The 57,671-nt window shown below is 58.6% G+C and carries 44 protein-coding genes and 1 other RNA gene (2 of these 45 running past the window's edge); 19 read left to right on the top strand and 26 right to left on the bottom strand.

What is annotated here, in order from left to right:
* Nucleotides 1–1,125 carry the 5' portion of a DUF1501 domain-containing protein gene (locus EC9_RS11455; protein WP_145345278.1) on the bottom strand. Its footprint begins 306 nt before the window's first position, so only the first 1,125 of its 1,431 coding nucleotides appear in the window; it begins with the start codon at nucleotides 1,123–1,125; its stop codon lies off the left edge, out of view.
* Nucleotides 1,126–1,133: 8 nt separating this feature from the next.
* The gene (locus EC9_RS11450; protein WP_145345276.1) at nucleotides 1,134–4,232 is read right to left on the bottom strand and encodes a DUF1553 domain-containing protein; all 3,099 of its coding nucleotides are present in this window, start codon (nucleotides 4,230–4,232) and stop codon (nucleotides 1,134–1,136) included.
* Nucleotides 4,233–4,478: 246 nt separating this feature from the next.
* On the opposite strand from EC9_RS11450, the gene EC9_RS11445 reads away from it, so the two are divergent.
* The gene (locus EC9_RS11445) at nucleotides 4,479–4,955 is read left to right on the top strand and encodes a hypothetical protein (protein WP_145345274.1); all 477 of its coding nucleotides are present in this window, start codon (nucleotides 4,479–4,481) and stop codon (nucleotides 4,953–4,955) included.
* 41 nt (nucleotides 4,956–4,996) lie between these two features.
* Here EC9_RS11445 and EC9_RS11440 read toward each other — a convergent pair whose 3' ends face one another.
* Nucleotides 4,997–6,217: a saccharopine dehydrogenase family protein gene (locus EC9_RS11440; RefSeq protein WP_218934739.1), complete on the bottom strand. Its 1,221-nt coding sequence runs from the start codon at nucleotides 6,215–6,217 to the stop codon at nucleotides 4,997–4,999.
* On the opposite strand from EC9_RS11440, the gene EC9_RS11435 reads away from it, so the two are divergent.
* Nucleotides 6,203–7,585, top strand: coding sequence for a hypothetical protein (locus tag EC9_RS11435; RefSeq protein ID WP_145345273.1), 1,383 nt, complete (start codon nucleotides 6,203–6,205; stop codon nucleotides 7,583–7,585). The genes EC9_RS11440 and EC9_RS11435 overlap by 15 nt on opposite strands.
* A 144-nt stretch (nucleotides 7,586–7,729) precedes the next feature.
* On the opposite strand, the gene EC9_RS11430 is transcribed toward EC9_RS11435, so the two are convergent.
* Entirely contained in the window at nucleotides 7,730–8,839 is a 1,110-nt protein-coding gene (locus EC9_RS11430) for a DUF1559 family PulG-like putative transporter (RefSeq protein WP_145349108.1), read from the bottom strand.
* A gap of 371 nt (nucleotides 8,840–9,210) precedes the next feature.
* On the opposite strand from EC9_RS11430, the gene EC9_RS11425 reads away from it, so the two are divergent.
* Nucleotides 9,211–10,380, top strand: coding sequence for an Lpg1974 family pore-forming outer membrane protein (locus EC9_RS11425; RefSeq protein WP_145345270.1), 1,170 nt, complete (start codon nucleotides 9,211–9,213; stop codon nucleotides 10,378–10,380).
* A 31-nt stretch (nucleotides 10,381–10,411) separates the two neighbouring features.
* Here EC9_RS11425 and EC9_RS11420 read toward each other — a convergent pair whose 3' ends face one another.
* The gene (locus tag EC9_RS11420) at nucleotides 10,412–14,626 is read right to left on the bottom strand and encodes a DUF7133 domain-containing protein (protein WP_145345266.1); all 4,215 of its coding nucleotides are present in this window, start codon (nucleotides 14,624–14,626) and stop codon (nucleotides 10,412–10,414) included.
* A 240-nt stretch (nucleotides 14,627–14,866) separates the two neighbouring features.
* On the opposite strand from EC9_RS11420, the gene EC9_RS11415 reads away from it, so the two are divergent.
* A complete protein-coding gene (locus tag EC9_RS11415) occupies nucleotides 14,867–16,000 on the top strand; it encodes a hypothetical protein (RefSeq protein WP_218934738.1) in 1,134 nt (377 codons plus the stop codon).
* A gap of 101 nt (nucleotides 16,001–16,101) precedes the next feature.
* Nucleotides 16,102–19,020 (top strand): phosphoribosylformylglycinamidine synthase subunit PurL, encoded by a 2,919-nt coding sequence (purL, locus tag EC9_RS11410; RefSeq protein ID WP_145345260.1) that lies wholly within the window; start codon nucleotides 16,102–16,104, stop codon nucleotides 19,018–19,020.
* Between the two features lie 87 nt (nucleotides 19,021–19,107).
* Here the strand turns inward: purL and EC9_RS11405 are convergent, their stop codons facing one another.
* Entirely contained in the window at nucleotides 19,108–19,497 is a 390-nt protein-coding gene (locus EC9_RS11405) for a GxxExxY protein (protein WP_145345257.1), read from the bottom strand.
* A gap of 445 nt (nucleotides 19,498–19,942) precedes the next feature.
* The gene (locus EC9_RS11400) at nucleotides 19,943–21,379 is read right to left on the bottom strand and encodes a sulfatase-like hydrolase/transferase (protein WP_145345254.1); all 1,437 of its coding nucleotides are present in this window, start codon (nucleotides 21,377–21,379) and stop codon (nucleotides 19,943–19,945) included.
* A gap of 224 nt (nucleotides 21,380–21,603) precedes the next feature.
* Here EC9_RS11400 and EC9_RS11395 point away from each other — a divergent pair, with 224 nt between their 5' ends.
* Nucleotides 21,604–24,258 (top strand): PSD1 and planctomycete cytochrome C domain-containing protein, encoded by a 2,655-nt coding sequence (locus EC9_RS11395; protein WP_315852324.1) that lies wholly within the window; start codon nucleotides 21,604–21,606, stop codon nucleotides 24,256–24,258.
* A gap of 71 nt (nucleotides 24,259–24,329) precedes the next feature.
* Nucleotides 24,330–25,727 (top strand): DUF1501 domain-containing protein, encoded by a 1,398-nt coding sequence (locus EC9_RS11390; RefSeq protein ID WP_145345251.1) that lies wholly within the window; start codon nucleotides 24,330–24,332, stop codon nucleotides 25,725–25,727.
* 18 nt (nucleotides 25,728–25,745) lie between these two features.
* Here the strand turns inward: EC9_RS11390 and EC9_RS11385 are convergent, their stop codons facing one another.
* Both EC9_RS11385 and EC9_RS11380 read right to left on the bottom strand, forming a co-directional pair.
* A complete protein-coding gene (locus EC9_RS11385) occupies nucleotides 25,746–26,645 on the bottom strand; it encodes an NAD(+)/NADH kinase (RefSeq protein ID WP_145345247.1) in 900 nt (299 codons plus the stop codon).
* A 97-nt stretch (nucleotides 26,646–26,742) separates the two neighbouring features.
* Complete coding sequence (locus EC9_RS11380; protein WP_145345244.1) at nucleotides 26,743–27,774, bottom strand: endonuclease/exonuclease/phosphatase family protein; 1,032 nt, start codon at nucleotides 27,772–27,774, stop codon at nucleotides 26,743–26,745.
* Nucleotides 27,775–28,058: 284 nt separating this feature from the next.
* On the opposite strand from EC9_RS11380, the gene odhB reads away from it, so the two are divergent.
* From odhB to EC9_RS11355, 5 genes are all read left to right on the top strand, one after another.
* Nucleotides 28,059–29,291 carry a 2-oxoglutarate dehydrogenase complex dihydrolipoyllysine-residue succinyltransferase gene (odhB, locus tag EC9_RS11375; RefSeq protein WP_145345241.1) on the top strand — a complete coding sequence of 411 codons (1,233 nt, stop codon included), beginning with the start codon at nucleotides 28,059–28,061 and terminating at the stop codon, nucleotides 29,289–29,291.
* Nucleotides 29,292–29,389: 98 nt separating this feature from the next.
* Nucleotides 29,390–32,086, top strand: coding sequence for an FAD-dependent oxidoreductase (locus EC9_RS11370; protein WP_218934737.1), 2,697 nt, complete (start codon nucleotides 29,390–29,392; stop codon nucleotides 32,084–32,086).
* A 340-nt stretch (nucleotides 32,087–32,426) separates the two neighbouring features.
* Entirely contained in the window at nucleotides 32,427–33,392 is a 966-nt protein-coding gene (locus tag EC9_RS11365; protein WP_145345235.1) for a helix-turn-helix domain-containing protein, read from the top strand.
* A gap of 156 nt (nucleotides 33,393–33,548) precedes the next feature.
* A complete protein-coding gene (locus EC9_RS11360; protein WP_145345233.1) occupies nucleotides 33,549–34,604 on the top strand; it encodes a methyltransferase in 1,056 nt (351 codons plus the stop codon).
* 147 nt (nucleotides 34,605–34,751) lie between these two features.
* Nucleotides 34,752–35,699, top strand: coding sequence for a hypothetical protein (locus tag EC9_RS11355; protein WP_145345230.1), 948 nt, complete (start codon nucleotides 34,752–34,754; stop codon nucleotides 35,697–35,699).
* 177 nt (nucleotides 35,700–35,876) lie between these two features.
* Here EC9_RS11355 and EC9_RS11350 read toward each other — a convergent pair whose 3' ends face one another.
* The 7 genes from EC9_RS11350 to EC9_RS11320 all read right to left on the bottom strand — a co-directional run bounded on the left by EC9_RS11350 (nucleotide 35,877) and on the right by EC9_RS11320 (nucleotide 41,354).
* Complete coding sequence (locus EC9_RS11350; RefSeq protein ID WP_145345227.1) at nucleotides 35,877–36,140, bottom strand: DNA-directed RNA polymerase subunit omega; 264 nt, start codon at nucleotides 36,138–36,140, stop codon at nucleotides 35,877–35,879.
* On the bottom strand, nucleotides 36,125–36,727 hold the full coding sequence (gene gmk / locus EC9_RS11345) for a guanylate kinase (protein ID WP_145345224.1): 603 nt from the start codon (nucleotides 36,725–36,727) through the stop codon (nucleotides 36,125–36,127). The genes EC9_RS11350 and gmk overlap by 16 nt, the downstream gene beginning before the upstream one ends.
* Before the next feature lie 95 nt (nucleotides 36,728–36,822).
* The gene (locus EC9_RS11340) at nucleotides 36,823–37,707 is read right to left on the bottom strand and encodes a YicC/YloC family endoribonuclease (protein ID WP_145345221.1); all 885 of its coding nucleotides are present in this window, start codon (nucleotides 37,705–37,707) and stop codon (nucleotides 36,823–36,825) included.
* 267 nt (nucleotides 37,708–37,974) lie between these two features.
* On the bottom strand, nucleotides 37,975–38,700 hold the full coding sequence (gene secG, locus EC9_RS26475; RefSeq protein WP_218934736.1) for a preprotein translocase subunit SecG: 726 nt from the start codon (nucleotides 38,698–38,700) through the stop codon (nucleotides 37,975–37,977).
* Between the two features lie 116 nt (nucleotides 38,701–38,816).
* Entirely contained in the window at nucleotides 38,817–39,569 is a 753-nt protein-coding gene (gene tpiA / locus EC9_RS11330; RefSeq protein WP_145345218.1) for a triose-phosphate isomerase, read from the bottom strand.
* 101 nt (nucleotides 39,570–39,670) lie between these two features.
* Nucleotides 39,671–40,717: a 3-deoxy-7-phosphoheptulonate synthase gene (gene aroF / locus EC9_RS11325; RefSeq protein ID WP_145345215.1), complete on the bottom strand. Its 1,047-nt coding sequence runs from the start codon at nucleotides 40,715–40,717 to the stop codon at nucleotides 39,671–39,673.
* Between the two features lie 235 nt (nucleotides 40,718–40,952).
* Nucleotides 40,953–41,354: a hypothetical protein gene (locus tag EC9_RS11320; RefSeq protein ID WP_145345212.1), complete on the bottom strand. Its 402-nt coding sequence runs from the start codon at nucleotides 41,352–41,354 to the stop codon at nucleotides 40,953–40,955.
* A 324-nt stretch (nucleotides 41,355–41,678) separates the two neighbouring features.
* Between EC9_RS11320 and metK the strand changes: the two genes are divergently transcribed.
* The 3 genes from metK to EC9_RS11305 all read left to right on the top strand — a co-directional run bounded on the left by metK (nucleotide 41,679) and on the right by EC9_RS11305 (nucleotide 44,437).
* Nucleotides 41,679–42,863 (top strand): methionine adenosyltransferase, encoded by a 1,185-nt coding sequence (metK, locus tag EC9_RS11315; RefSeq protein ID WP_261342934.1) that lies wholly within the window; start codon nucleotides 41,679–41,681, stop codon nucleotides 42,861–42,863.
* Entirely contained in the window at nucleotides 42,853–43,662 is an 810-nt protein-coding gene (locus tag EC9_RS11310) for a hypothetical protein (protein WP_145345206.1), read from the top strand. The genes metK and EC9_RS11310 overlap by 11 nt, the downstream gene beginning before the upstream one ends.
* Nucleotides 43,663–43,882: 220 nt before the next feature.
* Complete coding sequence (locus EC9_RS11305) at nucleotides 43,883–44,437, top strand: hypothetical protein (protein WP_145345203.1); 555 nt, start codon at nucleotides 43,883–43,885, stop codon at nucleotides 44,435–44,437.
* Nucleotides 44,438–44,463: 26 nt separating this feature from the next.
* Here the strand turns inward: EC9_RS11305 and EC9_RS11300 are convergent, their stop codons facing one another.
* A complete protein-coding gene (locus EC9_RS11300) occupies nucleotides 44,464–45,273 on the bottom strand; it encodes an SDR family NAD(P)-dependent oxidoreductase (protein ID WP_246106080.1) in 810 nt (269 codons plus the stop codon).
* A 278-nt stretch (nucleotides 45,274–45,551) separates the two neighbouring features.
* On the opposite strand from EC9_RS11300, the gene EC9_RS11295 reads away from it, so the two are divergent.
* The gene (locus EC9_RS11295; RefSeq protein ID WP_145345200.1) at nucleotides 45,552–46,109 is read left to right on the top strand and encodes a GNAT family N-acetyltransferase; all 558 of its coding nucleotides are present in this window, start codon (nucleotides 45,552–45,554) and stop codon (nucleotides 46,107–46,109) included.
* 103 nt (nucleotides 46,110–46,212) lie between these two features.
* On the opposite strand, the gene EC9_RS11290 is transcribed toward EC9_RS11295, so the two are convergent.
* Together EC9_RS11290 and EC9_RS11285 are read right to left on the bottom strand one after the other, a co-directional pair.
* Nucleotides 46,213–47,394 carry a ribonuclease D gene (locus tag EC9_RS11290; protein ID WP_145345198.1) on the bottom strand — a complete coding sequence of 394 codons (1,182 nt, stop codon included), beginning with the start codon at nucleotides 47,392–47,394 and terminating at the stop codon, nucleotides 46,213–46,215.
* A gap of 412 nt (nucleotides 47,395–47,806) precedes the next feature.
* Nucleotides 47,807–48,694: an alpha/beta fold hydrolase gene (locus EC9_RS11285; RefSeq protein ID WP_145345195.1), complete on the bottom strand. Its 888-nt coding sequence runs from the start codon at nucleotides 48,692–48,694 to the stop codon at nucleotides 47,807–47,809.
* A gap of 405 nt (nucleotides 48,695–49,099) precedes the next feature.
* On the opposite strand from EC9_RS11285, the gene EC9_RS11280 reads away from it, so the two are divergent.
* The 3 genes from EC9_RS11280 (at nucleotide 49,100) to EC9_RS11270 (ending at nucleotide 51,712) form a co-directional block, all read left to right on the top strand.
* Complete coding sequence (locus EC9_RS11280; protein ID WP_145345192.1) at nucleotides 49,100–49,750, top strand: RraA family protein; 651 nt, start codon at nucleotides 49,100–49,102, stop codon at nucleotides 49,748–49,750.
* Between the two features lie 171 nt (nucleotides 49,751–49,921).
* A complete protein-coding gene (locus EC9_RS11275; protein WP_145345189.1) occupies nucleotides 49,922–51,184 on the top strand; it encodes a serine hydroxymethyltransferase in 1,263 nt (420 codons plus the stop codon).
* A gap of 81 nt (nucleotides 51,185–51,265) precedes the next feature.
* Nucleotides 51,266–51,712, top strand: coding sequence for a response regulator (locus EC9_RS11270; RefSeq protein ID WP_145345186.1), 447 nt, complete (start codon nucleotides 51,266–51,268; stop codon nucleotides 51,710–51,712).
* A gap of 26 nt (nucleotides 51,713–51,738) precedes the next feature.
* Here EC9_RS11270 and EC9_RS11265 read toward each other — a convergent pair whose 3' ends face one another.
* From EC9_RS11265 to EC9_RS11235, 7 genes are all read right to left on the bottom strand, one after another.
* The gene (locus EC9_RS11265) at nucleotides 51,739–52,410 is read right to left on the bottom strand and encodes a hypothetical protein (protein ID WP_145345183.1); all 672 of its coding nucleotides are present in this window, start codon (nucleotides 52,408–52,410) and stop codon (nucleotides 51,739–51,741) included.
* Nucleotides 52,411–52,474: 64 nt separating this feature from the next.
* Entirely contained in the window at nucleotides 52,475–53,971 is a 1,497-nt protein-coding gene (gene rpoN / locus EC9_RS11260) for an RNA polymerase factor sigma-54 (RefSeq protein ID WP_145345180.1), read from the bottom strand.
* Between the two features lie 168 nt (nucleotides 53,972–54,139).
* Entirely contained in the window at nucleotides 54,140–54,739 is a 600-nt protein-coding gene (recR, locus tag EC9_RS11255; RefSeq protein ID WP_145345177.1) for a recombination mediator RecR, read from the bottom strand.
* 1 nt (nucleotide 54,740) lies between these two features.
* Nucleotides 54,741–55,106 (bottom strand): YbaB/EbfC family nucleoid-associated protein, encoded by a 366-nt coding sequence (locus EC9_RS11250; protein WP_145345174.1) that lies wholly within the window; start codon nucleotides 55,104–55,106, stop codon nucleotides 54,741–54,743.
* A 194-nt stretch (nucleotides 55,107–55,300) separates the two neighbouring features.
* Complete coding sequence (dnaX, locus tag EC9_RS11245; protein WP_145345171.1) at nucleotides 55,301–57,304, bottom strand: DNA polymerase III subunit gamma/tau; 2,004 nt, start codon at nucleotides 57,302–57,304, stop codon at nucleotides 55,301–55,303.
* A 75-nt stretch (nucleotides 57,305–57,379) separates the two neighbouring features.
* An RNA gene (gene ffs / locus EC9_RS11240) (signal recognition particle sRNA small type) lies at nucleotides 57,380–57,474 on the bottom strand.
* A 79-nt stretch (nucleotides 57,475–57,553) separates the two neighbouring features.
* Nucleotides 57,554–57,671 carry the final stretch of a hypothetical protein gene (locus tag EC9_RS11235; protein ID WP_145345168.1) on the bottom strand. It continues 1,535 nt past the right edge of the window, so 118 of the gene's 1,653 nt are visible here — the last part of the coding sequence; the start codon falls outside the window, past its right edge; it ends in the stop codon at nucleotides 57,554–57,556.

Below are 57,671 nucleotides of genomic sequence, written 5' to 3'. Positions count from 1 at the left end.
CGCCCAGACGACAAGCGTGTCTTCCAATAGCCCGCATCGCTTCAGGTCCTGGACCAACGCCGCAGCTGGCTGATCGGTCTCGCTGCACTGCCGCTTGATTCCACCGGGCAGGCCGCCGTGCTGATCCCAGCCTTGATGATACAGCTGAATAAAACGGACGCCGCGCTCGGCCAATCGTCGCGCCATTAGGCAGTTCGCTGCAAACGTTCCCGGATTCTTGGCCTCGGGCCCATACGAATCGATCACCTGCTGGCTCTCGTCGGCGAAGTTGGTCGCTTCGGGAACGGAAGCTTGCATCCGAAAGGCGAGCTCGTGTTGAGCGATCCGCGCTTCGATCGCCGGATCGGAAGTCTCTGCGATCTGCATCTCGTGCAGCCCCCGCAATGTGTCGAGCATCGCCCGCCGCGATGCCCGATCGACGCCGGCGGGATTGTTCAGATACAGCACCGGATCTTCGCCCGACCGGAAGCGGACGCCTTGATGCTGAGCGGGCAGGAAGCCGCTGCCCCACAGTCGCGAGACAAGTGGTTGCCCGCTTTTGTTCTTGGTCACCAAGACCACAAAGGAAGGCAGGTTTTCGTTGTCGCTCCCCAAGCCGTAGCTGAGCCAAGCGCCCATGCTCGGCCTGCCTGGAAATTGCGAACCGGTCTGGATAAAGGTGACGCCCGGGCCGTGGTTGATCGCATCGGTATGGACCGATTTGATGAAGCAGAGCTCGTCGGCGATCGCCGCGGTATGTGGAAGCAGCTCGCTGACGGTCGCTCCCGATTCCCCATGCTGCTGGAACTTGAAAGTGGAACCAACAAGGGGCAGCGACGCCTGATTGCCGCTCATCCCAGTTAGCCGCTGGGTGCCGCGAATCTCGTCGGGCAGTTCGCTGCCATGCCGCGCGTTCAGTTCCGGCTTATGATCGAACATGTCGATCTGAGACGGCCCGCCCGCTTGGAACAGGAAGATCACGCGTTTCGCTCGCGGGGCGTGATCGATCCCGAGTGGTGTTGCCGCGGCAGCGGCGTTTGGGTTGACCAAGTCGGCCAAAGCAATCGAGCCCAGCCCCATCCCAAACTTTTGCAACATCCGGCGTCGCGACGCGCCCAGCGGCGATTCAAATCCAGTGCATTTCATCGTGCAGATCACCTTCGCATCACGGCGGGATCAAAATTCATCAGAGTCGATACGACAACGGTCAGCGCCGCCCAACGCGGGCGCAACAGATCAGCTGTCTCGCGGCTGCTGCCAACATTTAAGAGCGCGTCGGTCGCCGCTGCGTCTTGTTCAAACTTGACGGTTTGTTGTTGCAGCAACGACAGAACCAGTTCGGCTTCCCGCGGCGTCGGCTGGCGTTGCGTCAGCCGTTGAAAAACCGCGTCGATCCGCGCCGCATCGTCGCTCTCTTGCAACGCGACGTTCATGGCGAGGAACCTCGCCGCTTCAACGAACTGCGGCGCGTTCATCAACACAAACGACTGCAACGGCGAACTCGTCCGCTCGCGTCGCAGCCGGCAAACGTCTCGCTTCGAGGCATCAAACGTCATCATCGCCGGCGGCGGGCCGGTCCGTTTCCAGTAGGTATAGACGCTGCGTCGGTACAGCCCGGATCCAGTATCAAACGGCTTCGGCTTAAAAGATTCAGAGACCTCGTAAGGATTGACCGAAGGCCCGCCAAGCGTTTGATCCAACAGGCCGCTGGCCTGCAGGTAACCATCGCGCAACATTTCGGCCGACAGTCGGAAGCGAGGCGCGCGGGCCAGCAGCTTGTTTTCTGGATCGATCCGCCGCGCCTGTTCGCTACACTCGGACGATTGCCGATAGGTCGCCGACATCACGATTTGTTTTAACAGCCGCTTCACATCCCATCCGTTTTCGATGAAGTCGCTGGCTAGCCAGTCGAGCAATTCGGGATGCGTCGGCCGAGCCCCTTGCGTTCCAAAATCTTCGGGAGTGCGGACAAGGCCTTCACCAAACAACATCTGCCAATGACGATTGACCGCGACGCGAGCCGTCAGCGGATTGCCTGGATCGGTCACCCAGCGGGCGAGCCCCAATCGATTGCGAGGCCACTGCGGATCGAAGGCCGACAAAGCTTCAGGCGTTGCGGCCGAAACAAGATCGGCTGGTGCGTCGTAGAGTCCGCGCGACAGCAGATGCGTCGGCCGATGCTGCGGAAGTTCGCGCATCACCATGATCTCTTCCGCAGCGTCTTGGACCGCGGCCAGCTTTTCTCTCGTCTGCATCAACTGTTGCCAGTGTTCCGCCATCGCGAGATCGACGCTCAGCAGATAACGCTGACGAAGTTGCGAATCCTCTGCGTCGCCAAGGGCTTCCGCCGCATCAACCGTCGCCAATTGGATCGCTTCGGCTTGCGATAACTCACGATCAAAGACCCGAAACTCGTCGACAAGCCCCTGCTTGAATCCGCGGTCTCGAAACCGAGCCCCGATGATCACGTTGTCGTTTCCGCCGCCGGTGATTTGACGCGTCAAGCGATCACGGACGACCGTGGTCGCCATCGGCTTGCCATCGATGAAAATTTGAATCCCCGCGGCGCGGCTCGATCCATCGTACGCGATGCTGACCGCTTGCCACGTGTCGATTGCGATCGGTTCGACGATCTGGACGCTGATCGCATTCCCGGGCCAGAAATGGATGAGCGAGAACTGCAAGCGGCCGTCGATGATCAGCAGTTCATACCCGCGGCTGGCCGCATCGGTCCAGGCACGCGAACGATGAAAGACAACCGCCCGCTCGAAGGCTTCGGGGCTGTTCATCCAAAGGGAAATGGAAAAGGGTTGGAAGCGGCGGAAGTTGCCGACGTCCAACTTGACTTCGTCATCCCCCGTCAGTTTCACTGCGTTTCCAACCACTCCTGGAACAGTTGCGTTTCCCTTTTCTGATTCGAAATCGAGGTGTTTGATCTGGCCGGGGATTTCCGATGAGCGTTCGCTGCCGAGCCACTTTTGAAACTGCGGTTCACGTTCTTCGGACAACTCCGCGGTTTGCGATTCCAGTTGCGCGATCTGATTGCGCAAGGCTTCGATCTGTTGTTTTTGGGCGTCGTGGAACAGTGGCATCGTCGGCGTGGGGACCGCGGGAGTGAAGTAGGAATAGAGTCCCGCTTCATCGATGTTGTCGAAGAACGCACTCAATTCGTAATAGTTCCGCTGCGAAAGCGGATCGTATTTATGATCGTGGCAACGGGCGCATTCCATCGTCAGGCCAAGGACCGCGGTGGAAAACGTCTGCGTCCGGTCGGCCACATATTCGATCCGGAACTCTTCGGGGACGCTTCCCCCTTCGACTTTCTGAGGGTGCAGCCGGTTGAAGGCCGTGGCGAGGATCTGGTCGTCGCTGGCGTCGGGCAACAAGTCGCCAGCGATCTGTTCGGTCAAGAATTGATCGTAGGACATGTTTTGGTTGATCGCCGACAACACCCAGTCTCGCCAGGGCCAAACGCGGCGATCGCGATCGACTTGATAGCCGTAGGTGTCGGAGTAACGGGCGGCGTCGAGCCATTCGGTCGCCAAGCGTTCGCCAAGCTCCGGCGAGGCGAGCAGATGATCTACAAGCCGCTCGTAGGCGACGGCTTGTTCCGGCGCGGTCGTTCCCCAACGACTCAATAGATGCTGCAACTGGGGCGCCGACGGTGGCAGACCGGTCAGGTCGTAATAAAGCCGGCGGATCTGTCGCTGCGGGGGCGCTTGCCCAGTTCGCTGAAGGCCTTCGGTTTGCAAGCGTCTATCGATAAATCGGTCGATCGCCGATTCCACGCTGGCGGTTCCGTCGGCTAGCGGTGGCGGGATGGTTGGCGACCGGATCGGTTCGAACGACCAGTGCCCTTTCCAGGGAGCGCCTTGTTGGATCCAGTTTCGGATCAGCGAGATCTCATCGGCCGTCAGGTTCAAGTTGGAATCTGGCGGCGGCATGACGAGGTCTTCGTCGTCCGATGCGATCCGCGCGAACAGCTCGCTTGCCGACGGATCGCCCGGCGTGATCGTCTGCTCTGCGAACACGCCATCGATCGATGCGAAGAGCCCTTCGCGGGTATCGAGCCGCAGATCCGTCGACCGCTGCGCCGCGTCGGGACCATGGCAGACAAAGCAACGGTCTGACAGCAGCGGCTTGATATCGAGATCGAAATCGACGACGCGGTGCGGCGGTTGGGCAAGACTTGCCGTCGTTGAGATGCAGGCCAAACTCAGCAGTAAACCAAGTCGAAGAGGGTAGTTTGTCATGCGGCTATTGTAGCGTGCTGCTACGTCGCCAGCAAAACCGCGATGCTGTCGGCCCCCGATCGGCTGTCGCAGTTCATGTGGGTGTGCACGTACCCGGTGGTTGGCGCAGAATCGCAGTAGCCGGAAACCTTCACTTTTTCTTGCTCCTCTGTCAGCCCAACCTATAGTTCAAAGGACGCTAGGCGCTGCGTCAGCAAATTTTGCGAAGGCGCGTTGCTGTGGTACATCGATAACTTGGGCACCGTTGTGGATTTCATTCGTCGTTTCTGGATATTTGGCTTGATCATCGTGATGGTGGCGCTTCACGCGTTGATCATCGTGACCGTTCGCAAAGAACTGGTGAAGATCAAAACCGAAGAATCCCAAGCGTTTGACCTAGGCGAGTTTCGATTCCAGCGCGTCGACGACAAATCGACGGTCTACCAAGTCCATCTGTACGCACTGCTGGAGCCAAGTCAATCGCTGCGAGGCCGGAAGGAATTGCAAAAGAACATCGCGACGTTGAACGAGGTGGTTGGACAACAGTTGCGGTTGGCCGAGAAGAATTGGTTGGCCGATCCGATCCAAACCGATCTGAAGCATCATCTCAAGCAAGAGATCAGCAAGTCGATGAACATCGATTTTCTAGAGCAGTTGCTGGTCACCGAGTGGCTGGAGCTTCCTGTGGGAATCGCCACAGGCACGACTTTGTCTCAAAATCAATCGCTGGCAAGCGGCTCGTAACGCCCGAACTGTTTCAGCCCGTGGGACTCGCAAGCGGCTGGCTACGCTGTCCCGCCGGCGTCGCTGAACTCGGGGTGCTGTCCCGATTGATAGTGCCGCCCGAAGCGGTTCTTAATAAAGTCATCGAAGCCGACTTGTTCCTGTCGGACGAATCCTTGCGATGGCAATTCGCTAGCGACATGCATATCGACGACCGCGCAAATCGCAGCGGCTGTCGTGATCTGGATCGCGCTCCACTGCTCTCCCTCGATCTGGCGAGCGTATATCTTCCGGGCGTCGCTCAACTGGACCAATTGCCCGTTGCGTTGGCCGGTCACGGTACAGAAGGTAATCACAAGGTCTTGGAACGTCACCGGGACGGCGTGTTCCAGAATGTCTTTCAGCAGTTCGCGGCGCTGGCCCAATTGAAGATCGTTGATCAGGAACGCGACCAAGTCGCGATGCCCGAGGTAGCGGATCGTTTTGTAGTTGAGCGATCCGACGCGGTCGTGCAGCGTGTCGCACAATGTCCCCAGTCCACCGCTGGTGTTGAACGCTTCGTAGCGTGCGCCGTCGATCGAAAAATGTTCCAGTCCCTCCAGCGGTAGACTGTCGATTCGCTTTCCACGATAGATCGTTTCGCAGGGATTGCAGTATTCGTTGATCAGGCCGTCGGTCGACCATGTCAGGTTGTACTTCAGTGCGTCGGTTGGATATTGCGGCAGTGCTCCAACTCGCATTCGAACCGATTCCAAGCTGTCGAACTGGCGGCTCAAATGCATCGCGATGATCGAGATGAATCCGGGGGCGAGTCCACATTGCGGCATAAATATCTGCCCCACCACGGCATCTTCGGCGACCGCTTGCACCGCCCGCGTCGTCTGCACATCTTCGGTCAGATCGAAATAGCTGGCTCCCGTCTGCAACGCCACCTCTGCAATCAAGGGATTGAAGCGGAAGCTGAGCGCAGAGATCACGATCGTTCGATCGGCCATCGCTCGCGACAACGCTGCGCGATCGGTTGCGTCGAGCAACAAGGTGTCTACCGCTTTGCACGGTTTGATCCTCGCTAGCGCGGTCGACTGCGAATCGGCGACTGTTACCATGTAGTCCCCGGTTTCCGCTAAGAATCCGGCGATCATGCGACCGATCTTTCCGGCACCCAACAGCAGCACATTGGTCATCATCGATTCTCCAAAGGGCCCCAGAAACGGATAATAGGGAAACAGCAAGACTCTGTCATTATAGACCCACAGGGAAGTCGATCCATGGTGAATCTGCATCCATCCGCCGCGAACAATTTCCATTGGCAACCGCAACCCGACGCGTGGCGGTGCATCGCGAGGATTGTGCAAACGTTGGCCGCCGACGAACCTTATATCCAGGACCTTGCCGTTCGGATGCTGTCCGAGACCGGGACGCGCTTGATCGATTGGGTCGCGGAAATTCGCTTGCCTTTTGGTTCTCCCGAAGTCGACAATTTGATGGCCGCTGGATTTGTCGACGCAGGCGATGCCCAGCGCCAATTACTAGTTAATCCCGATGGCATGTTCCCTGTCGTTCATCTGCAAGCCGAATCGTCCAAGCCTTGCCTGGCGATCAAGGTCGATCGACTGGCTGATTTTTGCACAGCAAATGGAGGCAGCAATTGGGAGCAGGCTAAAGAGCAAGGGAATGGATTTCTCAGTTGCACTGCCGTGGTCCACGAGGGGGCGAAGTGCGATTTGGCGGCTGTTGAAAATCACGGCAGCGCGCCGCAGCAATCCGCGCCGCAGTTGGCGGACCACGTCGCTGCGTTTCGCACGGCGGTTGCGGGGCGGAGTCGTCCGGTCGCGCGAGTCGATGCGGGGGCGGCGTTCGACGCAACGATCGCGTTGCTTCGCGATGCGGTTGCCAAATTGGGAACCGGTTTGGCTTGTGACCTCTTCTTCCGAGCGGAACGCAAGTATTGGCAGCAGCGCAATCTGGCGGCTCGGCTTCAAAAGCAACGGCAGGACGCGTTGGGACTCGGCTGGGGAAACCACGATCATCACACCTACCGATCCAGCCGAGCCGGTTTTCATCGATTGATCGAAGCCTTGGAAGTCCTCGGATTTGTCTGTCGCGAGCGGTTTTACGCCGGAGCGGACGCCGGTTGGGGAGCTCAGGTTTTAGAGCAATCCGAAGCGGGCGTGATCGTATTTGCCGATGTCGATCTATCGCCCGATGAGGTCGCTGGCGATTTTGCTCATCAGCCGCTGGAGGATCGATCCGAACTGGGGACGGTCGGATTGTGGTGCCGATTGCATGGCGAAGCCTTCCTGGCGGCGGGAATGCATCATCTGGAATGCCAGTTCGATTTCGATGCAGCCCGAGCGCAGCTGGCTTTGCTGGGGATCGCCACGATGGAACCGTTCACCGACTTTCCCTTCTTGCGGCAAGCGTTCACCGCGGCGGAAACCTGGGCTGTCGATCCCGAGGTGCTTCGCGAAGCGGTCGCCGACGGCGCGATCACCGCTGCGGAAGCGGAGCGGTTCGAAAAACAAGGAGCCAGCGGATCGCATCTCGAGATACTCGAGCGGAACGACGGCTACAAAGGGTTCAATCAAACGGGAATCAGCGACATCATCCAACGGACCGACCCGCGGCACTCCCGCACATCCTCCTCCTGATCCACCATCGCCCACTTCCCCAAAATCCCCGACCCTAATGATTTTGCATACCAAACGAAGGGGAAAGCCTTTTTGTCAACAAAAAAACCCAGGCTGCGACACCTGGGTAGTTTGTTCAAATTTGCTGTCATCGAACCGTGTCGATTACAGGTCCTCGTCGGAAAGAACGAATTCGTTATTGGGTACATTCGAGAGTTTACCATAAGGCGTCATCAAAGCTCGGTATACCTTGTAGTCGATCTCTTCATTGATGTACCGCATTCCACCATCAGCAAATGCTGCATTGGCTCCCCCTGTGTGGTACGAACTTGGTCGTGCTCGCACCTGAAGGGCGCCATGAGCAAGAGTTTCAGTATAGATATCACCACCATTAATTTTCAAAGCCTGTTGCTCTGACGCGCTCAATGCTGCACCTGAGTACCACCAAAGCGCGCCAGTGCTGGCCTCAACGGCTGTCGCACTGATATTAGACAAGTTGGTTGGCACCAAGTTGGTTGTTGGGTCTGCGGTGACCCAGTACCAAGGCCGTGCTTGAACATTCTCTGCGAACAACATCGTATGTGCTTTCGAGTCACGGATGTTCTCCATACGAACCTTTGGATCTCTGTCAGTCCCGAGCCCGTCACCCCATGTGCCTGAACCACCAGCCGCATCGACGGGGCGAGCTTGTAGGCTAAATACCCCATTCGCGGGACTGTTAATGATGGGTGCAGGACTGGTTGGGAAACCACCTCCAGAGAATGTTCCATTATTGCTGACGTAACTGTTCTTACCGTACTCTTCGAGCGAGTTCGATATGTCGCTTGGGCACTGGAAAATCTCCATATTCGGAACTTTACGGCTGTCGTAACCGCCCGATCCATATGTCGCATTGGTTGTTAGCACCGAATATTCGTTGACTGTCCAAAATTCGTAGACGGGCTGATTGTCCAAGTCAGCCAACAATGCGACTGCCCAGGTTCCGAATTTCGCGTGGTCTACGTCAAAGTCTCCCGACGTACCAGTCGGATCATAAACAGTGGTGTGGTTATAGTCGCCGTAGTGCTGCATGTACCCTGGAAATTTGCCCTTGCGCATTTCGTATTGGATCGCAGCCAGGCCGAGGTTGCGGATGTTGTTGGCGCATTGCGTCTTGCGAGCGGTTTCCCGGGCTCGTTGGACCGCGGGGACAAGCAGCCCCATCAAGATGCCGATGATGGCGATCACCACCAAAAGCTCGACCAAAGTAAAACCTATCCGTTGACGCTGCACCATCTCTCCACTCCTCTGAAACCAAGATAAGAATTTGGGGTGTGTTTTGAGTCCCTAGTTAACGGAATTGTCTCACAATGGTGAATCAAAGTCCAGCAAACAAACGTTAAATTTTCGAACCCTGTTAGGGAGCGCCCCCGCACCTAATCCTCAGATTAGGGGCACCTAGACCTCCTGCCCACCCACCCGGATGTAAAACTGGGCAACCTACAGCGTCGTTACCGCCTCTGCCATTGTTTCTCTTGGTAGCGTTTGTCCGATGTCGATGCTCTGTAGCAATAAGTCGGATGATCCGTATGCCTAACGCCGGCATCAATCCCCTCGTCAGGGGCAGATCCAGCCGGTTCTAAATCGACAAGAAGGAAATTAGAGCGATGGGAAGTCGAAACCTGGTACAGGGGCTCGCGTTGGTTCTGGGCAGTATGCTGTCATACAACGCCGTTCATTCTCAAGAAGTTCTCGACTACCTGATCGTCGAAGGTGGAGCCGAACGGATCGCTAGCGTCGTCGAATATGACAACGATACCGATGCGATCGCACAGGTCGGATACGGTTCGATGTGCAGCGATGGCAATTGCGGCGGCTGTGACATGTGTCAAACGCCGGTCTGTGACGACGTCTGTGCCAGTTCGACTTGCACGCCTCCGTGGTGGGCTCACCGCACCGGCGTGTTTGGCGAGTTTCTCTACTTGCGCCCCGGTGACACCGATACTGTCTATACGATCGAGCAGAACGATACGACAGCGGGCGCCTTTCCGACCGGACCGATCGGGACGACAGCCGTCGACTTCTCCGCCGGCTTTCGCGTCGGGGCTATGCTAGCGAACACCTATACAACCAGCTTGGTTGTCGCGTACACGCACTGGGAAGGTGACACGCAGGACAGTATCGCCCGCAACGGCACCAACGTCTTGAATTCGCAGATCATTCACCCGAGCACCTTCACCACTGGCGGCAACAGCTTGCAATCGAGCGCGTCGAGCAGCATCAGCTTCGACCAGATCGATGGCATCTATCGCCACAAACTGTTCTGCACCGACACGACGATCTTCAATTGGTCGGGCGGTTTTCGGTACGGCCAGATGGAACAGGGGCTGCTCGCTCAACAGGACATTTCGGTAGCAACCGGCCTGGTCACCGTCGACACCGATATCGACTTCAACGGCTTCGGCTTGCTGATGGGAATCGATGCCGAACGTCGCAGCTGCAAGACCGGCATGTTGTGTTACACCAAAGGCGTAGCGTCGTTCTTGGGAGGCGAATGGACCGGCACCTACCGCCAATCGAATCAATTTGGTGGCGGCGTCGTCGCCAACCAATACGAAGACTTCCGGATCACGCCGGTCCTGGAAGCGGGACTGGGCGTGGGATGGCAGAGCGATTCGGGCTGCATCCGCGCCACCGCCGGCTACACCGCGACGTGTTGGTATAACGCTTTGAGCACGCGATCGTACGTCGACGCGGTTCGCAGCGGCAGCTACGTCGACGTCGACGAATCGATCGCGTTTGTCGGCTTGACCTCGCAGCTGGAATTCCGATTCTAAACGCATCGGTCAACCGCACTCGGTTTGGCAATCACTCGCTGAGCGATTGCAGGTAATCCAACAGCGATGCGAGATCGTGAACGCTGTAGGTGTTCATCAGCCCATCGGGCATCACCGAGATCGGCAGCGTTTTGCGGATCTCGATCTCCTCTTTCATGACAGTGAACTCCTTGGCGTTCTGATCGCGCAGCGTCACGCGATCGCTCTGCTCATCGGTAACAAAACCTGTCAACGTGTCGCCATCGAGCGTCACGATCACGTTGGTCACGAATCCTTGCGCGATCGTCTTGCTCGGTTGCAGAATCGCCGCGGCCAGTTCGGGACGCTTGTAGGTGCGAGCGATATTCCCCAGGAAAGGTCCCTTCTGCGGTTCGTCTTTGCTGATCGTGTGGCAAGCGGTGCAGTTGGCTTTGGCAAAGACCTGCTTGCCCCAGCTGACATCTCCCGATTTCGCAACCGCTTGTTGCACTGCCTTGTCGATCGCCAGCGAACTCAATTTCGGCGACATATCGGCCGGGCGAGGTTTCAGTTTCAACCGCTTCGCCGCCGCCTTGGCAGCTTCGGCGAGCGGTGCATCCGAAGCGTTGATCGAAGCCAAAATCTGTTCGTCCAATAGATGGCTGTCCGTCGCCGCAGCCGCTCGCATCAGCCGCGCGGCTCGGTCGCTGGCATTCGCCCAAGCGCTGTCGATCGCTTGGCGAGCTATCTCGCGCGTCTCTGGACTTCGCTCCTTCTGCTCCGCCAATGCGATTAGGCCGGCATCGGCCCACAGACTCGCTTGCCGCGCGGGATCGTTCGCCAATGCGACCAACGCCTCGGCATATTGATCCAACTTCGGCGACTTCAGAAACGCCGCCGTCGCCGACTTCAGCGGGTCGCGGGCTCCCGAGACTTTGCTCAGCGAATCGATCGCGGTCACGATCGCGCCGACCGCGTCGGGCCCTTCGATTTTCGAGAGCGCAGCGACAGCGTCAGCCAACGTCGCGGGAGAAGTCTCCGACGAACTGGCCGCTCGGGTCAACAACGCCATGCCAGCTGGCGCGATATCGCTGGCGGACGCCAATTGCGTTACAGCCGTTGGGATCAGGCTGAAATCGCCATCGGCCAATTCCAACAGCCGGTCGAGCGCTTCGGTCGATTCGATCCGATTGCGAGTCATCGTCTGCACCAACCAAGCCGCTTCGTCACCGGAAGCCTTCGCCAGTTCCGCCTTCAAGGTTGCAGCTATCTTTGGCGTCGCATCCCACGGTTCGGGTTGATAATACGGGCCGCGCGTATCGGGCCGCGTCCCCCACGATTGCCCGTTCCAGACGCCTTCGTGGAAATGCAATCGGCACAGGGTTGCCAGGATCGCCCGGCGATCCGCGGTCGCGTCGGCTTTCGCCAAACGGTCGATCAAGCTGTCGACAACGTCGGGCGAATGCATCATCGCCAGGGCGCGAAAGGCTGCGTCGGCGGCAAGCTTGTCGCCGTCGATCGCTCGCCAGCAGACCTCGCTGCTGCCGCGATGGGCCAACGTGCGGATGGCGACATGCACGATCACCGGGTCGGTCGCAGCGAGCGCCTTGATCAGTTCGTCGTCGCTGGCGTCGGTCTGCAAGTGTTCGACAAGGTTCCGGTCGCTCGAGCGCGCCTGCTTGGCGTCGGCCAACAACTTTTCCGCGGCGGGATGATTGCGATGCTTCAGTTCCCGCTGTGCGGCGATCCGGCGACGGTAGCTGGTCGATTCCAATCCCGCGATCAGGGCTTCGTCGGAAGCTTTGGCAAAGTCGATCATCGGTTCCGGTTGGAAACCCTTCGGCGTCACGCGAACGATGTAGCCGACATTGGGACCGGCCCATTTAAAGGTTGCCCCTCGCCAGCTGGCGACATACAGACCGCTGTTTCCGTCGACATCGGCGTCGGTCGGACGGGTCATTTTTACGATCGGTTCGGGTGGAGCGGTTTCGACAAAGGTCGATCCTTTGGGCTCCACCGTGTGTCGGTACAAGCCGCCGGTTCCCCAGTCGGCAGTCAGCGGAGCGTCGTTCCACTGGCCAAACCCAGGTTCGTCCAGATAGACCGCGCCACATCCCGAACCGCCACCGTAATCGGCCAGCGGCGCAACACACTCGTCATTGAAGTTCTTGTACAAACGCGGGTATCCGTGGTCGTCCATCCCGGTGAAGTGATGCAGTCGCACATCCCAACCGCCACCATCGTTGGTGTTGTCGCGAGCGAACAGATCCATCCGCGGACTGATCGCCACCTCCAAGATATTCCGCGTGCCGGTCGAATAGACTTCCAATCCGGTCCCATCGGTACGGACGCGGATCACGCCCCCACCGCGATGTTGCAGCTTGCGACCATCGCGACCGACGGCGTTCATAAATCCAAAGTCACCGCCGGCGATGTACAACCATCCGTCGGCACCTAGGCTGACGCCATTGGTTGTGTGATCGGCGGGCCGTTTGTCGTAACCAAACGCCAGGTCGCGGACCAAGATGTTCTGTTCGTCCGCGACGCCGTCGAGGTCGTGATCGATGAACTCGCTCAAATGCGGCGGGTGCATCAGATACAAACGGTCGCGATCCCAGACCAGGCCGCGCGGCGCGTCGACGGTGCAGAACGTCTTCGTTTCGTCGGCGCGACCGTCGCCATCGAGATCGCGCAACCGGATCACGCGGCCCCGTTCGGGATCGCGTCCCAGCGAACCGTTGCCATCGGAACTGACATACAGCGTCCCCTCGGGGGCGGCGGCGACAAAGACCGGATAATTGACGGCCGGTGGTGCTGCGAAAACCGTCGCTTCGAAGCCGTCAGCCAACCTGACGTCTTTGAGGATTTCCGCCTCTCGATCGGGCGAAAGGGGCAGGATTTGGGGCGGTGCGTTTCCGAAGGATGTGTAGAGTTCGGTGGCAAGCGGTTTAAACGCTTGCGGTTCGCCCTTGGGATCGGCGGGCCACAAGGCGTTGATTCCTTCCCCTTTCAAACGGATCTCGCGGATGCTGCACCAGTTTCCGCCGCTGGAACAACCCACTCCCGTCAGCCGCAGGAATTTGAACGCCTTCGGTTGGGCGATCTCGTGCGGCCCGTCCTCCCGGTTTTGATTGTCGGTTTGATCCAACAGCATCGTCCATGCTTTGGCGTCGTTCGATCCCTCGACGCGGTATCGATAGATGTGATTGGATTCCCACTTCAATCCGATCTGCGCGACCGCTCGCGGCTGTTCGAATTCGAATTGAATCCACTGGGGATAACTACCATTGGCGGCACACCACCGCGTCTGATCCGAACCGTCGATGGCATGCGCCAGCGGGTGCCCCGACTGCGTACTCGAAGCACTCATCCGCACAAGCGTCGCATCGTTGGGCATCACATCGGAGATCGCGTCGCTGGAAGGACGCAGTTTGGAATCGATGAAGGTGACCTTGTTCGATCCGCTGTACGGCTGCAAATCCTCTTCGGTCAATCGATCGCAGGCCCACAGCAAGCCACGGGTGATGAGATCCATGTATTTGTCATCAGCCACCGTGGCGGTGTTGTGTCCCAACGTGGTGCTGAAGCCGCGGATGCCGTCCCGCTCCGTCGTCCAGGCCACGATCGCATCGACAACTTCTTCTTTGCCGTTCTTGCCAACGACCTGCTTGCCCATCGCCAACGGTTTGGCGTCGAAGACTTTCACGTTGTTGTACAGCTCTTCGTTGATCGTCGTCCAATCGGCAAGCGTCTTGGTGATCGGATGCTGCGGGTCGACGTATCGGACTGCGATTGGTTTCTGGGGGCCGTGCGAATTCGATTGCAGGCCCAGGTGCCGAAACCAGGCGTCGCCGCCGGTGCGGAAGCTGTGCATGGCACAGTGCAGATGGACCGCCGGGATTTTTTGATGTACCTGTAGGATCCGGTTGACGATCGCTTGGTCTCGGATCCCCGCCGCGCATTCGTCGTGGATGATCACGTCGTAACCATCGGCCCAGTCCAATCGTTCGAACAGCGGGAACGGCGGCGTGACGGTCTTGTCGTCGGTCCAGTAGACGTCGACACGAACGTTCGCGCGGGCCGAGATCTCTTTGGCGATCACCGCTTGTTGGCCGGCGTAATCGTGGCAGCAACCGCCGGCGATCAGCAGAGCTCGCAGCGGAGGCCGGCCCGCTTCAGAATCAGAGGCTCCGTCTTGGGCGACACCGCTGGACGCAAGGAGGACGGATTGAGCTAGTATCAGCGCGCGGCACAACAAAACCGGACGCAAGCGAAAGCGTTTGTTCATGGACTTCGGGAAGCTTGAGAGTGAAGTTGGGAGATTATGGCAACGTGAGGTCTAGAAAGGGTAGCCTCTCTGGAAAATCCCGTCACCTTGGGGGGTAGATCTTCATGGTAGTCGGTCATGCAGTGATTGTCTTTGGGAACGCGATTCGTTCGATTCGGTCTTTTCGGGGGACGGATCGTTTTGATACGGTCCCAGCGACTTCAACGACCAGAACCGATGTTTCCCTAGGTGGAGAGCAGAATGATACGCGGGCAGTGGGTAACGCAACAACTATTTCAATCGATCACCGTGGCACTGTTGCTTGCTAGCGGAAGCATCACGATGGCCGCGCCTCCTTCGTTCCTTAATATGTTCACGCGTCGGACGGTCGAAGCCGATCCGAATGCGGAATACGTGTTGAGCGAAGAGAACGGGCCCTGGCTGATCCTGGCCGCCTGTTTTGGCGGCGAACAGGGGAAGAAACAAGCCTCCGATTTGGTGATGGAACTGCGGCAGGACCACAACCTGCCCGCCTACATCCACAAAGAAAATTACGATTACACCCGTCCGCTGATGGGTTCGGGGCCCCAACCGGTCAAGATGCGTCACTTAAACGGACGTAAATACGACTCGTATGCGGTTCTGGTCGGCGAATTCGACTCGCTGCAAAACCCTTCGCTTGAAAAGACCTTAGACTTGATCAAGCACGCCCAACCCAAATCGCTCGACTTTTCCGAGACCGGCAAGACGAGCCAACGCTTCGCCGCCTTCCGCCAGTTGCAATCGAAGCTGTTCAATAAAGGTGACGAGAAGCGACAGAAGGGTCCGATGGCCATGGCTTTCGTCTCCAAAAACCCGCTGCTGCCCGATGAATTCTTCAACGCCCCGGTCGTCGATGCGTTTGTCCGCAGCATGAACGAAGATGTCGAGCACAGTTTGTTGGACAATCCTGGCAAGTTCACCGTCGTCGTCCGTTCCTTCGGCGGCAACGCCACGACCGACTTTGGCAACGGTGCGGGAGCATCGAAGCTGGTCCCCAATCCAAATCGCTTGAACAAGGGTGCTGAACAGGCGCACAAGATGGTTGTCGCCCTGCGAGCCAAGGGAGTCGAGGCGTATGAATTCCACGATCGCTACCGCAGCATCGTGACCGTAGGTGAATTCGATCGCCTGGGCGAAGAGGTTCCCGGCGGCGAATTTCGCTACGCTCCTGAGATTTTGCAAACGATGCAGAAGTATTCGGCGGGCAAATCGATCCAGCAAGCCTCCCACGGCACACAACTGGCCGCCAACCACATTGCCGGGATTCCTTTTGACCTGAATCCGCACCCGATCGCGGTTCCACGGTCGAGCAAGCGCAGCCTGTACGCTGGGGCCCTGGGATTCGGCGGCTAATGCTGTCAACGCCCCCTTCACGTCGAGGGCTAGGTTTGCGAAATTTGTGAACGATTCGTTCACTTTTTGCGGCACCGGTTTTCGACGATTGAAGGCAGCTCATGACCCTCTGGCAAATCGATATTTATCCCAGCGAAGGCACGGTCGACCGCGATGGGGCGCGAATCGCCGAAGAGATCTTCGAACTTCGCTTGGCCGATCACTTGGACGTTGCGATGTCCAAGAGCTTCCTGGTCGAAGGTGATTTTGACGCCGATGCGGTCTCCGCGATCGCTGCCAATTATCTCGTCGATCCAGTCACGCAGCGTTCGGTGATCGCCACCGTTGGCAGCGACGAACTGCTCGCTTCCCCCAACGCCAACAAGACCTTGGTTCATGTCATGGCCAAGCCGGGCGTGATGGATCCAGTCGCACAAAGTACCATCGCAGCGATCCGCGACGGCGGTTGGCAAGTCGAAGGCGTGCGGACGGTGCGGAAGTACTGGTTGCCCGAACTGCCGCCGCAACAGCTCGATCAGATCTGCAAGCGAGCGCTCTCGAACGATTCGATCGAACAAGTCATCGTCGGTCCGTTGCAATTGGACCGGCTGCAAATCGGTTCGGCTTACGAGTTTGAATTGCAACATGTCGCCATCCGCGACTTGGACGATGCCGCGTTGGAACGCCTGAGTAAAGAAGGCCAACTGTATCTGACGCTTGTCGAGATGCAGACGATCCAAAAGCACTTCCGCGACTTGGGCCGCGAGCCGACCGATATCGAACTGGAATCGGTCGCGCAGACCTGGAGCGAGCACTGCAGCCACAAAACGCTGGCGGGCCGGATCGCTTACCGCGACGAAAATGGCGAGCGTCGTTTTGAGAACATGCTCAAAGAGACGATCTTCGCCGCGACGCAGACGATTCGCAAATCGCTGGGCGACGACGATTGGTGCGTCAGCGTGTTCGAAGACAACGCCGGCGTCGTCACCTTCGACGACGAATACAACATCTGCTTTAAAGTCGAAACGCACAACCATCCCTCGGCGCTGGAACCTTACGGTGGAGCAAACACGGGCATCGGCGGCGTGATCCGCGATCCGCTGGGGACCGGGATGGGAGCCAAGCCGATTTGCAACACCGACGTCTTCTGCTTCGCTCCGCCAGAGACCGCTCCCGAAGATCTCCCCGCCGGCGTGCTGCATCCTCGCCGCGTGATGAAAGGTGTCGTCTCGGGCGTCCGCGATTATGGCAACCGGATGGGAATCCCAACCGTTAACGGTGCCGTCTATTTCGATCCGCGGTACCTCGGCAATCCGCTGGTCTATGCCGGCAACGTCGGTATGCTGCCGGTCGACAAGTGTTTTAAGGAAGCGTTGCCGGGCGATTACATCGTGGCGATGGGAGGCCGAACGGGGCGCGACGGGATCCACGGCGCGACGTTCAGCAGTGCGGAATTGACAAGCGAGAGCGAATCGCTTTCCGGCGGCGCGGTTCAGATCGGCAATGCGATCACCGAAAAGATGGTCGCCGACGTGCTGCTGCAGGCTCGCGACGAAGGACTTTATAACGCGGTGACCGATTGCGGCGCGGGCGGTTTCAGTAGTGCCGTCGGCGAGATGGGTGAGAAGATTGGTGCGGAGGTTTGGTTGGACAAGTGTCCGCTCAAATACGACGGACTCTCCTACACCGAGATCTGGATCAGCGAAGCGCAAGAGCGGATGGTGCTGTCGGTTTCGGCTGACCAGTGGGAACCGTTGCGGAAGCTGTGCGAAAGCGAAGGCGTTGAAGTTACGCGGATCGGAAAGTTCGAAGCGACCGGCAACTTGCGTCTGATGTACGGCGACGATTTGGTCGGCGAAGTCACGATGCACTTCTTGCACGACGGCCGGCCGCCGATCGTTCGCGATGCGATCTATGAGGCGCCGACTGTCCGTCCGTTGGAAGGAACGGTCCCCGCCGATCACGACGAGACGCTGCGAAAGATTTTGGCCGCGCTGAACGTCGCCAGCAAGGAATGGATCATCCGCCAGTACGATCACGAAGTCCAAGGTGGCAGCGTGATCAAGCCGTTGGTTGGCGTGCAAGCTGATGGTCCGGGAGACGCCGCCGTCGTGCGGCCTCGCGTCGAGAGTCGCCGCGGGATCGTGATCAGCAACGGCATGAACCCGCACTTCGGCGATTTCGATACCTATCACATGGCCGCAAGCGCGATCGATGAAGCGATGCGAAACGCGGTGGCGGTGGGAGCGGATCCGGCGAAGATTGCGATCTTGGATAACTTCTGCTGGGGCTATACCGACCGTCCCGAAACTCTCGGATCTTTGGTTCGCGCGGCGATCGCTTGCCAAGACATGGCGATCGCGTTGGGAACTCCGTTCATCAGCGGCAAGGATAGCTTGAACAACGAATTCAGCTACAACGACGACGCCGGAAATCGTCAGACAATCGCGATCCCACCGAGCCTGTTGATCAGTGCGATGGGGCAGGTCGAGGACGTGTCGAAGTGCGTCACGATGGATCTGAAGCAGGCCGGCAACGCGATCTATCTGGTCGGCGAAACCAAAGACGAATTGGGCGGATCACACTTTTCGCTTGTCAATAAACTGTCCGGTGGCCAGGTGCCGACTGTCGAAGTGCAGTCAGCCAAATCGATCTTCGCGGCGATGCATCAAGCGATCAAGGGCGGCAGCGTTCGCGCCTGCCACGACCTCAGCGAAGGTGGTTTGGGTGCGGCGATCGCCGAGATGTGTTTCGCGGGCGAATTGGGAGCTGATCTGCAGATCAGTGACCTGACGCAAAATGGCCTATCCGCTGAAGTGGTCCTGTTCAGCGAATCGAATTCGCGGTTCCTTGTCGAAGTTGCCAGCGACGCGACAGAGAGCTTTGAAGCTTGTTTTGCCTCGCTCCCCCTGACTCGACTGGGCTCGATCGTCGAAGGCGAAACGTTGACGATCCGCGATGGTGATCAAGCCGTTTTGGAATCGCAATGGCCTGCGTTGAAGCAGACCTGGCAAAAACCACTCGCCTTCGAATCGCACTAAAGGTTCGCTCGATCCGTCTTTTATATCGGTCGCCCGCAAGCGAGGCGACCGACGAATCGGGGGGCCGATGCCTTTAATGAGGTGTCGTTATTTGGTGGTGTGAACGAGCCGTTCCCACTCGATCTTGGGATAGCTGGCGAAGTTCACCAACAGCGCCAATTGAAAGCCGGTGGCGTTCAAGTAGTTGATAACTTGAGCGCGATGTTCGTCGAGCAACTGGCTGACAGCTTTGATCTCCAGGATGATCTTGCCGAAGCAGATGAAGTCGGGGACGAACTTCTGCTTCAGTTCGACCCCGCGGTAGGACAGACCGATTGCTTGGCGAGAGACCGACGGGATCTGTTGATACTCGTGTTCGATCTCCAAGCACTCCTGGTAGACCGGTTCGAGGAAGCCGCTGCCTTTGTCGTTGTAGACCTCGAAGCAGACGCCGATGATCTTGTAACACTCCTCGCGGTAAATCAAATCGTCCGGCATCGCAGCATCCCCAATCAAAAGCGGTAGAAATCGTTCAGCCCGCTAATCACGCGAAGAACAGAAATCAAAACCCCCGGTTCTTTTGGAGCTAGTGGTTGGAGGTCCCACGTTCTACGTTGAAGATGAAAGAAGCTGCCCGCGAATCACGCGAATAGCGCGAAAGGGAGCCGGTGCTTTTGGTATCTCGATGTTTTAAATTAGCGTGCATTCGCGCTATTGGCGGGCAGATTTACCGCCAGATACACAAGAGGTTTGGCAGGCCGCGGAGCTTGGTGCCCGTTGAGGAGCGGTAAGTTTATTGCCCGCGAATCACGCGAAAGGGAACCGGCGGGCTTTGAAGATCAAGCTGTTTTGAATTCGCGTGCATTCGCGCTATTCGCGGGCCAACCTTCTCGCTTCGAAGGTTGGCCCACTGGCTCGGTCTGTCACACGTGGCGTCTGCCTGTTAATAGTCTTTGCCAAGATAGCTGGCGTCGACCGAATTGAGCCAGGCTTCGAGTGCCTGCTGCATCTCCGCAACCCTTGGACTTTTGGACTGTTTGGCAAACAGATCCTTTTCCTCTTTCGGGTCGGTTGCTAGGTCGTACAGTTCAAACGTCGCCTTGCCTTTCTCTTCGATGCGGTGCAGTTTCCAGTCGCCATCGATCCAGGCGGAGTGCCCAAGGGCGTGAACGACAGGTTCGGTGGGGATCGTCGCGGCGTTGGCACTCACGGGATCGGGCGGCAGGTCGTCGCCGGCCTGTTGCGCCTCATACAGTTCTCCCATCCAGACGGCCGACGGCGTGATGATCCCTCGGATCGCGTAGTTCCAGAATCCCATCGGCTTGGACCGCTCGGTCGCTTTCTCTTCGATCAACGGCAGCAGGCTGATGCCGTCGACGATCGGTTGGTTCTCCATCTCCACACCCGCCACGTCCAACAGCGTCGGATAGATATCGGTGGTGTTGCAACGAACCGATGTCGTTCGTGGGTGATCGATCTTCGTCGGCCATTCGAGAATCGCGGGAACCAACAAGCCTCCCTCGTAGACCTCCGCTTTCAATCCACGATGTCCGCCGGACGATCCGACTCTGGGAAGCGCCCCGTTGTCGCTGCAGTACCACAGGATCGTGTTCTCTCGCAGCCCGCGTTCGCCGAGCCCATCGCGCAATTTGCCAAACGCGCGGTCCATTCCGGTGACCTCGCCGAGGAACTCTCGCATCCGTTTGTTCTGGTCTTTGTAGAGAGCACTGTCCTCGGGGGCGGCTTGATGAGGAACGTGAGGTGATCCGAACCAGACGACAGCCAAAAACGGCTCGGGCTTCTTCCGGACGTCATCGATCCATTGCATCGCCGCATCGACAGCGATCGCAGAGCTTTCGCCGACGGTTTTCACCGCCTTGCCGCGATGTGACATGATCGCGTCGTTGTCGTAAAAGTTCGGCGCGCTGAACCACTCATCAAATCCATGGGCTCCCGGATTCGCGGGACTGCCGCTGCGGACCGATCCGAGATGCCACTTGCCAAAGTGCCCCGTCGTGTAGCCGGCTGTTTTTAAAGCTTCGGCGATCGTCGTCTCCTGCGGTCGCAGCGGGAAGCCCCACTGAAAGACTCCGCTGCGGTTCGGATGGCGGCCGGTCAACACGCTGGCTCGCGTGGGCGAACAGACCGGCGCGGCGGCGTAGAAGCGATCGAACCGCAATCCCGTCGCCGCCGCTTCGTCGAAGTTCGGCGTCTTCACGACCGGATGCCCGTTGTAAGCCATGTCGCCCCAACCCTGATCGTCGGCCATCACGAGGATGATGTTCGGCTTGGTCGCGGTTGAATCGGCGGCCCCGGCAGCGGCCAGCCAAGGTGTGAAGAACAAGCTAAGCAGCATCCATCGAATCGGTCGTCGTTGCATTGGGTAATGCCTCTTGTAGATTGCAAACGAGGTGGGAAGGGAAGTCGATATCATAATCGATCCGGTGGCGGGCGGAGGCATCCAACATCGGGTTCCTCGCCTACGCTCCCTTCCAAACCGGCGGTGCTCCTTAAAAAAGCGGCCAAAAGCAACGAAACTCCCCCACCGCGTTCGGGTTCAATCTGGCGGACAACGACGTGGGTTCTGAGCCTGGAGAGATGGACGTGCTTATCCGAACAACACAAATCGGCCTGATCGTTATGGCGATCGCATTCTGGGGCTCGGCTGACGCCGCCGAGGTGACGCCTGAACAGGCCGATTTCTTTGAGACGAAGATCCGCCCGGTGCTGGTCAAACGGTGCTACGGCTGTCACTCCAACGAATCGGGGAACGCTCGCGGCGGCTTGCGACTGGACACCCGTGAACTGACGCATATCGGCGGCAGCAGTGGACCGGCGATCGTGCCGGGGGATCTCGATGGCAGCCTGTTGTTCAACGCGATGACGCACCAAGACTTTGTCATGCCGCCGCGCAGCGAGATGCTGCCCCAGGCGGTCATCGACGATTTCCGGAAATGGATCGAAATGGGAGCTCCCGACCCGCGATCGGGCGCCGTGACGGAGATCCGTTCGTCGATCGACGAACAACAGATCCAGCAGGCGAAGGCGGAGTTCTGGGCCTATCAAAAGCCGACCCGTCGACAGCCCCCGAAAGCCGATGGCGACTGGTCGTTGACCGACATCGACCGCTGGATCGAGGCCGAATTGGCGGAAAACCAGCTCGCGCCCTCATCCGACGCATCAGCGTACACCGTCGCTCGGCGACTTTATTTCGACTTGATCGGACTTCCTCCGACAGTCCGGCAAATTGCCGATTTCCAAAAATCTTGGGATCGCGATCCGACAGCGGCGATCGCGGCCGCAGCCGATCAATTGTTGCAGTCGCCGCAGTTTGGTGAGCGATGGGGACGGCATTGGTTGGACGTTGCAAGGTACGCCGAATCGAGTGGCCGCGGTGTGAACCTGACCTATCCGCAAGCCTGGCGGTATCGTGACTATGTCATCGATTCGTTCAACAGCGACAAGCCATATGACCGCTTTGTCCAAGAACAGCTTGCCGGCGACCTGTTGCCCGTCTCCAGCGACGAGCAATGGGCGGAGAACCTGATCGCCACCGGTTTTTTGGCCTTGGGCCCCAAGGATGTCAATCAACGCAACGGCACTCAGTTTGCTGCCGATCTCGTCGACGAACAGATCGACGTCACGACGCGCGTCTTGATCGGCACATCGATCGCATGTGCCCGTTGCCACGACCACAAATTCGATCCAATCCCGCAGACCGACTACTACGCCATGGTGGGCATCTTCGGAAACATGTCGACCTATTTTGGCGTCCCCGCTTCGTCGATCGGCATCGCTCGCGGATTACAAACGCAACAGACGAGCAACCTGTTGCGGATGCCGATCGACGATCCCAACCCGTTTGAAAAAGCGGTCTCACCGGCAGAACTCGAAAGCATGCGAGAGCGACTCGCGACGGCGAGCAGCGAATTGCGAGAAGCTCGGATCAATCAACGCCGCCCCGGCGCAACGCCGGTGCCGATCTCCCGAATCGTGCGAATGACGGGAGAGATTGAATACCTGTCGGCCAAATTGGGAGGCCACGATCCGCAGGGTAATCCGATAAGCTTCTGCATGGGCGTCCAAGCCAAGGAGCAACCGAAAGAGGTTCGGCTGTTGGTCCGAGGTGAAATCGATCAGCCCGCGCAGGTTGTGCCACCAGGCTTTCCGCGAGTGCTCAGCGACGAACCGGCATCGATCGCCGACGGATCGACTGGACGGTTGGAGTTCGCGCGTTGGATCACCGATCGCGACAATCCGCTGACCGCACGGGTGATGGTGAATCGGATCTGGCAACATCTGCTGGGGCAGGGAATCGTCGCGTCGCCCGAAAACTTTGGCTCGACCGGTTCGGCGCCAACGCATCCCGAACTGTTGGATCATCTGGCGGTGGAGTTTGTCGAATCGGGCTGGTCTGTCAAATCGGTGATTCGCCAGATCGTCACCTCCCGCGTCTACCGGATCGATTCGGAATTCGATCGCTCCAGCTTTGAGAAGGACCCCGAAAATAAGCTGTTGTGGCGTGCGAACATGCGGCGTTTGGATGCCGAAGCGATCCGCGACGCGATGCTGTTTGTCAGCGGCAAGATCGACCTCGATCGTCCCGGCGCATCGCTGGTCGCCGAATCGGGATACATGCGCGTTCGCGATGGTAATCTCGTCAACCTGTTTGACTTGTCCGGCAATGCGTCGCGTGGCGGCATGGGGGCGGCGATGGGAGGATCGATGGGGATGGCCGCCGGTGCGATGCAGGATCGCGGCTCCAACCAACGCCGCGGTCGTTTCGGACGCAACCGCCAGCGTGGCGGCATCTCCCAAACGTTGCTACCCACGCCGGGGACCGATCGGTTGGACATGTCGACCGCGGAATATCGCAGCGTCTATCTGCCAGTTGTTCGCGATGAGGTGCCCCGCGCGTTGGCCGTCTTCGACTTTGCCGAGCCGTCGATGGTCGTGGGGCAACGCGAATCGTCCAGCACGCCCAACCAGGCGTTGTTCCTGATGAACAATCCCTTTGTGATCGCTCAAGCCGACGCGTTGGCGCAGCGCGTCTCCGAGGAAGCCAAAACGCCAGCGGCTCGGTTGCGCTTGGCCTTTGAACTCAGCTTCGGCCGCTCGCCCAATGCGACCGAAGTCTCTGCGATCCGGCGCTACCTGAGTGATTTTGAAGATGTGCAGTCGAATCGAGGAAGGGCATTAGCGATGACCGCGCTGTGCCAATCGTTGTTGGCGTCAGCCGATTTCCGTTACCTCGATTGATCGATTGCAAAGTTCCTGATTCAAGCTTCTCCGCCGTAAATCCGTTTCCTCGAACTGAAGAGACTTCACCGATGACCTATTCCTTGTCGCGACGCGAACTGTTGCAGAGTGTTTCTTCGGGCTTCGGCTACCTCGCCTTCGCGGGGCTCAGCAGCGCCGCCGCGGCGGCCGATGCGGGAGTTCCCGCGTCGACGAATCCCTTGCTGCCCAAGCCGCCTCATTTTCCAGCGACTGCAAAACGGGTGATCTTTCTGTGCATGACCGGTGCGCCGTCGCATGTCGACACGTTCGACTACAAGCCTCAATTGGCCAAGGATCACGGCAAGCAAGGACGCTATGGCGGGCAGTTGCTAAAGAGTCAGTGGGAGTTCCGGCAACGCGGGGAGAGCGGATTGTGGATCTCCGATCTGTTCCCCGAGGTCGCGCGGCATGCCGACGACCTGTGCCTGATCCGATCGATGAACTGCGACCAACCGGTTCATCCGGGAGCCCAAATTCAAATGCACACCGGGACGGCTCAGTTCGTTCGGCCGTCGTTGGGGGCGTGGACGCTGTACGGATTGGGAACGGAAAACGACAGCCTGCCCGGTTTCGTTTCGATAAGTCCGCCCGCCGGGTCGGCTCAATTGATCGGCAGCGCATTCCTGCCGGCGATCTACGGAGGGACCGGCATCGGCCGAGCTTCGCGAATCGGTGGCGCCGGAGGCCAACGCGGCTCCGTTGGCGATACGATTCCCGATATTCGCAACACCCGACTTTCGACGAACCAACAGCGGACGCAGCTCGATTTGATCCAAGCGCTCAATCGCGACAAGTTGGATCGCGCCGGACACGCGCCGGGAATCGAAGGGGCTATCGAATCGTTTGAGCTAGCGTTTCGAATGCAAGACGCGATGCCCGACGCGATGGATATCAGCGGCGAGACGGCGGAGACGCTGGCGATGTACGGAGCCGATCGCGGCGACACGGCGGCGTTTGGCAAGCAGTGCCTGATGGCGCGGCGACTGGCCGAATCAGGCGTACGATTTATCGAGGTGACCAAAGGGGGCTGGGACCATCACCAAAACCTTTCGACCGATCTGCCGCAGCGGTGCGGTGAGATCGATCAACCGATCGCCGGTCTGCTGGCCGACCTCAAGCAGCGCGATCTCCTAAAGGACACGTTAGTGATCTGGGGAGGCGAGTTCGGGCGGACGCCGGCGGCTCAAAACGGCGACGGCCGCGATCATAACAACAAAGGTTACACGACCTGGATGGCGGGAGGCGGCGTGAAGCCTGGCTTCAGCTATGGCGAAACCGACGAACACGGCTACGCGGCGGTCACCGATCCGTGCCACATCCACGATTGGCACGCCACGATCCTGCACCTGATGGGGCTCGATCACACGCGGCTTACCTACCGTTACGCCGGTCGCGACTTCCGCCTAACCGACGTCCATGGCAACGTGATGAAGAAGATCATCGCTTGAGCGACAGCTTGCGAAGGATCAGTTTTTGCTGATCGTATTGCCGCTCCAACCCAGCTTTTCGCGGAGTGTTCGATAATCGTTTTGCCCGGGCACGGCAACCATTTGGAAACTGTAGGGCGATCGCTGCACGCGAACGCGGTCGCCCGGTTGGATCACATCGACGACGCGGCCATCGACCACAAGGCTCGTCGAATCGTTGGGGTTGGCGACCGAAAGATCAAACGTTCGGTCGGCGGTATCGACAACCGAGCGGTGCGTCAGCGTATGGGGGCTGATCGGCGAGATGACAAACGCTTGCAGATTCTTCCGCAAGATCGGCCCGCCCGCCGAAAGGTTGTGGGCTGTCGAACCGATCGGCGTGCTGATGATCAACCCGTCACAGCTGTAGCTGGTTGCATGAACTTGGTCGACCGAAAGGTCGATGCTGAGGATTCGATAAGGCGGCCCGCCGAGAATCGCCGCTTCGTTTAATCCCAACTGGATGGCGATCTCTTCGCCGTCGCGGATGATCGAAGCTCTCAACATCAAATGGTCGACGAGTTCGCAATCGCCATTGGCAACGGTCCCCCAGATATCGAGGAAGGCGTCGGGAGTGAGCGCGGCAAGGAAACCGAGGTGTCCACAATTGACGCCCAAGATCGGCAGCTGGTTCTCGCCCATCTGCCGCGCTGTTTGCAGGATCGATCCGTCACCGCCTAACACGATCACGAGATCATGGTCGGTGTTTTCAAAGTCGTAGCTGAAATCGAGGTCGACCGCCGCTATCTCCGCTCGATCGGCGATCAACGAACGCAGGCGATTCAGTTCCGACGCGACGCTTGGTCGATCCAACGCACCGACGACAACGACATCGGGTCGCGTTCGCCCGGCGCGTGGCCAGCACGGTCGTTTTTCTTCAGACGATTCAGATTGCGACATGAGAGCCTGGCACTGTTGGATGTAGTTTGTGTTTGCGCAGCGTCATCATACGCCAGCCGCAGCCGAGATGCATATTTTTGCAGACAGACGCGTGTGATTAGAACTGCACCGCTTCGCGGATCTGGAATTCGGCCCAGACCGGCAGATGATCGCTGATCGCTTCGGCTTCAGCGATCGTCAGGTTGTATTGCCGCAGGAAATCGATAGCCCCCGAATCGCCGAGGAATTCCGTCGTATGATTGCGGTTGAACAACAGGTTTGCCGTTTGGCGTTGGGCGTGGATGTCCGAGGGCGTGCCTTCCAGGGCGAAGCGAATATCGGCAGATGCAAATCCGGCCAGTTCGTGATCGCCGGCAAAAAAGCAGCCGGCCAGAATCACATCGTCCTCGCCGCGACCGTCGTTCTGGATCGAATGGAACAGCGACGTCAGCAGTTCAAGTTCCTTCTGCGGATTGTCGGGATCGACGTAGACGTTGGCCATCGAGAAGGTCCAAGCATCTTGTGGATCGACGCCGACGGTGCGGAACCATCCGACCAGCGGTTCGTAGGCGATCTGATTCGCTGGGTCGGTAATTGTATAGGTTTGCTTGAGGTCGGCTTCGACTCGTTGGCGATCGAAGACAAACCCGAGCAGTTGTTGATATCCGTCTGGTCCAACTTGCGGGCCTGCGATGAAATCGTAAGTCCGGCCGTCGCGATTCAGATGTTCGACGATTCGGGGGAACAGTTCGCGGCGATCGGCATCGACTTCCTGAACCGCGATCAGATCGATTTGCTGCAGCAACCGCACGATAAAGTCCATCGTCTTGGGATCGTTGAGCTTATCGCGACTGAATTCCCGCAGGTTGAAGGTCCCCAGGCGGATGGTGCCTGCGGGCCCTTGTCGGCTGGAAACCGTCTGTACCCCAACGCCGGGAAGAGTCGGCAGCGCCGGAGCTCCTGGCGCGGAGAAACCGCTGCCCGGTTCGGCGGTCGCCGACGTGAACATCGCGCGGAGATCCGCGACCACGCCGGCGCTCGATTCGCGTCGCTTGAAGTGCAGCCCGTCGATCCCTTCGATCTCGTAGAATTTGACCAACGCGACTATCGCAATCACAGATACGACGATGAGTTTAAGGACAAACTTCATTTTTGCGGTCTCCGAGCCCCGGGACATGCGATCACCAATGATTTCCTTGTTTTCGGCGATTTCGGTTAATGGAAGTCAGTCGCGACGGCCGCTTCGATCGATCCCAACGCCAGCGAAGCGGATTGCAACGATCTTGACGATCGCGACGGCAACGGCTAATGGCAGGCTGACAAAAAGCTCGATGATCGGTATCCTGGAGACTTCCCAAGCCGTGTCGGATTGGCGCGGTGCGGAGTTCCCATTACTCGCACATTTTCCTGCCGCTATCTACAGTTAAACATCTCATGGTTGAAGTCAAAGTACCCACCGTCGGCGAATCGATCAGCGAAGTTCAAATCGGCCGTTGGCTGAAGCAACAAGACGAATGGGTCGAAGCGGACGAAGATCTGGTCGAAATCGAAACCGAAAAAGCTTCGGTTCAAATCCCGTCGCCCTCGGCCGGCTATCTGCGGAACATCACCAAGCAGCAGGATGAGTTTGCCAAAGTCGGCGACGTGATCGCTCAGATCGAAGCCGGTGAAGCGCCATCGGCCAACGGATCGGCATCGACCGCCGCTGCGGCACCGGCTGAAGAAGCCGGCGACGACGCACGCGTGATGCCAGCGGCAGCCCGATTGATCGCCGAACACAACCTCAACCCGGCCGATATCAAAGCGACCGGACCTGGCGGACGCCTGTTGAAGGAAGACGTCGTCGACCACATCTCCGGCGCGACGATCTCCAAAGTTCCAGCCGCCGCGCCGAAGCAACCGGCTCCCGCAGCGGTTAAGAAGACCGAAGATCGTCCGCGGACGTCGTTGATGACGTCGGGCGAACATCGCGCCGAAGAAGTGAAGCCGCTGAGCATGTTGCGTCGCACGATCGCCGCACGCTTGGTCGAAGCCCAACACAACGCGGCACTGTTGACCACGTTCAACGAAATCGACATGGAACCTGTCAAGGAATTGCGATCCAAATACAAGGACGCGTTCCAGAAGAAGCACGGCGTCAAGCTGGGCTTTATGTCGTTCTTCGCCAAAGCGGCTGTCGAAGCGCTCCGCCGCTTCCCCGCTGTCAATTCGGAGATTCGTGGCAACAACATCGTCTATCGCCATTATTATGACATCGGAATCGCGATCGGTGGCGGTAAAGGACTTGTTGTGCCGATCCTGCGAAACGTGGAGTTCATGTCGTTTGCCGACGTCGAACGCGCGATTTCCGATTTCGCTGACGACGCTCAATCCAATCGGTTGAACCCGCAAGATCTCGATGGTGGAACGTTTACGATCAGCAACGGCGGGATCTACGGATCGCTGCTGTCGACGCCGATCGTTAATCCTCCGCAGAGCGGCATTTTGGGATTGCATTCGATCCAAGATCGTCCCGTTGCTGTCAACGGCCAAGTCGTGATCCGTCCGATGATGTACGTCGCGTTGACCTACGACCATCGCGTTGTCGACGGCCGCGAAGCTGTCAGCTTCCTGCGTGTTATCAAAGACGTTTTGGAAGATCCAGCACGACTGTTCCTGGAAGTGTAGAATGGGGCGATTGTCGTCCCTTCGGGTGGAATAGTGGCCCATTATGCAACCGCCAAAGGTGAAGGTTCGACAACCGAACCTTCATCGGAGCCGTTGCATTGAACCTCTCGCTTTCACGCAGCTTGCGTTTTCGCACCGCTGCGTTTTTTCTTTTGTTTGCCCTGCTGGGCCCTGCCAACGCTGGCGCCGCCCCCGCGTCGACAGCCACGGTCAACACGGATCTGTTGATCGTGGGAGCGACCGAAGCGGGCTGGGCCGCGGCGATTCAAGCCGCTCGCGGCGGTGTCGAATCGATCGCGATCGTGCACGATGGTCGCTGGTTCGGCGGCCAGTTCACCGAACAGGCGTTAGCCTGCGTCGATGAAGATAAAGGTGTCGGCCGCGTCGGTTGGGGCGTCGACTGGCATCCGATGAAGCGATCGTTCCATCGTTCGGGGCTCTTTAAGGAGCTGATGGACCGAATCGAAGCGTTTAACTCGCAAAAGTATGGCTCGCCGATGCCGGGGCGTCCCTTTCACGGGCCGTCGACCTATCGGCCGGCCGAAGCCGAAGCGATCTTCCGCGAGATGATCGCTCCCTACATCGACAGCGGCCAGATCCGCGTCCACTGGAACCTGTATCCAGTGGCTGCCGACGTGCGAGGTTCCCGGCTGCATGGCGTTACGTTTGCAGCGACCGATGGTGGCGAAGGGCGATTGTCCGTCGAAGCGCCGCTGACGATCGATGCCTCCGACTGGGGCGAGGTGATCCAGGTCGCGGGAGCTGGCTTTCTGTGCGGTCCCGATCCCAAGTCCCGTTTCGGTGAACCGAGTGCTCCCGATGATCTGAGCAGCCATCCTGCAAACGAGATGAATCCGATCACCTGGGCGATGATCGTCGCCGAATCGGAGGGGGAGACGCCGATCGGTCGACCGCCGCGATTCGACGATCGCAATTACCCGCGGGCTACACATTTCAGTCGACAAGAGTTTGACGATCTGCAGTGGGACCAAGCGAATCCGGGGCTGGGAGCGATCCCGCACTGGCCCGATGCGGGAAAACAATCGCCGCGTCAATTGAGCGTCTACACGGTCCGGCGAATCGTCGACGGAACGACAAGCCGCGATGGGAAGACATCGATTCTGTTGAACTACATGAACGGCCAGGACTATCCGTTGGAACGCTTGCCGGCACCGGTCGTGAAGGCGTTGGAATCGACCGCCGAAGGAGCATCGACGCAGAACATCGTGACGATGAATCGTGGTCAGCGCCAGATCATCTTTGACGATGCGAAACAACATGCGTTGGGCGTGCTGTATCACTTGCAGAACTTCGTCGATCAGCGAGCCACCGACAAAACGAACAGCTTCCGCCGGTTCCACTTGAGCGACGAATTCGGCACGCCCGATCGGCTGCCACCGAAACCGTACATCCGCGAGGGGCTGCGATTGCAGGCGATGTACATGATGCGCGAACAGGATGGCCGCAATCGCGATGGCGTCACGAAGAACCGGGCCAAGGAGCGATTCGCCCATGTGATGTATCCCGATGGCCTGTTCGCCTGGCAGTTTCACTACGACTTCCACCGCACCGGGCGAACATACTTGAAGTCCGAAGGGAATGAAGGACCGTGGATCGATTTCCATAAGCCGAATCGCCACACGAACTTCATGAGCGATCGATCGGTCTTTCCGTTGCGGAGCCTGATTCCGGCCGAGCTGGACGGCCTGATCGGATCGCAAGGGAATGTTGGTTTCAGCAGCATCGTCAGCGCGGCGATCCGGTTGCACGATCAACGGATCCACATCGGTCAAGCGAGCGGCGCTGTGGCGGTGGTCGCGCTGCGGGAGGGGATCGATCCGCGAGCGATCCCCTACGACCGAGCGTTACTCGAATCGGTTCGCCACGAATTGTGTGATGCCGGCGCTGCAGGAGTACCGCTGTTGATCTGGCCCTTCCGCGACCTCGATCCGAGCCACGCCGCGTTTGTCGCGATCAATCGCCTAGCGGCGCTCGGACTGTTGCCGATCGATCCTCGCGAAGTCGACTTCGCCCCCGACTCTCCCGCCACCGAGGCGTGGCTGGCATCGCTTAGCGACCGCGGTTACGAATACGAACCGTCTGTCGAAACCGAGGTCACTCGCGGTGAGATCTGTCGACAGTTTTGGGATCAGATTCAGCAGCAGGATTGGGCGCGATTCGCTTTCCACCGCGTCGACGCTCGCGACGCCGATGGGGATGGCATCGTCGACCGCGATGATTCGCTGTTGTTCACGCCTAACGAGCCGATTGTGTTCGAGATCGAGCGACCGAAGCTTGGGCCCGACAGCGACGGAGTCCCAGCGGTGGAACTGACCAGCGGAAACGCTGGCGATCGCCGCTTGATCGACTTCCGCGGTCCCGGCGGTTCGCAGGCGAAGGGTTGGTCGGATGATCACGGCGACCTGTTTGATGACGCTCGCGGCTACGGCTGGGGCCGCGATCTGCGTTCCAACCATCGCCGACGCCACGCGATGGAAGGCCCACGCGACACGTTCCTGTTCACTCGCGGCCGCGACGTTTGGGAGTGCACGCTTCCCGACGGAAAGTATTCGGTGACGGTCTGCGTTGGCGACTCGGGACACGACCAGCCCGGTCAGAACGTCGTCGTCGAAGGCGTTCGTTTCGCCAAGGACCTGTCGACGGTGGCGGGGATGTTTGCCGAGCGGACCAAGGTCGTCGAGGTCCGCGACGGGCGGCTCTCGGTCGAACTAGGCAAGCCGTCGGTGTCAACGAACACGGCGATCAACTGGCTGGCGATCGAATCCGCCGATTGAGTGGGCTTCCTGTTAGAGCGTCCGCAGCGGCGGAATGGCTGAGAGCGTATGCAAGGTGAACGCTGCGTTGAGCGACGTCCGGCAGGTACACTCGCGTCGCGGAATCCGCTTTGCCCTAGGTCAACAATCGACGGATGACTTTTCCTGGCGATTGCGGGTCCAAATGGGGATTACTTTCGTTAAATAACAGGCAAGCATGGATAGATCATTGCCCTGGGCTAGCGTCGAACCGTGGTCGATTCGCAAGTGTGCCATGACAAGAAGGTGTAGAATGACGGTGTAATGCGACTCATCTGCGCCCCTCATCGACCTCAAAAGCTAAGAGAGGACGCTAACAACCATGAACGGATCCTCCGTCTTTCGCCAACAGATCATCTCGGATATCGCGGACTGGGACAGTTCGGCATTTGGTTCGGCGATCGATATTGTCCAGCTGACACCGGGACGTTTTTCCAGCACGCAACAGATCGTCGACTTGGGGTGCCTGCAAGTGCTTCGGATGTCGGTCAATCAAGCGGTGGCCGCACGCGGTCGTGGGGCCACGTCGCGATACGCCGCTGTGATGTTCGACGACTCTCACGAGGGTGATTTCGCGCACGTCCGGATCCAACGCGATCGGTTAGTTGTCCTGCCGCCCGATTTAGATTTTGATGCGTGTGTCAAACAGCAAGGCTTTCGCTGCACCGCGACCTTCATTTCGTCGCAATATGTCGAAGACTATTACCGCACTCTGACCGGGCAAACGCTCTGCCTGCCCGCGGAAAACAAGACAGGTTTGATCGCCGACGATGCGATCGCCGCCCGAGTTCAGTTGTGTGTCGATGCGTTGTTGGATGCCGCCAGCAACAACGACGAGTGCGTTCAGCATGCCGAGTATCGGGCGGCAATCATCGACGAATTAACCACATTGATGCTCAGGCCGCTGCAATCGCTGGCGATCTCCGAAGATGAAAAACCGCAGCCACAGATCGCCAAAGCGCATCGATTGGTGAACCAATTGGAAGACTACATCATCGGCAACCCTGGAATCACGGTCCGGTTGATCGATCTGTGTGAGCACGCTAGCGTCAGCGAGCGGACGTTGCAATACGCGTTTCAACGTGTGCTTGGGCTCTCGCCGATGCAATACCTGACGCGCTGTCGCTTGCATCAAGTCCACGCCGCGCTCAATCAAGCGACCGCGCAAACGACGACGGTATCAGCCGAAGCGTGCCGATGGGGGTTCTGGCATCTGGGCGAGTTTGCCCAGGCCTATCGAACGCAATTTGGCGAACTGCCTTCGGAAACGTTGCAGGCCTCCAAATAACGCGTGCGCGGGACCGACGCAGCTTATGGCTTGTTCGGTGAATTGCTCTCGCAATTTTTGTCAGCTACAAATTGGCTGGTGTCGGCACCTGCCGACACGCCCTCTCGGCGGCGGATCGACGCGTCGCCCAACCGTCTCGCACCAGGAATCCGCATCGTGACGCGTAACGCTTTGGTAAAACCGCAAACCGACCCCACTCCGATTTTTGAACACTTTCGCGGCAACCACGGTTCGGAACTACTGACCGCTGCAGTCGCGCATTTCGATTTGTTTGGCAGCCTGGACCGGGCCCCATGTTCACTGGAAGAACTGGCCCAGCGGCTATCGATCCAAATCCGACCGGCCAACGTTTTGGTCACCGCATTGCGGTCGATGGGAATGCTGCAAATCGACGCCGAGCGGCTGCAGCTAACCGATTTGGCTCGCGAGCACTTGGTCCCAGGAGGCGCTTTTGATTGCGGCGACTACCTGGGGCTAGCGGCGCAAAATCCATCGGTTCTGCAAATGGTTGAGTTGCTGAAATCGAATCGACCGCTCGGTTCGGATGCAAGCGATGGTGGCGGCGCTGCATTTATCTATCGCGACGGAATCGCATCGGCCATGGAAGCAGCTGACACCGCTCGGCACTTCACGCTGGCCCTTTCGGGACGAGCCAAAAACGTAGCCCCCTTGCTTGCGGAGGTCGCCGATCTGAGCAAGGCTCGGCGGTTGTTGGACGTCGGCGGCGGAACGGGGATCTACACCTACGCACTGCTGCAAAAGAATCCAAACCTGCAGGGGATCTTGTTCGATCGGCCCGAAGTTCTGAAGGTTGCCGAAGAGATGGGGCAGCATTATGGAGTGATGGACCGATGCGAACTTGTCAGCGGCGACATGTTCGCCGCCCCGCTGCCCGAAGCGGCCGACGCGATCCTGCTGTCAAATATTCTCCACGACTGGGATCTACCAGAATGCGAAGCGTTGATCGATCGCTGCGCCAAGGCCTTATCCCCCGGCGGCCAGTTGATGATTCACGACGTCTTCCTCAACGACACCCTCGACGGGCCTCTGCCAGTAGCGCTCTATTCGGCGTCGCTGTTCTCGTTCACCGAAGGTCGGGCCTACAGCGCCGCCGAGTATCGGAACTGGTTAGAAGCGGCGGGTTTGAGGCCCCAGCCGGTCGTGGCGACGGGAGTCCACTGTGGATTGCTTTCGGCAATCAAGCCGGCGTAAACATCTCGTAATCGTTGCGGTCTACCCAGCTTCGTCGGTCTGGCCAAGAATCCTGCTCCGGTTTGACCAGCAGCTTTCGTTTTGATGGGTAACGATGCCGATGACTGATTGTGACATCCGTATCATCTGCGCCTGAAGGACCGGGTTATGAGAGCTGCATTCACTTACGCATCGATCGCATGTTTGACGATCCACGGCCTAGCCGTCGACCTGCAAGCAAAAGAGCTGGCCAGCAAGAACCCGATCGTCAAAGTGTGGAATGCCGCCGCCCGAAAGTACGGCGTCTGCTATGGCCCGGGCTACCACGCGTGCGCGAAATGCAACGGCGTTTGCAAATGTGGCGGATCCTCGGCACCGATGATGTATGCACCGGCGGGGCACCATGGCATGGAAGTGCAAGGTTATGGCGAGATGATGCACAGCCCAGCACCTTACGAAGGTTCCCACGCACCGACACAAGAACCATCCCTCGCAGCTCCGGAGCCGGTCTACGTATCGCCGTCGGAAGTCGGCATCCCAAGCGAATACTACGAACCGCAGGCCAAGCCGGAACGGAAATTCACTCCCAAAGCGACCGAGCAGCGAACGAAGCCACAACCGGAATCAAAAAAACGGACGCAGGTCCAAGAGCCACCGGAAATTGAAGAATTGCCAGCCGTCGATCCGCCACAATTGTCGGCTCCCCAACGTGGCAGCGAAGAATCGCTCCCTCAGCCCAAAATCCCCAGCCTGCGACGCAATGAACCCGATTCGCCATCGGACATCACACCGCAGGATCTGAAGGGTCCCAGTACAACCGTCCCCGATTTCCAGCGAAGCCCGATGGTAGTCCCCTCGGTTCCGCAAAAACCGGCCAGCGAACCGCAATCGGAATCGCAACGTCCCGCCGCACCTAAACCAGCTACCGAAGCGCGGCCTCTACCGAAAGCTCCAGCGGCCAAGCCATCCCCCTTCGACGTGAACGACGAAGATCTGTTGGTACCGCCCGACACCCACCTGCTAGACAGTGCCCAATTCCGCCGGGAACCCACCGGGCGTCCAGCCTATCGATCAGCCAACCGGCCGCGCGCGGTGATCTTCGAACCGGTGCGATAATTCAATCGAAGAAGCGATCGCATAGCGCGATCGACGCGGCCGTAAAATCAACGGCCGCATCCGAAACGAATCGCCAACACTTGTTGGCGATTCGTCGAGTTGTTGCTTGGCAACCCCGTCGCGTTGGAACGCGTTGCGGGGCAGAACACCCCGGAAAGAAAGCCTGCTGGCTAGCGATTAAAGATCGCCAACGTCCAAATCAGGACCTTCGGGAACGATATTCATATCGTCGACGGTTTGCACTTCGTTGGACGTGTTCAGATAGATCTTGTCCTGAACGATTTCCTGCAAAACGATTTGCATTCGGTCGTGGGTGCCAACATTGACCAACGCGCGACTACCTTGGTTCAATTGCACCAATCGCTTCTGAATCAGTGTAGACAGCTTAAATCGACCGCCCACCTTGTTGACGATCTCTTCTTCTTTCAGCTCTTCGAGCATGCGTTTCGCTCCTGGTAGGATTTCAGTATTTCACAGATTTCAGATGTCGCACGTTCCACCGTGTCGTTGATCACTTCGTGTCGATAGCGGTGCATCAATGCCAACTCGCCTACGGAAACTTCCAATCGACGCGTGATCGCTTCTTCGGTCTCGGTGCCCCGGGCACGTAGCCGTTGTTCCAATTCCTCGATCCCGCCGGGATGCAAAAAGATCGTGATCGGTTGCAGATCTTTGTCCTCGAGAACGCGCATCGCCCCCTGGACATCGATCTCTAGGATAACCCATTGTCCCTGTTTCAGGCCAGTGGTCACTTGCGGGCGGAGTGTGCCGTACCAATGCCCGCGTCCAAAAACCTCCTCGCATTCCAAAAACTGGCCATCTCGGCGGAGTTCTTCGAATTGCTGGGACGAGAGGAAATAATACTCCCGTCCATCGCGTTCATCGGGGCGCGGCGGACGCGTGGTCGCCGAGACGCTCAACACCAATGGCAGCGGACACTCTTGGATCAACGAGCGGACGACCGTTGATTTTCCCGCCCCGCTGGGGCCGGAAATGATGACTAAACGCCCTTCAGTATTTGTTTTCATGCTTCTTGCCTCGCAGGCCCCTTACGCGAACGCAGCCCAACGGCCCGGGAAAACGCTATCGCGAACCACTCCCAAGGCGTCGAGCACCTCGTCCCCTATTCGATATTCTGTATCAGTTCCCGCATCCGTTCGATCGCACACTTCATGTCGACCACATGCAGCGCAATCTCCGCGTCGTTGGCCTTCGAGCCGATCGTGTTCGTCTCGCGAAACATCTCTTGAATCACAAAATCCAAGCGCCGCCCGCTCGCTTGTTCGCTGGCCACGGTCTCGTTAAATATCTGCAAATGGCTTTGAAGCCGTGTGATCTCTTCGCTGATATCGGTACGGTCGGCGAACACCTGAAGTTCCTTCAGCACATCGACTTGGGCAATTTCCAGCCCGCGAGAACTCAGCAATTCGACGATCCGCGATTCCAAGCGGTCGCGATAGTTATCGACGATCCGCGGTGCCAACAGGCAGATCGATTCCAGATGTTTGGCGATCTCGGCGTGATCCGCTTGCAGGCTCTTCAACATCGAAGCCCCTTCAGCCGCTCGCATCTGGTTCAGGTTTTCCAGCGCGGAGACGAGGACCGGTTCCAGAAGTCCCCACAGCGAATCTTGGTCGACCGCCTGGTCATCGCACTCCTGAATCACCCCCGGCAATCCGGCCAATTGGCTAAGGTCGATCGGAGCGGCGTGCTCCAGATTCGCTTGCAGTTCCGACAGGCTGCGATAATAAGCGGTGAGCGCTGCAGCGTTGATGCTATAGGCCGACGCCAAACCGGCGCGTTGCCAGCGAACATTTAGATTGACGGTTCCACGCGTCAAATGCTTGCGAACGACCGCGTCGACCCGCGGCTCCAGTCGGCTGAATTGGTCCCCCAACCGGGCAGCCAGCTTTAGGCCGCGGTTATTGACCGTTCGCAACTCGACACTGACGGTTCCCAATTCGCCCGTCGATTGAGCTTGGCCCTGGCCGGTCATACTTTGAAGCATAAGAGGAACGCTAATCTTGAAAGGATAGAATTGCCGCACTGGCAACTTGGCCTGCGGCTCCGCGGCCGCGATATGAGTGCGACATCGGAATGCCGCACTGGATGCCAAGCGAAGGCGAGATGGAGTGCAGGTCGATCGCGTTCGACATTGCCCCCGACCGAAGAGATCATGCCTGGAGTTGTGCTAGCAGAGCGAACGCTCCGACAAACCGGAGCGTTTCAAGCGACGAAAACTACGACGCCCTGCAAACCAACGTCCAATGCCGACTTACTCGGCTGCTTCGTCGCTCTTAGGAGCGTCTGCCTTTGGCTCTTCAGCCTTAGGAGCGTCTGCCTTGGGCTCTTCAGCCTTAGGAGCGTCTGCCTTGGGCTCTTCAGCCTTAGGAGCGTCTGCCTTGGGCTCTTCAGTCTTAGGAGCATCTGCCTTTGGCTCTTCAGCCTTAGGAGCGTCTGCCTTTGGCTCTTCAGTCTTAGGAGCGTCTGCCTTTGGCTCTTCAGCCTTAGGAGCGTCTGCCTTTGGCTCTTCAGTCTTAGGAGCGTCTGCCTTAGGCTCTTCGGTCATCGCCGCCTCGTCGCCTGGAACAGCGACAGCCTCTTCCGTCTCGACAACGACATCTTCCGCTTCATCCTCGGAACCTGGCAGCGCAATTGCAGCGGTTTCGTCGACGATTTCGCCAGCGGCATCAAGGCCGTCGAGCGACGGAGATTCGACGACCGGGGCATTGTCGACCATGGGACGAGCATTGCCCATCACGAACACGCTAGCACCACACAGGAAAATCCAAACCAAAGCGACCACCGAGGTGATCTTGGTGAACATGTCGCCCGCTTTGGTACCAAACGCACTTTGTCCACCCGGTCCGCCTAAAGCTCCGGTCAAACCGCCCCCCTTGCCGCGTTGAACAAGGACCAGCAGGATCAGGAACAGGGACAGTGTCGAGAGCGTCAGGCCAAAGAAAACGCCCGCCATGCTTGCAAATACCAAAGCCGTCATTGTGAGTAATCCGTTTTTTGAAATGTTTGACGCTAGCCGTCACTATTGAATTGACGCCGATCGCTGCAATCTCGCAGCGTTTCGCCACAAAGCCGCCAGCAAACGCATCGGTTGAGTTACGCAGCCGCGATGATTCCGAGAAAATCTTCCGCTTTCAGGCTGGCACCGCCAACCAAAGCACCGTCGATATTGGGTTGCCCGAGCAACTCGGCCGCGTTGCCTGGCTTGACGCTGCCGCCGTACTGGATGCGAACCTTTTCAGCCGCTTCGCCACCAAACTTGTCCGTCAACAACTTGCGGATGTGGGCGTGAACCGCTTCGGCTTGTTCGGGAGTCGCAACTTTGCCGGTACCGATCGCCCAAACGGGCTCGTATGCGATCACAACGGTTGGCAATTGTTCAGCCGAAATACCGGCCAACGATCCTTCGATCTGTTGGGCGACAACCGCTTCGGTTTGATTCCCTTCGCGTTCTTCGAGCGTTTCGCCAACGCACACGATCGGCACCAATCCGGCGGCCAATGCAGCTTGTGTTTTCTTCGAAACCCCTTCACTGGTTTCGCCGAAGAACTGACGGCGTTCGCTGTGTCCAAGGATCACGTACTGGCAACCGAGGTCGTTCAACATCGCCGGGTTGATTTCGCCGGTGAAAGCTCCATCGGCCTCGGCCAACATGTTTTGCGCTCCCAATCCAACGGCGGTTCCCTTGATCGCAGGTCCAACAGCCCCCAGGTAGCAAGTCGGAGGACAGACGCCGACCTCAACCTGGCTGCCAGCGGGGATCCCGTCGGCAACAGCTTTCGCCAATTCCGCGCCACACTGGCCGCGGGTGTTCATCTTCCAGTTGCCGCAAATGAATGGCTTTCGCATGGTTCGATCTCCGTCGATTGATTTATAAAAGTTAAGTTGGTTATTGGATGGATTAACCGCCGGCAAGGCAGGCGGTCGAGTTGGCATATGTCTTGCCGAATCTAATTGCCGGGACTCGTCGCTGACGGGAGCGGAGCGATCGTCTTGCCCAGCAACGCCGCGAGCTGGCGGATTTGGTCGGCGACTTCGGCGTACTGCTCGGGCAGCAGGGCTTGAGGGCCGTCGCTTTTGGCGACTTCCGGCTGGTCGTGGACTTCGATGTGAACGCCATCCGCTCCGGCGGCGACACCAGCCAAGGCACAGGGTGGAATCAACGCCGGCTTGCCCGTCGCATGACTTGGGTCGACGATCACCGGCAGATGGCTCAGCCCCTTGACGACGGGCACCGCCGCGACATCAAAAAGGTTGCGAGTCGAAGGGTCAAAGCTCTTGATACCGCGCTCGCACAGGATCACGTTGGGGTTGCCTTGAGCCAGCACGTATTCGGCACTCATCAACCAATCGACGATCGTCGCACTCATACCGCGTTTCAGCAGAACCGGCTTGTTCGACTGGCCGACTTCGGTCAACAGCACAAAATTCTGCATATTTCGAGCACCGATCTGCAGCAGATCGGCATAACGCGCGACGGTCTCGACGTTGCGGGGATCGGTGACTTCGGTCACGATCGGCATACCGCAGGTATCGCCCACATCGCGAAGGATCTTCAGACCGTCTTCGCCCAGCCCTTGGAAACTGTAGGGGCTGGTGCGTGGTTTGTAGGCGCCACCGCGGTAGATGTTCGCTCCGGCCGCTTTGACTGCCATCGCGATCCGCAACATCCGCTCGGGCTCTTCGACAGCACAGGGGCCAGCGATCATCGCCAATTGGCCGCCACCCACCGGAACTCCGCCAACATCGACAACGCTTGGCTGCGGATGGGCATCCAACGAAGCTAGCTTGTAGGGTGGCATCACCGGGACGACTTGGCAGACTCCCGGAATCGCACTCAACGGTTCGGACTGCAGCCGTTGTTCGTCGCCGATCAAACCGATGATGGTGCGGAACGTTCCGCGACTCAGGTGCGCGCCAAACCCCAGCGATTCGACACGTTCGATGACATGTTGGATCTGCGATTCGGTTGCGTCGCTTTTTAGGATCAGTATCAAAACGCTAGCCACTGGCGTGGGACAAACGGAACAGAGTGGGGCATGTTCCCCGCAGCGGTTTGAATCGTCTCACCGCTCCTGCCCGAACTAGGCAAGCAGCGTAGGACTCCCAACCACGCGGAGACGACACCCCGAGTGGCTGATAGAATAGCAAAATACCTGCATCCATTGTAGGGCAGGTGATCGGAATGGTCGCCGCAATCCGCGGCTCCCGACATCAATGACGGGGGTCCGATTAGTAGCGGGCCGCTGGAAACTGATTGGGAGCGCCGGTCGTTGGGGGCTGCTGGGCCGTCGGATAAGAATATTGCAACTGACCCGGAGCAGCTGGGGCCCCGTTAGGTTGCATCTGATACCCGGCGGGAGTCCCGTACTGACCACCCTCCTGGATATAGCGAAATTCCGACGCTGCTTTTTCCACGCGATTCAGGAGCGCATTGGCTTGACCGGTCTCCTGCGACCCCACGTTCTGGCGATCCAAATAATCTTTCCCGCGATCGATCGCTTGTCGGGCGTCTTGACGAATTTCGTCGCGGTTAATCTTGATCGTTGTTTGTTCACCATCGCGATCGATGGTGAACCACCCCGCCATAAACGCTGCCACCAACAGCATTCCCAGAATCAGAAGGTTGCGCATCTGCTGCCTCTCCATGTATTTGCATTGTTACACGCTGCGGTCCCCGTCGCTGAGACATCCATGTCTCGGACCGCTTCGACGGACGATTCTATCGATCTGCCAGAATTAGGGAAGATCAACATTCAGCTAGCAACCCTAAGGCGACAAGTGGTTTCTGGAGAACGCTTTGCCCGCTAGCGTATGCACCCCAACGGAGGCGACCGCCCGGACAATCGACCTTGGCAAATCCAATCTTTGTGTGGGTCCACAAACTCGTTCAGGTCGGCTAGAATTAGCGGTCAAGCATTGAAGTTCTGCAACTTTCCCCTTCATGGAGTCTCGTTCGTGTCTAGTGGCAAATACTTATTTACCAGTGAATCGGTCAGCATGGGACATCCCGATAAACTGGCGGACCAGATCTCCGATGGAATCCTCGACGCTCTGCTGGAACAAGATCCCAACAGCCGGGTCGCTTGCGAAACGATGGTCACCACCGGAATGGCATGCATCGCGGGTGAGATCTCGTCCCAAGCGAACGTCAAATTTTCGGACGTCGTTCGCCAGGTGATCAACGAAGTCGGTTACACCGACGACAAGATGGGAATCAACGGCAGCACCTGCGCCGTATTGGTTTCTCTGGACGCACAAAGCCCCGATATCGCTCAAGGTGTCGATGAAAACTCCGACAGCGGCAAAGAAATCGGCGCTGGCGACCAAGGCTTGATGTTCGGATACGCTTGCAAAGACACTCCCGAATTGATGCCGTTGCCGATCGCGTTGTCGCACCGGATCATCAACCGGATCACCGAAGCCCGCCAGACTGGCGAGATCGGATGGATTCGTCCCGACAACAAGGCACAAGTCACCGTCGAATACGAAGGCAACACGCCAGTTCGTATCGATACGGTTGTCGTTTCGACCCAACACTGCCCCGATGTCGATCACGCGACGATCGTCAAAGAGGTCACCGAAAAGGTCATCGCCCCATGCTTGCCAGCTGAACTGGACAAGGGTGACATCAAGTACCACATCAACCCAACGGGCAAGTTTGTCGTCGGCGGACCTCACGGCGACTGTGGCCTGACCGGTCGCAAGATCATCGTCGACACTTACGGCGGATGGGGCCGTCACGGCGGTGGCGCGTTTAGTGGTAAAGACGCGACCAAGGTCGATCGCAGCGCCGCATACATGGCTCGCCACATCGCCAAGACGATCGTTGCCTCGGGCGTTGCCGAACGCTGCGAAGTCCAACTGGCGTACGCGATTGGCGTGACTGAACCTGTCAGCGTCCACGTCGATACGCAAGGAACCGGTACGCTGTCGGACGATCAGATCTGCGCAGCGATCCGCGATTTCTTCCCACTGACCCCCGGTGGCATTATCAATTACTTGGACCTGCGTCGGCCGATCTATCGCCCAACCGCAGCCGGTGGCCACTTCGGTCGCAGCGGCGACGGTTTCACTTGGGAAAAGACCGACCGCGCCGAAGAGTTCGCGACCGCTTGCAAGAATGCAACCGTTGCCGTCTAAGTCGCCCGACCGACGGCAGTTCGCCGCCGCGTTGTTTGAATCCCGCTGGCCGATCTGGCTAGCGGCGTGGAACAGCGTGGCGGTCATCTTGTTTCTGCGCGGTCTTGCACGCCAGACTGCCGACGTCCCCAGTTGGCAGATCGTGCTGATCGCGATGCTGTTGATCGCACTGACCAACATCCCCCGATGGTGGTTGGTCCACAATCCGTGGCCTGCGTCGGAGGTGCAATCTGCGCCGCCCCGCTGGTTGCCGTTTGCCTTCACTCCCGCTGCGGTGATCTTGACACTTTGGCTGACGACGCTGCAGCCAAGCGTGATCGCAGCGGTCTCCATCTGGCTGTTGTTGATCTCCAGCGAAGTCGCTTGCTTGGCGTTGAATTGGCCGTTCCAATCGACCCTGCCCGACCTCGTTGCGATGGTTAGAGAACGGACGGCGATGACCAAGGCGGAACCAAACGCCGGCACCGACATCGTCGATGAAGAGACACCGCCGCTGGCCGACGACGTCGACCAACGGATCCAACGCAGCAACCGCGATGGTGTCGACGAAGTGCATGGTTTGTTACGAGTGCGTTATCAACCGGGACAGCGCGTCGGCAACCTGTTCGCCGGTTTTGTTCCGCCGTTGCTGCCAAGTCCCACAGCCGATGCCGAAGCGGTCTGGGGAAGCGAAGCAACAGTCTCGATCGTCGACATCCATGCCCAGGGGGTCGAGTTGGAAGTTCGCCGCGATTCGGTCGACGATGGCGAGACGTCGACGGTGGTTGAGTTTTACGCCCGCGCGGCCGACCAACAATAATCTGCGGTGGGTCTCGATCGTTGCAATCGGCACGATCGTTTGTCTCGCAGCAACCGCCACGCCCCAATCCGCGGTTCCCAACCGCTTCGGACCTCTCTTTGGCGTATGTTTCAAACGCCGAGAACCAGCGATTTCTTAGCACTGGCTCGATACAACGGCGGCACCGCCGGCCCGTTTCGAGCTCGGAAAGTCCCCGGGAACATCCAACAGGTAAGCCGCGATGCCGTTGTTTGAGAGTGTGAACGATTTGACCGACGCCGCGTCGACGCTGCGCCGTCGTTACCACGGCGTGATCGAAGTGCGCGATGGCCAATTGAAATCGATCCGCTTCCGCCCTTGGCCGACAGTGATCACACGACTGCGCGTCTGGCAAGACATCCGCCGCCGCGCCGCCGGCGGTAAGAACCAAGACGTTTGCCATCTGTATTACGACCAATTGTGGCGCCAGCCCAATTTTCTGGTTCTCAAGTACGTCGTCTCCTCCCCCGGAACCAGCTTTGCCACCGCGCGATGCGCTGCAACGACGCTCGATGCGATTGCCGAGATCAAAAAAAGCGACGCGATCGTCTGCGAAGCGAGCAACGCTCGGATCTCCGAACGGTTGTTGGATCGCTGGGGCTGGGATCGGCATCTGATGAGCAGTTCCCGACGCCACTACATCAAGCGTCTTTATCCCAACAGCCCACCGCTGCGATCGCAGCAGCGCGAGTTAAAGATCTTTCCGTCGGCCAGCGAACACCCAACACCAGTCGTCCCCGCCACCGCAGCGCGATAGGGGACCTCGCGATCGCCCGACAACGGCTACGACAGCTTGCCGCGCAATTGTGTCGGCATATCGGGTTGCTGCCATGCGCTCATCCCTCCGTCGACCAACAACATCTGGCCGTGAACATGTTCCGCCTCGTCGCTCAATAAGAAAACGGCGGCTCCACCACAGGCCGATGCTTCGGGAACGCGACCGTTGGGCGTGTGCAAACGCATCCAAGCATCGAGGTCTTGGTCGGTCTCCAGGACGCCGGTCAACGGAGTCTTGACCAAGCCCGGCGCCATGCCGTTAACGCGGATTCCATGCGGGGCGAGCGCCACGCACAGCGATTTCACCATCGCCAAAACCGCTCCCTTGCTGCTGTCGTAAGCGACGTGATCGGGTTCGGCCAATTGACCGTTGATCGATCCGGTGAACAGGACGCGGCCGCGTGCCTGGCGATCGACCCAGCGGCGTGCGAAGGCCTGGGTCAAAAAGAAACCTGCCGCCACGTTCAACTGCATCGTCCGCTGATACCGCTCGAAATCCATCTCCAAAAACGGCACGTCGATGTAGGTGCCGGCATTGTTGACCAACATGTTGATCTCGGGATGAGCGGCCGTCGCAGAATCGAACAATCGGCCAATACAGTCTTCGGTCGGTCCGGCGAGATCGCCCAACAACAGATCGGCATTTGCCCCTTGGGCGCGGCAGGCGGCGAGCGTTTGCTGTGCGGCGTCGTCATCGCGAAGTCCATGCAGCACGACGTTGCCACCGGAACCGGCGATCGCGATCGCGATAGCCGCCCCGACACCTTGCGTGCCACCCGTGATCAGAGCTGTCGAACCGGTCAGATCAAATGGCAAGGTTGCGGTTCCTATGATAGGAGGGAGATATTGGAGGGAACAGGTCGCCGAGGCGCTGTCGTGCAAGTTTCGCCCAAGCATCCTTGGGATGCAACCACAGAGGCCGCTCGAGCGACAGCCCGACCACCCCAGCAACCGCTTCATATTGCCCAGCAGGCCCCGCTTTTCGGAACGAAATTCCCCCGTCGCCCAAGATCGTTGGGCGAGCGTGAAAAATGGGGTAAAATTGTCGGCACGGACTTGGTATCGAAGCAGCGACATTCGGGAGCGCCACGCCGATGGGCATCACCTACTTCAAACGTTATCGAATGGAATTGGACCTGGAGAATTTTGTTCCTTCCAGCTACCGATTGCCCGAAGGCTATGAAGTCCTGCCGTGGTCGGAGGATCTGTTGAAACAGCACGGGCTGGCGAAATTCCACAGCTTCCAATGGGAACTCGATGCAAACGTTTTCCCCTGCCTGGGGCAGCGCGATGGCTGCCAACGGTTGATGCAAGAGATCGCCGGTCGATCGAACTTTGTCCCCGAAGCGACGTGGCTGTTGAGATTCCGCGATTCCGATTCGCGGAAACCGCAGCCCGTTGGGACGGTTCAAGGAATTCAGGCCGAAGGCTGGGGAGCGCTGCAGAATCTGGGGATCGCGAAACCACATCGCGGCCAAGGACTGGGGAGCATCCTGTTGAATCTGGCCACCAAAGGCTTCCAACAGATCGGGCTAACCCGGATGCATCTGGAAGTGACGACCGACAACACCGCGGCGCTGCGATTGTACGAACGACTCGGTTATCGCCGCGCACAAACGGTTTTTAAAGCCGCCGACGTCGCGATGGCGTGACGTGTCGTCGCCGAGCGTTCCCCCGTGGAATGTCGCATGGCATTTCCGATGTCGTGAACATCGAAGCACAGAGAGAGCTGTCAGGTGCAGACCTTGCGCGGCGCTAAGGTTGGGCGTCGATAAATTCCAACGGCTGTTCGGCTTGTCGATTCGCCACGCGGATCGCCAGCTTGCCATCCAACACGTCGCGGAACGCTTTCCCCACGACATCGCCTCGCCAACCACGCAACAGCGCCGGTTTCGGGGCATTCATGTTGCCACTCATTTCGTAGGTCAACAATTCGCGAACATCGTCGGCGTTGCCAACGATCGCTGGCGCCATCTTGTGAGTTCGCGAGACACAAGCGATCGCGGTCGACAGAAACTGGCTGAGCATTGGGACTTTGGCGCGTCGTTCACCGCGCGGTTTAACCGGCAACTCGCTGTCGTCCAAATCCAACGCGAGCCCGATCGCGTGGGCGATCGCTTCGTGATGGGCTTGCAGATTCCGCCGTTCCATCCCGCGGATACTGTTGATTCGTTTCGGATCGGGGCTGCCCCGGCGGGCTAGTTCCACCAGCAGATCGTCGCGCAACACCCGCCGTGCCGGTTGATCAATCTTTTGCGCCCTGGCTTCCCGCCAACGCCACAGTTCGCGGATGATCGCCATCTGCCGCGGTGGCAAACTGCTGCTGCCCGAGACACGATGCCAATTCTCGTTTACTTCGTTGTCGGCGACCGTCTGCTGAAGCGTCGCGATCTCTTCTTCAAGCCAAGTTCGACGCTGCAGGTCGTCGACCATCTTACCGATCGTTTCATGAAGCGTGGCCAGATCGATCACGTCTTGCAGGGCGTATTCGATCTGCCCGTCGGAAAGTGGGCGGCGACGCCAATCGGTGCGTGTCTCCCCTTTGCCAAGCGTCTTTCCGCAGATCGTTTTGACCAGATTGCCCAACGACGCCGGATATTCGATTCCCACGAAACCGGCTGCCATTTGGACGTCAAAACATCCCGCGATCGGTTTGCCAGCGAAACGCCAACAAAACCGCATCTCTTCGCGACCGGCGTGCACGATAACCGTCCGGCCCGGCGTGGAGATCAGGTCCCAAAACGGCTGAGTCGTCCCAATCGCGATCGGATCGATGATCGCCAACATGTCGCCCGCAGCGACTTGCAGCAAACAGAGCTCGGGGCGGTAGCGATCCTCCGAGACAAATTCGGTATCAAAAGCAATTAACGGTTGCTGGGCGAGCCGCTCGCAAAAGCGATCGAGATCGTCGCGGCTGGTTATGGTTTCGTGATTCAACGAGCTTCTGGTGGGAAAGAGTGTTCGATGATTCGCATCGCAGATGCAAGCGACCCCGGGGATCGAGATCTTCAGAACATCCGCTGCCGCAGAGGAGTTATTGTGGGTCTAACGTAGCGCTCTTTCACCATCGGCAAAACGTGAACCTGTCATTCCCAGAGCGAGAGATTATACCCCAACCGGCAGCGCATTGAAACGCGGCATTTACAGCCACCAGGGCTATTCCGTGTTTCGACGCGAGGCACCACCCCGGCACGCGCTAGCGGCTTGTCGGTTTAGTCACAACGAGCTTCCTCGCATTAGCCGTTTGGGCGTTAGCCCCGGTTTAGTGGCAGCGGAACCGGGGCTAACGCCCAACCGGCTGATTAAACCGACAAGCTGCTAGCGCCAGGTTCGCCAACCCGCCGGCCGATTAGCTGACCGGAACTTCGCGATTCAAGAATTGATCGATCGCACCGAGCACCTGTTCGGGAGCGTCCTCCATCACATAATGCCCCGCGTCGTCGATCGGGACGGTCTGGGCGTGAGGCATCGACTTTTGCAGTCGGTCCATACATTCGGGGCGGAAGCACCAATCCTTCATCCCCCAGACGAACATCGCTGGCAGATGCGACAGTCCCGGCAACGCCGCTTCGAGATTCTCCAAAGAACGCCAGGTGCGATGCGAAGGCGACATCGGAATGTCGCGAACAAATCCATCGATCGCCACGCGGTCGGCCCAATTCTTGTAGGGGGCCAACAAACCGGCCCGCGCCGCTGGGCTAAGCGATTGCCGCGACATCGCCATCGTCACCGCGGGCCCCGCAAAAGCATTGAGCCCACGGATTGCAAACGACCCCAGGACGGGACATCGCAACACGCCGATCCGCCAGGGAACGTAGGGAGGAGGAAAGGCGGCGGTGTTCAGCAGGATAATCCGCTCGAAACGATCCACATGTTTGGTGAGAGCCAGCAGACCGATCGCGCCCCCCCAATCGTGAGCCAGCAGCGTGATCCGCCGCAAATCCTCGGCCTCGATCAAACGGCCCAGATTCGCCGCGTGGGTTTCCAAGCAATAGTCGTAATCTTGCGGCTTGTCGCTGAGCCCACATCCGATGTGATCGACGGCGACAACCCGATGGGTATCGCGAAAACGTTGGACCGCGTTTCGCCAATAAAAGCTCCACGTCGGATTGCCGTGCACGGCCAGGATCGTCTGATCGCCAGCCCCTTCGCTGATAAAGTGGTAACGATGCCCATCGGCCTCGTGCCATCGCGAAGTAAAAGGATATTCGTTTTGCCAGTTTTGATCGCCGTTCATCGCGGCCAGTATAGGCGATCGATCTCAAATCCGTCAGCCACAGTAAAGGCGATCGCCAGCGGCGAATTCAATTTTAGGGGGGACGCAAATTCGAAGCGTCCAACTCCAATGTTGCTCACCGCCCCCTCGAAAGATAATAACGCAATTCGGCCCGACACCGCCAAGGATCATCGCTGCCGCCAACACCGGTGTTACCCAGGCCAACTTTCGTGAGTGCTCTGTCATTCCTGATGGATGAGGCTATGCTGTGATTTCACGAACACACACGTCGCGCCGCGGTGAATGCACCGCGCCAAAGAGGTGTGTCCCGCCCCACCGGCACAGGGCGAGCGCGTTGTCAACGATGCTTGCCTCGGCAAATCTGCCGCTCACAACCCCCCCTCCACACTGAATCGGAATCGATCCATGGAACGCACCTTTGCGCAATTGCGCGAGACCTTGTATAGCGCTGTCGTCGCCGATGCTTGCGACCAATTTGGTTTGCGGAATCAGAGCATCCAACACGAACTGCCACCGCAAACGACAACGGAAGTATTGATTGGCCGCTGCCGCACCAGCGCTTGGGAAGATCTATTCGACGTCGATCCTTCGCCATACGAACTGGAACTGCAATTGGTCGACAGTTGCCAGAGCGACGATGTCGTGATCGCGGCTGCGGCCGGATCGATGCGTTCGGGAATCTGGGGTGAACTGCTGTCGACGGCAGCGTCCAACCGCGGCTGTGTCGGCGTGATCGTCGACGGCGCGGTTCGCGATGTGCCCAAGATGCGGGCGATGGGCTTCCCCGTCTTCGCCGCCGGGCGCAGTGTCTACGACAGTTGCCATCGGCAACGGGTCACCGCGTTTGATCAACCCGTGGTCGTTGGTGGTGTGACGATTTGTAGCGGCGACATCGTGGTCGCCGACGAGGATGGCGTCGTGATCGTTCCCCAAGCTCAAAGCGCCGAGATCCTGGCCGCGGCCTGGGAAAAAGTTCACGCCGAAAACGTCACCCGCGATGCGATCAAGCAGGGAATGGGAGCCGTCGACGCGTATGCGAAATTCGGGATTTTGTAAATCGCCAGCTCGCCCTCGCGGCGATCGCCGCGAGGGCCACAGCGATTCGCGTTGGAGACGTGGACGAGAACGGATCCTATTGTCTAGATGCGGATTGACGATCCGCAACGATCAGCCGACAATTAGCGGACCAACCTTCTCGACTTCTAACCACGCTCACACCCCAATCGCATGAATATCCTGGAAAAACAAGACCCTGAAATTTGGCAATCCATTGCGAACGAAGCCGAGCGTCAACGCGACGGTCTGGAGATGATCGCCAGCGAGAACTACACCAGCCCTGCTGTGATGCAAGCTGCCGGCAGCGTATTGACCAATAAATACGCCGAAGGATATCCCGGACGTCGCTATTATGGCGGGTGCGAATTTGTCGATGTGACCGAGCGATTGGCGATCCAACGGGCGACCGATCTGTTTGGTGCCGAAGCGGCCAACGTGCAACCGCACAGCGGATCGCAAGCCAATACCGCGGTTTATATGACCGTGCTGGAACCGGGTGACAAGGTGCTGGGCTTGGACCTGGCACAAGGTGGCCACCTGACACACGGCATGAAGCTGAACATCAGCGGCAAGCTGTACGATTTCCACAGCTACGGCGTCGATCGCGAACACCATCGCCTCGACTTCGATCAGATCGCGCGGTTGGCTCGCGAACTGAAACCGAAGATGATCGTCGCCGGTGCCAGCGCCTACCCTCGCGAAATCCCGCACGACAAGTTCGCTGAAATCGCCAACGAGGTTGGGGCCAAATTGATGGTCGACATGGCGCATTACGCCGGCCTGGTCGCGGCCAAGATTCACAACAATCCGGTCCCCGTCGCCGACTATGTCACCACGACCACGCACAAAACACTCCGCGGCCCACGCAGCGGTTTGATCTTGTGCAAACAGGACGACCTGAAAGCCATCAACCGCAGCGTCTTCCCGGGAATCCAAGGCGGCCCGTTGATGCACATCGTGGCGGCCAAAGCGGTCTGCTTCAAGGAAGCGGCCTCTGCCGATTTCCAAGCCTACGGCCAACAGGTCGTCGACAACGCCAAGGTCTTGGCCGAAACATTGATCGCTGGTGGCCTCACGCTGGTCAGCGGTGGTACCGACAATCACCTGTGCCTGGTCGACGTGACCGGATTCGGGATCGGTGGCAAGCTTGCCGAAGCGGCTTTGGAAAAATGTGGAATCACCGTCAACATGAACATGATTCCATTCGATACCCGCAAACCGATGGATCCATCGGGCATCCGGATCGGAACCCCCGCGCTGACAACGCGCGGCATGAAGGTGGAACAGATGCGAACGATCGGCAATTGGATCATCCAGGCGCTCAAGTCGCACGACGACGATTCGGTGCTTACCTCGATCCGCGGACAGGTGAGTGAATTGTGCCAAGGCTTCCCCGTGCCTGCCGATGCAGCCACAGCCTCCGTCACGGTATAATTGAGTTTTGCGGTTTTGTGCCGACCGATCGATCGGTCGGCACCCTCTGGTCAATCAGCCCCACCATAACGAGTCAACATCATGCCTGCGGATCGGATCCTGATCGCTGATGACAATGAAGCCAACCGGGAATTGCTGGATGCCTATCTAGCAAACGTCGAATGCGAGATCGAACACGCCGTCGACGGTGCCGATTGCATGGAGAAGGTCGCGTCGTTTGCTCCCGATCTGATCCTGTTAGATGTCATGATGCCTCGGTTGAGCGGATTTGAGGTCTGCAAGAAGATCAAACAAGATCCCGCCACCCAGCAGATCATCGTGCTGATGGTGACCGCGCTCAACGAACTGGGCGATATCGAACGGGCTGTCGAATCGGGAACCGACGACTTCCTAACCAAACCGGTCAACAAGTTTCAACTGCTCAAGCGTGTCGAAAACATGCTGAAGCTGAAGGGAACTCGCGATGAACTGGAACGCTTGCGGGCATACATCCGCGAGATGGAAGAACAAGCCGAACCGCAGGGCTGATCTTTCGTCGGCCCGATGAAGAGTATCTACCGCGTCCAACCTCGTTGGACCATGCGGCGGACGATCTCGGAATACATCGGCTCGCTGGCATGCGGTAGGGCCAATCGATAATTGGCTCGAGCCATCTTTAGATTCCCCTGCTGCTCGGCGCGGAGAGCGCGGTCCCAGTACCGCTCCGCCTTCTCATTGCGAACCTGCCCCTTCTTTTCAGCGATCGAATCGAGCGTTGCTTGCTGTCGCTGCACTCCCGCTTGGCGAATCCCTTCGTTGGGTGCGGTAAAACTGCTAACCGCTGGCGTCACACTGGTCACAAAAGGGCGGACGCTGCCACTGAACAACGAACCGGGATAACCGTCCAGCGTGGTCAGCGATGGCGAGACCGTGCTCATCGAGCGATTGCTTCCCTGCGACCACTGGAAACCGAGGTTTCCCGAGACATTCCCGCGGCGCCCCGCAAATCCGCCCGACAAACCAGCGTTGGGATCGGACCCGCCCAAAGCAGCGCCGCCGACACCGTTGGGGACGTTGACGAACCAACCGGGCCCGCGGAGCCCCCAGCCGATTCCAACGTGTTCGTGAAAGCTGTCGCCGATATTCTGCAACGGCGACACGGTGTGGAGCTGTTGTCCCCAAGCCGGCGGAGCGCCGATCAGCATCGCCGCAGCAATGCCAAGCAAAAACGATGGTCGAACGGTCATGGATCGGCCTCCTCCACTGTGGCTTACATGTCGCGAAGCGGCAGCGCCCACCGCGATCGTTCCGCTATTTGTTCTCCAACATCCAATCGCGGCGTTGCCGGCTGCTGGGGATCCCCATTTTCTTGCGGTATTTGGTGACCGTTCTGCGAGCGACCGTCATCCCGTGCTTCTTCAGTTCCTTGACGATATCTTCGTCGCTGAGCGGTTTGCTTTTGTCTTCGTTGTCGATCACTTCCTGCAACTTGATCCGAATCGTATCCCAAGCGACGTCGTCGCCATCTTCGGTCTGGGTGCCACCGACAAAGAACCGCTTCAGTGGCAGGATACCTCGCGCGGTTTGGATCCATTTGTCGTCGACGGCGCGACTGACCGTCGTCACATGCACCCCCACGCGATCGGCGATCTGCTGCATCTTCAGCGGCTCAATCGCTTCGGGGCCAAGATCGAGAAACGCTTTCTGGTGATCGACGATCGCTTGAGAAACCTTGGTCAACGTGCTGCGTCGCTGTTCGATCGAATCGATCAACCACTGCGCCCCGTTGATCTTCTGTTTGATATACTCGCGCTCTTCAGTCGTGGCCGATGGATCTTGCAATCGCTGGCGATAATATTCGCTGATGAACAAGGTCGGCACGCGGTCGTCGTCCAAGCGAACCTTGTACTGCCCCTCATCGTCCTGCTCGACGATCACATCGGGGGTGACTGTCGGAACATAGGTCTCCATAAACGCCGCTCCCGGTTTGGGATTGAGCGAATGCAGTTCGTCTTTGACCTTTTGAATCTTGTCCAACGAGTAACCGGTTTTGCGTTGGATCGCGGGCAAGCGGTTGCCTGCGATATCCTCCAGATGCCCGGTGATCAGCGTCTTCATTTCCTCGTAGTACGGATCTTTGTCGGACAATTGCAGCAGAAGGCACTCCGACAGATCGCGAGCCGCAATTCCAGTCGGCTCCAACGACTGAACGACCGCCAAGGCGCGCTTGGCCAATTCGAGGTCTTCGGGAGTGTGGTTCGACGGCAATAGATCGCTAAGCGGCGTCCGCAGGTATCCTCCGTCGCGGGCATCGAGCGTGCTGATAATGCGTTCGGCCATCAATTCGACATCGGTGTCGATATCGAGTTCGGCCAATTGGTGCAGCAGAAAATCGTTCAGCGATTCGGGATGGGCCTCGGCGTTCGCCATCAGATCGTGCCGCCGGTCACCCTCCTCCTGCATCTGGTTGGACGATTTGCGGAACGGCTCGTCGAACGTATTGGGAAGCTCGTTCTTCATGTTCAACAAGCGTTCGAAATCGTCCTGATTATCGTGGTCGTTATCGACCACAAGCTCCCGTTCGGATTCGGTTGGCGCATCGGGATTCTCGTAGGTCTCCTCGGGATCGTCCGGCAATTGCGGATCGTCGTCCTGGACCTCCAGCAACGGATTTTCGTTCATCTCCTGCTCGACACGCTCCTGCAACGCCAGCAACGGCAACTGCAAGATCTCCATCGATTGGATCATCCGTGGGGCCAGCTTTTGAACTTGTTGCTGACGCTGTTCAAAGCCCATTGAGATACGCATCGGAATAGTCTTATTTGAGGTAGACGGCCAACTCACGAACGTGGGCGGCGAGGTTTAACGTTTTACAATCAATTATCGGCTGCGGCAGATCCGTTTCGCGATGCCGCGACAGACAACCACCACCAGCATCCATTCTGGCATAAACCAGACGCCGCCGCGCGGTCAATGTCACAGCTTTTGACGGCCATTTAACGCATCGGCAAGGATCTCTTTGTTCGTAAATTCTAACACACTACCGGCGGTGATCCCGCGTGCTAGACGAGTTATTTCCACGGGATAATCTTGCAGAAGGTTCGAGATGTATAGGCTCGTCCCATCCCCTTCCACCGTCGGATTGGTCGCCATGATCACTTCGGTGAAGTTGCCCAAGCGGACCCGATCGACCAACGGATCGATCGTCAATTGATCGGGGCCGATCCCGTCCAAAGGAGCGATTCGCCCCAACAACACATGGTACAAACCGCGGAACATCCCCGACTGTTCCAGCGAGATCAGATCGCGAGGTTGTTCGACGATACACAACCGTGTTTGATCGCGACTGGGATCGGCACAGATAGGACAACGGGCCCCTTCGGAGAGGTTAAAACAGCTATCGCAGTAGCGGACGTTTTCTCGCACCGATCGGATCGAATCGGCCAACGCGAGGGCTTCGGATTTCGGGACTCGCAAAAGATGATAGGCGAGCCGTTCGGCGCTCTTGCGACCGATTCCGGGCAACCGCCCCAACTGGTCGATCATGTCGGCAACCGACTGAGTCAGCTCGGCCATCTCAGTTGGCTCCACCACCGCCGCCGGTAAACTTGGCCAACGCCGCTTCCATGCCGGGCAGACTGATCCCGCCGGTTAGGCCTTGCATCGATTCGGCTTGCAACGCCTTCGCTTTGGCACTGGCATCGTTGATCGCTCCCGGCAACAGGTCCTCGATCAGCTCGCGATCCCCCTGAGCCATCAACTCCTGCTCGATCCGAACCGCCGTGACTTCACCGGCGCCGTTCATCTCGACGGTGACCATCCCGCCACCGGCCGAGCCGCTGACTCGCTCCGATTGCAATTGACGATTGATCTCTTCCATCTTGGCCGGCAACTTTTGCGCCTGCTGCATCAGCGATGCGATGTCTGACAGTCCTTTGAACATGGAACCGTTTGCCCGTTGATATTGATTTTGATTGAATGCTTCGTGCTCGCTTCGCACTCCCGAGACCGATCGCCCAAAACGCTGTGCCCCCAAGGGACGCACGATCGTTAACGCAGCCCGAAACCGAGCGAGCCACCCATACAGCAAAAGCCAGACCACTACAGCTCAAAATTCCCCACCGAGGGAACTTCGTGCTAATCTTCTTCCTTCGCTGGAATCACCTTCACCACCTCGGCGTCGAACAACTCCATCATTTTCGCAATGATCGGCTCTTGTTCAACCTCGCGTTGGCGACGGGCCCGATCGGCACTGGTCAATGCCCGCCGGACCGGCTTCTGGCTTGGAGGAGCTTCGATCAAGAAGCAATCGTAGTGGACATGCCGCTTTGCAACCGCCGCCAACGCCGCTTCTAATTTACTCCGCCGCTCGGGCTTCTCGCAACTTACCTTGTCCAAACTGCGAGCACTTGGAAAGTAGACACGGATCGCACCATCCCCCGCAGGCTCCACACGTTGAGCGTTTTTCGCATAGTTTGCCGTCATATCGTCCAACGACGCGATCGCTCCCCTCCACATCGATCTTACGTACTCGGCATCCCACTGTCCGGAAGCGGCGGGTGCACCGTTGTTGCTGGGCGGCTCCTGCACAGCAACCGCTGCAGCCGCATTTTGCGAGGCCGCCGCAGGACGAGAGACTGGACCAGGGGGACTGGGCGAGGCAGCTGCGGGGGGCGACACGGCGGCACCGCCACTGGCTGGGCGCTCTGCGACCGCCGTCGGCGCGGCGACCGGACGCGGAGCCGCAGGAGCAGGGACGCTCGATGACGGAGCCGGAGCCGGAGCGTTCGGAGCAACAGCAGCGGGGGGAGCCGCGTTCGCCGCTGGGGGCGGGGCACTTCCCGCTGGCGACGCGGAACGAGCGACATTTGCAGGCGGAACGGAAGCCGCCGCAGGAGCGTTCGACGCTAGGTCAATGTTTTTTTTTTCGACCGCCGCCGGCTGAACTGGTGCGGCCCCACCGGCCGACACCTGCCGCAAACCCGCTACGACGTCGGAAATCGCCTGCAGATCGGCCAAACGACAGATCTGCACCAGCGCGGCTTCCAGCAAGACGCGGCTGTGGACACTTTGGCGCATTCTTGTAATCGCCTGGTCGATGATTCCCACGATCACCAAGATCGTATGAATCCCCAACCGGTTCCCCTGGGCCGCAAGATCGTCATACGAACCGGGAGCGGCGTGCCGCAACATATCGACACCACAGCCGACCGTGGCGGTCATCAGGTCGCGGAAATAGCCCAACAGTTGTTCCGCCAATTGCCCCGCGTCGATGCCACCCATCACCGCATCGTCGACCATTTTCAAGACCGCTGCGGGATCGCGATCGATCAAACCGACAGCCAGTGCCGAAAGCCGCGTGTCATCGGCGGTCCCCAGCATCGAATGCACTTGATCGACGGTGATTCGATCGGTGGCAAAACTGAGCACCTGCTCCAATAACGACTGGCTATCCCGCATCGAACCGGCGGCTCGGCGAGCCAACAAACGCAACGCGTCTTGATCGGCTTGGCAACCTTCGGACTGCACGATCTCTTCCAACCGCGCGAGAATCGCTTCGGTTTCGACCGGCGCAAAATCGAACCGCTGACAGCGGCTGAGGACCGTGATCGGGATCTTTTCCGGGTCGGTCGTGCAGAAGATGAACTTGACGTGCTCGGGGGGCTCTTCGAGCGTCTTCAGCAGGGCATTAAACGCCTGCTGGGTGAGCATGTGGACTTCATCGATGATGTAGATCTTGTAGCGAGCGCGACTGGGACGCATCCCCACACCCGCACGCAACTGGCGAATCTCATCGATACCACGATTGCTGGCACCATCGATTTCCAGCACATCGATATCCTCACCCGCATCGATCGCTTGGCAGATATCGGACGAATTGTCAGGCGTGGCGGTAGGCCCTTCGGGCGCATTGAGCGCTTTGGCGAAGATCCGCGCCGTGCTGGTCTTACCAACCCCACGAGCCCCGGTGAACAGATAGGCGTGTCCGACGCGACCGGTTTCGATCGCATTCATCAACGCCCGCGTGGCGTTCTCCTGGCCGACCAATTGGTCAAATTGCAACGGTCGATAACGGCGAGCAACGACGATGTACTTGTCATCATCGTGATTTTTTGCATCGCTTGCAGGAGAGTCCGACATCCGAGGGGCCGCGCAGTGCAGTGCTGTTTTGAGAAACGCTTGAGGCAAGAAGGCCGATGTCGCTTCGATTTGCTTCCGGATGGCAACCCCTGCACAAAGGTACCCCGCTTATGGCTGCTCCAGTTAAGGCCTGACCAAATTCGCGGTTCCCCATCGCAAGGGTCACCATCTGAAAGCAAATCGACGAACTCAACACCAGCCCTGGTTTTAGACCCTTACGTCGAGAAGGTCAAACAGGGTTGACAGCATTTATTCGCTATCGCGACGCCTACCCTTGCCACCACGGCCGCGTGGGGCAGATCGCTTTCCACGCGCGTTGATGTTCGGTTGAACCAGCAGGTCGACGGTCTCGATCCACGACGGAATG

The organism is Rosistilla ulvae (assembly GCF_007741475.1).
Classification (GTDB): domain Bacteria; phylum Planctomycetota; class Planctomycetia; order Pirellulales; family Pirellulaceae; genus Rosistilla; species Rosistilla ulvae.
This window is presented reverse-complemented; position numbering and strand designations above follow the sequence as displayed.

Bases quoted from the DNA above. Each gene is read 5' to 3' on its own strand.
- recR (WP_145345177.1), bottom strand. From the start codon at position 54,739: ATGGCCGAGCTGACTCAGTCGGTTGCCGACATGATCGACCAGTTGGGG.
- gmk (WP_145345224.1), bottom strand. From the start codon at position 36,727: ATGAAAACAAATACTGAAGGGCGTTTAGTCATCATTTCCGGCCCCAGC.
- EC9_RS11385 (WP_145345247.1), bottom strand. From the start codon at position 26,645: ATGTCGCAATCTGAATCGTCTGAAGAAAAACGACCGTGCTGGCCACGC.
- EC9_RS11400 (WP_145345254.1), bottom strand. From the start codon at position 21,379: ATGCAACGACGACCGATTCGATGGATGCTGCTTAGCTTGTTCTTCACA.
- EC9_RS11450 (WP_145345276.1), bottom strand. From the start codon at position 4,232: ATGACAAACTACCCTCTTCGACTTGGTTTACTGCTGAGTTTGGCCTGC.
- EC9_RS11435 (WP_145345273.1), top strand. From the start codon at position 6,203: ATGGTGAATCTGCATCCATCCGCCGCGAACAATTTCCATTGGCAACCG.
- EC9_RS11350 (WP_145345227.1), bottom strand. From the start codon at position 36,140: ATGCTCGAAGAGCTGAAAGAAGAAGAGATCGTCAACAAGGTGGGCGGT.
- EC9_RS11380 (WP_145345244.1), bottom strand. From the start codon at position 27,774: ATGAAGTTTGTCCTTAAACTCATCGTCGTATCTGTGATTGCGATAGTC.
- EC9_RS11270 (WP_145345186.1), top strand. From the start codon at position 51,266: ATGCCTGCGGATCGGATCCTGATCGCTGATGACAATGAAGCCAACCGG.
- EC9_RS11320 (WP_145345212.1), bottom strand. From the start codon at position 41,354: ATGCGCAACCTTCTGATTCTGGGAATGCTGTTGGTGGCAGCGTTTATG.
- EC9_RS11265 (WP_145345183.1), bottom strand. From the start codon at position 52,410: ATGACCGTTCGACCATCGTTTTTGCTTGGCATTGCTGCGGCGATGCTG.
- EC9_RS11280 (WP_145345192.1), top strand. From the start codon at position 49,100: ATGGAACGCACCTTTGCGCAATTGCGCGAGACCTTGTATAGCGCTGTC.
- EC9_RS11390 (WP_145345251.1), top strand. From the start codon at position 24,330: ATGACCTATTCCTTGTCGCGACGCGAACTGTTGCAGAGTGTTTCTTCG.
- EC9_RS11425 (WP_145345270.1), top strand. From the start codon at position 9,211: ATGGGAAGTCGAAACCTGGTACAGGGGCTCGCGTTGGTTCTGGGCAGT.
- EC9_RS11305 (WP_145345203.1), top strand. From the start codon at position 43,883: ATGCCGTTGTTTGAGAGTGTGAACGATTTGACCGACGCCGCGTCGACG.
- EC9_RS11285 (WP_145345195.1), bottom strand. From the start codon at position 48,694: ATGAACGGCGATCAAAACTGGCAAAACGAATATCCTTTTACTTCGCGA.
- rpoN (WP_145345180.1), bottom strand. From the start codon at position 53,971: ATGCGTATCTCAATGGGCTTTGAACAGCGTCAGCAACAAGTTCAAAAG.
- tpiA (WP_145345218.1), bottom strand. From the start codon at position 39,569: ATGCGAAAGCCATTCATTTGCGGCAACTGGAAGATGAACACCCGCGGC.
- EC9_RS11355 (WP_145345230.1), top strand. From the start codon at position 34,752: ATGAGAGCTGCATTCACTTACGCATCGATCGCATGTTTGACGATCCAC.
- secG (WP_218934736.1), bottom strand. From the start codon at position 38,700: ATGACGGCTTTGGTATTTGCAAGCATGGCGGGCGTTTTCTTTGGCCTG.
- EC9_RS11340 (WP_145345221.1), bottom strand. From the start codon at position 37,707: ATGCTTCAAAGTATGACCGGCCAGGGCCAAGCTCAATCGACGGGCGAA.
- EC9_RS11415 (WP_218934738.1), top strand. From the start codon at position 14,867: ATGATACGCGGGCAGTGGGTAACGCAACAACTATTTCAATCGATCACC.
- EC9_RS11250 (WP_145345174.1), bottom strand. From the start codon at position 55,106: ATGTTCAAAGGACTGTCAGACATCGCATCGCTGATGCAGCAGGCGCAA.
- EC9_RS11365 (WP_145345235.1), top strand. From the start codon at position 32,427: ATGAACGGATCCTCCGTCTTTCGCCAACAGATCATCTCGGATATCGCG.
- purL (WP_145345260.1), top strand. From the start codon at position 16,102: ATGACCCTCTGGCAAATCGATATTTATCCCAGCGAAGGCACGGTCGAC.
- EC9_RS11295 (WP_145345200.1), top strand. From the start codon at position 45,552: ATGGGCATCACCTACTTCAAACGTTATCGAATGGAATTGGACCTGGAG.
- odhB (WP_145345241.1), top strand. From the start codon at position 28,059: ATGGTTGAAGTCAAAGTACCCACCGTCGGCGAATCGATCAGCGAAGTT.
- dnaX (WP_145345171.1), bottom strand. From the start codon at position 57,304: ATGTCGGACTCTCCTGCAAGCGATGCAAAAAATCACGATGATGACAAG.
- EC9_RS11405 (WP_145345257.1), bottom strand. From the start codon at position 19,497: ATGCCGGACGATTTGATTTACCGCGAGGAGTGTTACAAGATCATCGGC.
- EC9_RS11275 (WP_145345189.1), top strand. From the start codon at position 49,922: ATGAATATCCTGGAAAAACAAGACCCTGAAATTTGGCAATCCATTGCG.
- EC9_RS11420 (WP_145345266.1), bottom strand. From the start codon at position 14,626: ATGAACAAACGCTTTCGCTTGCGTCCGGTTTTGTTGTGCCGCGCGCTG.
- EC9_RS11440 (WP_218934739.1), bottom strand. From the start codon at position 6,217: ATGCAGATTCACCATGGATCGACTTCCCTGTGGGTCTATAATGACAGA.
- EC9_RS11430 (WP_145349108.1), bottom strand. From the start codon at position 8,839: ATGGTGCAGCGTCAACGGATAGGTTTTACTTTGGTCGAGCTTTTGGTG.